Source organism: Caballeronia novacaledonica (assembly GCF_900258035.1).
GTDB classification, from domain to species: Bacteria; Pseudomonadota; Gammaproteobacteria; order Burkholderiales; family Burkholderiaceae; genus Caballeronia; species Caballeronia novacaledonica.
Window position 1 is genome coordinate 170,136 of sequence record NZ_OGTP01000007.1, and the last position, 57,671, is coordinate 227,806.

The window sequence follows — 57,671 nt, forward strand, 5'->3', positions numbered from 1 at the left end:
GTGATCGACACAGCCGCCGAGGGCGGATTTTTTGAGGCCGACAGCGAAGATTTGATCGTCTACGGTAATTCGATCTCGAATTGCGGCGATGTCGGTCTCGACGCAGAGGGCGGCGTGGACGTGATTCTCATCGGCAACACGGTGCGGAATGCAAAGTTCGGAGAGCTGAGCTATTTTGGAAATGGAACCGGATCAGGCCGCATTCCGAGAAACATCGTGTTTGTGAACAATGTTGCTTATCGCACGCCTGTTTATCTCGCGGGCGCGGCACAGACGTCCGAACCGACGAGCACAGAGGCCGGCGGCATCATGCTGGCGAGTTCGACCGACGGCGAGACGGGCATCGTATTCAGCAATAACGCGGTTCATGCAACGGGGCGTACGGCCTTGTGGGCAAACGATCAGGGCGCAGGCGTGCGGACAGGCTTCGAGATCGTCCACAACGAGCTCACGAGCGACGACAGACTGTTCACGTTCCAACGTGCGTCGGGCGCCGTGATCAGAGATAACCATCTGCACGGCCTGTCTGGGGCCGAAATACATGAAGGCGAATGGAAGAATCCAGATGGCGGCGCATTCGTGAATAACACATTCGACTATGACGTCACAAAAAGCAAAGGCTACGCGTTGCGTTATTACACGGACGTGGCTATCGCCACGAGCCCGATGATCGCAGGAAACGTCTGTCACAATTGCGGCGTATTTGCATTCGAACACGACCCCTATAACTCAGGCGTTCCGGCGATTGTCCATGACAATGCCTTTTCCGATACATGGCAAGCGAACGGAGGCGTTCATGCGACTTCGAATGGATATCCGTTATACCGCGGGCAGCGGCTGCTAATCTCGTTCTCCGGCGTGAAAACCGCGAGTCTCGATCTGTCAACGCTGACAGCGTTGGGCGGCTCGCTGACGCGCGCACGTATGACGTTGCGGGTTTCGTCAACGGGCGCGCCGGGCAACACCTACGATCTGACGCGGCCTGCGGGCGCGGTGATCATCTCGCACAGCGGCTCGGGTGCGGGACCGGGCGTTGGCGCGAGTACGACCCGTTACGCATCGTTTTCGGGGGAAGTGATCAGGCTCAACGGCATCACCGCACAAACGGTGACGGGCTATCTGACGCTCGATCTGACATCTTCCCAGTGATAACTTCGAGTGCTCTATTTCCAGCGGTACTAAAAGTTATCCTATTGAGCCAGCTATTCAAGGCACGTGAATACTCCGAAGAATAAAAATAGATCGAGAGTTCTTTCATATGGATATCTATGGATCCGCGCATCGACGAAATATTTTGTAACCTGTATTCTTCCGGCTGAGATCGACTCCCCGCACATTTTTCAGAAGCTATCTGCATTCCCTACGAACAATCAAACTGGAGGCTACGTGATGTCGACTCCACGTCCTGTCATCAAGAATGCAGCCATCTCCAGCGACGACATTCGTTCGCAACAGTCCGCGGGAGCGATCAAGCGTATCGGAATCGTTTTATACGACGGATTTTCGTTGCTCGCGGCCGGCATGCTGGCCGAAGCACTTCACGCCGCAAACGAGTTACAGGCCGAAGGGTCGAAACATGCATTCACGTATAGCGTGAAGCTCATATCGGCGAGTGGTGGTACGGTACCCGGTTCATCGTCGATATCGGTGTGGACCGAAGCGTGGGGCGATGAGCAGTTCGACGGCATCGATGTGCTTTTCGTCGCGGGCGGAAACGGCGTGGCGCGCGCCTTGGCCGATGAAGCCTTCGTGGCACTTCTGCGCAAGCTCTGTGAAAAGAGCGTGAGCATTGCGGCGATCGGCAATGGTCACATATTGCTGTCCGCCGTGGGCGTGCAGCAGCGCGAATTGCAGTCGATGACGCGCGATAGCGATCAGGCGTTGATGAGTTCACTCGCCCTTCTCAAGAAGGACCTGGGGCCCGAAATCGCTGTGCGCGTGGCCCATCGTCTTGGCCTGGGCGCGGACATCTCGCCGGACGGAGAGATGGAAGACCTGCAAGCAACGACGTTGAGGGAAAAGGTGTGCGCGTCGGCACGCTGGATCACGCAGAACTGTGCAAAGCCGATATCGATCGTCGATGCCGCGCGAATGTCCGCGATGAGCGAACGTAACTTCCTGCGTCTCTTCAAACGGGAAATCGGCGTAACGCCTTTGCAATATCTTTTGCGCGCGCGGCTCGACCTCACGTGCAAGCTGCTGAAGAGCACGGATCTCCCCGTCGATAAGATCGCGCGCAGGACCGGTCTCAGCAATGGAGAGCGACTGTCGAAGTTGTTTCGCAAGGAGTTTTCGATGTCGCCATCCGAGTTTCGGACACAGAGCCGCAATGCAGAATAATGCGGCAGCTGTGACAGTTGTGTGGCGTACGAGGCAGCACCGTAGAGCGCATTCTTTGCACACTCAAAAAAGTATCGGCGTGCGGTAGAAGGAAACGTGCGCTACGCCACATTCGTCGCTTTTGATCTAGCAAATGCGATGGTTTTGACCTAGGCTTTCCCTTGCGAAAAATTCCAAGAATACGGTTACTACCGCGCTGGGTTAGTAGACCGAACGAACAACAATAGTGTGTCCCCAAGTCACATTCGATCGATACCATCCGAGACACGACGCGGCGATCGTCCTTTACACAAAATAGTGTTTGGATAGGCGGGCGACCTCGAGGCGTCGTCTTTCATTTTTTGTTCACTTTGCATAACGAAATAAAAAGGGCAAATTCATGGAAATCAAGGCGACTTACGGCCAGGCCGCCGAGGCAGTCGTGCTCGGAGGTACGCTCAACGGACTTGGTGTTGTACGGTCGTTGGCACGTGCCGGCATTCCCGTCACCGTAGTGGGTACGCGATTCACCGGGGCAGCATTGTGGTCGCGTCATGCATCGCCGCGGCTGGTCAGAGCGTATATCGGCGATAACTTCACCGAGGACATGATCAAGCTGGGAAAGACTTTCTCGAAACGTCCCGTTCTTTTCCTGGCCGATGAAGAGTGCGTCCGTTCGGTATCCGAGAATCGAAATGAACTCGCCAATTGGTTCATTTTCCGTTTACCGACCAGCCAGTGTACCGACACCGCGAGCGATAAAGCCAGCTTTCACGAGTTCGCGCTGAAGCACGGCTTTCCGGTTCCTCGCTCCATTACTCTGGAATCCGGGCCGGACGCGGACAGGCTCGAGGCTATGACCTTTCCCTGCATCCTCAAACCTGACGACAAGCGTCAGGTTCTGAGGGGCAAAGCGAAACGGGTCGTGAAGGCCGAGTCGTTGGACGAGGCGCGCACGCATGCGCTCTCGATGTTGAGCGCTGGAATAAGAATCGTTGCGCAGGAGTGGGTCGAAGGGGCCGACTCCAACATCTACTTCACGCTGTTCTACCGCGGTCGTGAAGGCCGAAAGGTAGCCGCTTTCACGGGGCGCAAGCTACTCAGCTTTCCGCGTCACGTCGGAAGCACTGCGATCTGCGTCGCAGCGGACGAAGTGCGCGACGTGCTCGAACCGATGACCCTGCGATTTGCGGAATGTGCCGGCCTCGATGGCATGGGAAGCATGGAATACAAGTGGGACGACATACACAAGAAGTTCACGATGATCGAGCCGACCGTCGGAAGAACGGATTGGCAGGAGGAGATCGCCACATTGTGCGGCATAAATATTCCTGCGGCCGCTTATCGGCATGAGCTCGGCTTGCCGCCGATAAGCGAAGTGGTCCAAGGCGCGAATATGACATGGCGAGCGACGGTCGTGGACCGGGTTCCGCGTCATTTGCGCACGATAGGCAGCGTGCTGATAGACGGATACTTTCGGTGGGACGACCCGTTGCCCGCACTTCAGCACTATTGCGTCGTCAATCCGCTTCGCCATCTAGTGCGCAGATGGAAGACGCCGAAGTGACTACGCCGACGACGCGTCGAGCGAGCCGGCGCGTCGTTCTCTACGCGATTTCATAAGTCATACGGAACATTCGCTTCCGTAGAAAGGCTGCAAAGCTTACTTGTCAAGCGGGACACACGTTAGCCGAAATGTGCGTTTTCCCACGGATAGCCGGAATATGAGCGTGCAGTATCGGACGGTTCTTTGCGGACAAGCTTATCTGATCCGTACCGACGCTCCAACCAGTGGCCTCTTTCCCTTCAATGCGCCTGAAAAAAAATCGGGCGGCAGAATGCAGCGGGCGCAGTTCTGCGAGTACGAACTTGCGAGGAACATACGGCTATGGCACGCGCTATCTCATTTCATGATGCAAGCCTGAGTGGGAGATCCGAAATATCTGGCCGGCCCATCGTCAAGCATGTAGGCATCGTTCTTTATGATGGATTCTCTCTCATAGGAGTCGGCACCCTGATCGAAATTCTGAAGATCTCGAACGAATTGCAAGAGTCCATGAAAGGAGAGAATCTTACGTATAAGATTTCTCTTCTGTCGGCTCGCGGAGGGGTAGTGACAAGTTCCTCGTCCATCTGCGTCGGCACAGAATCCCTGCACGGACAGCGCTTCCGCGCTTGCGACGTGTTATACATCGCGGGTGGAACCGGGGTGTCGGAAGCATTGGCAAACGAAAGACTTATTGAACTGCTGAAGTCCGCGCCCTCCGGGAACGCAGCCATCAATGGGCTGGGCAGCGGACATGCACTTTTGGCGGCCTCTGGCCTGTCGTGCGAGACATGCGCATTGCAAGGGCGCGATTTATTCGCGCATGACTACCCGGTTCGCACTCGGGATGAGCGCAGCCATGCCTTGATCTATGCGCTGGACTTGCTCAAACGAGATCTTGGCTATGACATCGCATCGTCGGCTGTCGAGCGTCTACTCGACAATCAACACGTGTCGATCATGCTGAGCGAAATGGGCACGCCGACCGCGGCCGAGAAGACCCAGGAATCTGCGCGCTGGCTGGAACGCAATTGCGGCAAACAGGTTTCGGTGGTGGACGCCGCCCATACCGCCGCAATGAGTGGACGGAACTTTTCACGTCATTTCAAACGCGAAATGGGTCTCACGCCTTCACAGTACTTGCTGAACGCGCGTATGAAGCTTAGCTGCGAGTTGCTCGCGAATAGCGAGCTTCCCATCGACAAGATCGCTCGGCGGACGGGCCTGAGCAGTGGAGAGCGGTTATCAAAGTTATTCAGAAAGCAGTTCTCCATGTCGCCAGACGAATTCCGCGCACGGAAACGAGAAGAAAGCATAAGCTAGCCACAACCTTCGAGGGACGGGAGGACAGACATGACCGCCAAGGCAGTCCTGCAAAACGTTTTCGCACGCGGCATTATGACTTTCGGGTTCGACGTCGCTTCGCGCCGCCTTCTATGGCGCGATCGCGTTGCGGTTCTGCTGTACCACGATCCGAAGCCGGAGGTACTGGATGAACATCTGACGCACTTGAAAACGCTTTGCGAGGTTATCCCGCTCAATCAGGTGGCCTCGCAGGGAAACGGACGTCCCAGAGCGGCCATTACATTCGATGACGGGGTTGTGGGCAACGCGGATCTGCTGCCGGTATTCGTCAAACACAAGGTTCGTCCGACGATTTTTCTCTGCAGCCAATTCGTCGGTCGGCCTGCAGTGCACTGGTGGCTGCTGCCCGTTGCGAAAGAGGCCGGCATCGAGCGACTCAAGCGCATGAGTAATCAGGAGCGTTTGGCCGAACTCGAGAAATATGGCGTCAATCAGATTCACGAAGACGAAGCGACCGGCCTGACAGCCGAACAACTCGAAGAAATGCGGCCATTCGTGGATTTTCAGGCACATACACGCTTTCACCCGATCCTGACTCGTTGCGATGAACGGGAGTGCGAGCAGGAGATCTCCGTTTGCAAGCTGGAAATCGAATCCATGCTCGGCATCGAATGCGAGCATTTCGCGTATCCCAATGGCAATTACACCGACCGCGAAGTCGGATTCGTGAAGGCCGCAGGTTATAAAACGGCCCGTACATGTGATCTCGGCTGGAACGACAATCGCAGCGATCCATACCGTCTTAAAACCATAGTCATCGACGATGACGCCACGCTTCCGTGGTTCGCGGCACAGTTGACGGGAATTCCGGTTTTCCTGCGATATGTCCGCCACGCTCGCAATCTTTCCGGATATTCGCCGCAATTCTAATCAAGACTGGGCGCGCCGTCTGCGGGAGCTGACGGTTGAAAACGATCTCGCCGCCTTGGAATAATGGTCAAGACTCAGACATTGCGTCGATTAAAGCGTAAATATTGACCTCGTGCGTCGCGCGACGGAGGGCGCCAGAGACGAACATGATCGATAGAACGTCCGGCAGCAGAGAAAGTCCGTCGCGGTCGCCGCACGATTGCAGACGCTGCACAGCAGAATCCGAACCTTCCAAAATTAGCTCGCGCATGTCAGCGATTGCATAACAAAACCTGTTCGCTGCGGCTTCTCGCTTGGTGTCCGCCGATGCATCGCCAAAGCTCTCCCGGTCTGAAATCGATATGGTTGGCAGGATTAACCAAGGCGTTGGCGAGAAAATTTCCGTCCATAAAGTAAGCTATGGACAATGATGCATTGCGGATGTTCCTGATGAACGACGCAAGAACACGGGATGGTCCGATTCTCACTCATACAAATTAGCGCGATCGATCGCATATCAATGTCGTTTCGATCACGCTGTCGAAACCGGCTGTGCTTGGCCAACGAAGTCGGTCGTTGGCAGTACGGATCCGGATTCGTTTCAAGTTATCTTGGCGCGTCCAGCTATGGCGGTGGAAAGCATGCGTCGATACAAGTCATGTATTTATATTTAGGAATACATATTCAAAATGCCGTTCGGATGCACTCGTCGAGTGACTTTAGATATGGATTACGCTTCACGCCAGGCGGTTAGCTGGCAAGACATCTCACGTTTCACGAGGGAGGCCATCGACATTACCTAAGACGTTGGTCGATCATCAGATAAAGAGCAGATAAGCGCAATATCGACTGGGTGGTTCGAAGAGGCTGTCCTGTCAGAACGATGAAGCTTGGTCGAAGATGTTCTAAAACCGGATTAAAGCTATGAACAACAGGAAAGTAGCGATTGTCCACGAGTGGTTCGCCGTTGTGGCGGGTGCAGAGCAGGTCGTGGGGCAGATGCTGGACCTCTTCCCGCAAGCCGATGTGTTCTTTATCGTCGCGAAGCCCGATACTGTCGAACGCACCGAGTTTCTTCGTGGCAGGAAAGTGACTACCTCGTTCATTCAGAAGCTGCCGGGATCTCGGGATTCCTATCGGCGCTATCTGCCGTTGATGCCAATGGCGGTCGAGCAATGGGATCTCTCCGCGTACGACATCGTCATATCGAGTGCCCACGCCGTGAGCAAGGGCGTGCTGACCGGACCGGATCAACTGCATATCAGCTATGTGCACTCACCCATGCGTTATGCATGGGACCTGCAGCATCAATACCTTCGGGAATCGGGTCTGACAAAGGGCCTGAAAAGCATGCTAGCGAGATGGATGCTGCACAAGTTGCGGATCTGGGATTATCGGACCGCAGCCGGGGTGGATCATTTCGTCGCCAACTCGGGGTTTATCGGCAGGCGTATCAAGAAAGTGTACGGGCGCGAAGCCATTGTTATCTATCCTCCCGTCGATGTTCACACGTTCGAGTTGTGTACGGAGAAAGAAGACTTTTATCTCGTTGCTTCTAGGCTGGTGCCGTACAAGCGCGTGGATCTGGTGGTCGAAGCATTCTCCGCGATGCAGGACAAGCAGTTGTTCGTGATCGGCGACGGGCCGGAAATGAACAAGATCAAAAAGCTAGCCGGGCCCAACGTCAAGGTTCTGGGCTATCAGCCTCTTCCGGAGCTGAAGCGATACATGCAGCGCGCGCGCGCCTTCGTTTTCGCCGCCGAGGAGGACTTTGGAATCACGCCGGTCGAAGCGCAGGCTTGCGGAACGCCGGTGATAGCGTATGGAAAAGGTGGATCGCGAGAGACGGTCGTGCATAGCAGCGATGAGCGCCGGCGCACAGGCATTTGGTTCGAGAATCAGACTGTCGATTCCATCATCGATGCGGTCTACCGTTTCGAGCAATTTCCGGACGGCATATCGCCAGCCGTGTGCCGTGCTCACGCGGAGAGGTTTTCCGCTGCCCGATTCAGAGACGAGTTTCGATCGTACGTCGATGCATGCTGGGCGCAGTTCAACGCTTCGAGAAACCTGGAGAGCATTGCGGGTACGCGAGCCGCTCGGACCTTCTATGATCAATCGGACAATCGGCTTGGCGAGATGACGTTAGAAAGTCGTTGAGCGATCGAAGACATCATAAGAATTCGAATACCTTTTTTGTCTCACGCCCGGTTTGTGCGGCGAGTTACCAGACAAATGTTGCATGCGATGGGGAAAGCATGAAAAAGGCAATCGATGTTGTCGGTCTGGCCGGCGCAGGAGGAAAACAGTCCTCACATATCGGACTGCATCTCGACGCGATCTATGACAGCAAGAAGCTGATCGCCGTCGTGACAGGATCGGCGCTGCTGATCGCGGCAGCGTATCTTTTCCTGGCGGCACCGGTCTATCGCGCCGATATTCTCATTCAATTTCAGAAGACCGATAGTACGAGTGTCCCGAAGAACATCTTGAGCGATGTTTCGTCGATGTTCGATAGCAAGCCGGACTCTCCTGGAGAGATGGAAGTGCTCGGCTCGCGGCTCGTCGTAGCACAGGCAGTGGACAAGCTCAATCTGGCGGTCGTCGCGACTCCGCGTTATTTCCCGCTGATCGGGCGGCAGATCGCGACTTGGAGCGATACGGTCTCGACGCCGGGACCGCGCGGCTATGTGTGGGGCGCGGAGCGCATCGACGTCGGCGAATTCGAGACTCCGTCGCAGTTCTACGGCCGGAAGTTCAAGCTGAAAAAGCTCGATGCCAGGCGATACGAGGCATCGTTTCGAGACTTTCGTTTTCAGGGGGTGATCGGGCAAACCACGGAGGCGTCGACGCCTTTGGGTCCGATCGTGTTGCGCGTCGACGCGATGGACGCAAACCCCGGCGCGACCTTCGACCTCACGCGCAATTCGCCCGTGGCGGCGGTCGAGGCGTTGCGCAAGAAGTTGTCCATCAGCGATAAAGGGAAAGAGTCGAACATCATCAAGGCGTCGCTCGACGACGCCGATCCCATCCGCGCCGCGGCTATCCTCAACGCGGTTGCGAGCGCGTATGTCGAGCAGGAAATCGAGCGCAAATCCGGAGAGGCGGCACGCTCGATCAAGTTTCTTGAAACGCAACTGCCGGATTTGAAACAGCGGGTCGAAGCGTCCGAAGCGCTATTCAATCAATTTCGCGCGAGCCACGGGACGGTGAATCTCGGCGACGAGGCTGCGAGCCTGTTGAAGCGCACCGTCGAGGTTCAAAAGACGCGCGTCGATCTCGAACAGAAACGCAACGACCTGCTCGCACTTTATAAGAGCGATCATCCGGCTGTGCGCGCAGTCGATGCGCAGTTGCGGGTGGCGCAGAAGGAACTGGATTCTCTCGCCAGTCAGTCGCGCACGCTGCCGCCGATGGAGCAGGACATGTTGCGCCTGCAACGCGATGTGCAGGTCAATAGCACCTTGTACACCTCGCTGCTGAACACTTTTGAGCAGCTTCGCGTGGTCAAGGCTGGGAAGCTCGGTAACGCGAGGCTCGTGGATTCCGCCGTGGTTCCTGACCAGCCGTTCTGGCCGAAGCCGACGCTCGTGATGGTCGTCGCGTCGCTCTTTGGATTGTTGTCGGGCATTGCTATCGCGTTGACGCGCAAACAGCTTTTCGATGCGGTCAACGAGCCGTCCGAGATCGAGGAGAACATTGGCCTTCCCGTGTATGCAACGGTGCCTTACAGCCCGCACGAGGCTCGCCTGACGAAAGCGATTCGCACGCCTCAGTCCAAGGGTGGCCTCCTCGCGACCTCGTCCGTCATCGATCCCGCCATCGAAAGCATTCGCGGGTTCCGGACCGCAGTGGATCACGCGCTGACCAATGCGCGAAATCGCGTGGTGCTCATCACCGGCCCTACGCCGGGAATCGGCAAGTCGTTCATCACCGTCAATCTCGCTGCGATCCTGGGCGCCGCCGGAAAGCGCGTTTTGCTGGTCGATGCCGACTTGCACAGAGGCGACCTGCACCGGCATTTCGCGATCAAGCCGGGCCTCGGCTTGTCCGATTTGCTATACGGATCTTGTACGCCGCAAAACGTGATTCATCTGGATGTATGCCCCGGCGTCGATTTCGTCTCTTCCGGCACGCAGTTTCCGAGCCCGAGCGATCTGTTCGCGCGCCCGAAGGCACACTCCGTCATCGAGCGTCTGGGCGCCGGCTACGACGTGGTGCTGCTCGATGCGGCGCCCATCCTTCCTACCGATGCGGCATTGCAACTGGCCAGTCTCGCGGCCACGACGTTCCTCGTCGCGCAGCAAGGCGTGACGGGTGTCGGTGAATTGCGCGAGTCGATGCGCAGACTCGAACGGATCGGTCTGTCCGTGCACGGCGTCGTCGTCAACGGCATGAAGCTCAGATCGGGACGCCGCAGCTATGGCTATGGCAGATATCGTTACTCCGCCGAGAGTTACGAACTGAAGATCACCAGAAAAGCATGACTGGTGAAGCCGTCTCCGAAGATCACCGACAGCAACGCATAGGCGGCCGACATGAAGATAGCTTTCGTTAGCGGGTTATATCCACCGGCAATTATCGGCGGAGCGGAAATCGTCTTGCAAACGCTGGCCGAGGGCGTTCGAGACCGTGGCCATGAAGTGCTGGTGCTGACCACGAAAGAAGGTGGAGACATCGAGCGCGACAGGGTGAATGGCGTATCCGTCATTCGCGTGCCGATCAAGAACATCTATTGGCACGGGAGTAAAGCGCCCCGGAAGCTGTGGAAGAAAATGATCTGGCACGCGATGGATTCGGTGAACCTGCGCATGTCGTCGATAGCAAGAGACATACTGAAAGAAGAGCGGCCCGATGCGATGAACGTGCATGTTATCGAAGGGTGGTCGGCGGGCGTGCTCGCGGTCGGCAAATCGCTTGGCATCCCGACCGTGCAGGTGCTGCATAGCGCGAATTTCATGTGCCCAAACTCCAACATGTGCCGCAATGAGCGCAACTGTGAGACGCAATGCATTAGTTGCAAGGTGCTTCGCGTCGCGCACAGGTCGATATCGAATAACGCGGACGCGGTTGTCGGCGTCAGTCAGTTCGTGCTCGATCGGCATCTTTCGGCGGGCTTTTTCGCGCGGGCGAAGCGTCGCGTGGCGATTCACAACGTGCGTAACCTGAATTTCGCCGATATCGGGCCGCTCCCGAAGGACGCCAGCGCGGAACGGAAGTTCGTGTTCGGCTTTATCGGCGGAATCAGCCCTGTCAAGGGTGTTGGCGTGCTGATAGACGAATTTCAGTCGCTCGGCGAAACGAACGCCGAGTTGTGGATTGCCGGGAGAGGACAGCCGCAATACGAGGCTGAATTGAAGAGTCGCTGCTCGACTTCGCGAATTCGCTTTCTCGGCTATCAAAAGCAGGCGGATTTCTTTCCACACGTCGACGCCCTGATTGTGCCGAGCCTGTGTCAGGACACGCTTCCGACAGTCATACCCGAAGCCTTCGGCTTTGGTTTGCCCGTCATCGGCGCGAGGCGAGGCGGAATCCCGGAAATGATCAAGGATGGATGCAATGGCCGTCTCTTCGAGCCCGAGAATCAGGGCGAACTCCGGACGATCATGACCCGCTTCCTGCAAGGAGAAGAGGATCTCGACGGCATGCGATGCGCTGTCAAGGAGTCGGCGAGCGATTACTCGAACATCGGAGGCTGGGTCGATAAGTACGTTCGTCTGAATGCGGACCTCATCGCTTCACGAGGTGAATGATTTCTAAAATCGGCTGATCCGCCCTGAGTGTTGAAAGCGAGGAGCAGACATGGAAGGAGTGATCTTCGACGGCCGCTGGAAGGGCACGCACGGAATCGGCCGATTCGCTACGGAAGTGTCGGACTGTCTTCGGCTCAAGCACGCCGAGCTTCGCGGCAATCCTGCTTCGCCTTTCGACTGGCTTTATCTCAGCATGAAACTGGCTTCGAGAACGAAGACCATTTTTTTCTCTCCGGGTTATAGCTATCCTTTGTTCTACCGCGGACGCGGCGTGCTGGTCGTGCACGACCTGATTCACGTGGACGTGCCGTGCTCCTTCTGGTTTCTGAAGAAGATCTATTGCGAGGTCATTCTCAGGACGGTCTGCCGTCGCGCCAGCGCGGTGCTGACGGTCTCCGAATTTTCGAAGAAAAGACTCGCGGAATTCACGGGCATCAATCCGACGAAGATAAGAGTCGTGGGCAATGGCGTATCGGATGCCTTCAGGAAAGAAGGTCCGCGCTTTGAGCTGGAGGACGGCGAGGCTTATTTCCTCGGCATATCGAATGGAAAAGGACATAAGAACAACCGGAAAACGATCGACGGTTTCGTTGCGGCAAACCTCGGCGATCGCGTGAAACTGCTTTTCCTGGGCTTTCCTTCAACAGAGATACTGTCGTACGTCGAGGAGATCAAGGCCAAGGACCGGATCAGATTCATGGGCCGGCTGTCGGAGGAAGAACTCGCGGCGCTGTATCGCGGTGCACAGGCTCTGATTTTTCCATCCCTTTACGAGGGATTCGGATTGCCGATCGTGGAGAGCATGGCGTGCGGCACGCCTGTCATTACCTCGAATTGCACGGCGATGCCGGAGATTGCGCAAGATGTCGCGATCATGGTGGATCCGTCGTCGTCGCCGCAAATCGCGCAAGCTATCCGGCGCATCTCGGGCAATGACGAACTGCGCCGTGTCATGGGCGAAAAGGGCATCGATCGGGCGCGAGACTTCAAGTGGGAAGATGTCGCGAGAAAGATCGAGGCAGTGCTCACGGAATTGAATGATCGCGCGGAGGCGAGGAGATAGCAGGCGGCTGCGCTTGTCGGAATCTAATTCGATGCCATTCTTCGAAACGCATGAACATGGCGAATGCCGGACACGCATTCGACCGGCGGAAAAACCATAACCGATAGTCGATTTGACGCCATGGACAAAGTTATCGTCAAGAATATCGTCATCAATTTCGCGGGCCTCATCATACCGGCGTTCGTCTCGCTCGCTACGGTGCCTGCGTATATTCACGCGCTGGGGCTCGAGCGCTATGGCGTCGTGGCGCTGGTATGGGTTCTGATCGACTACTTCGGCATTCTGGGTTTCACGATGAGCATGGCGGCGCAAAACAGCATCAGCAAGGCGCATTCGACGGGCGATGCGCGAAGCTGCGCGGAAGTGCTCTGGAGCGTGGTCTGGGCGAATCTGGCGATCGGCGTATTGATCGGCGCCGCGGTATACGTATGCGGGCTTTTCTACGTGTCCTTCTGCATGAGCACGGAAAATGGCTTGCGGCACGAAGTCATGATGGGGCTGCCCTGGCTCGCGCTGGCGGTCCCGGTGGCCAATGTGAGCTGCGCGTTCGGAGCAGCACTGACCGGCGCCGAGCGATTCGGCGTATTCAACACGACGCAGACGATCGGCACGATGCTGTTTCAGTTGATCCCGCTCGGCGTCGCGTTCGTCATCGGTCCGACGTTTCAGAACGTGCTGGCCGCCGCCATTCTCATGCGTTTGCTGACCGCCGCGCAACTCGCGTGGCAGTCGATGCGCGTGCTGGGCGTCTCGAGCGTCAAGGGTCCGCGGCGCGACGTCGTGAAGAGCCTGTTCGGCTTCGGAGGATGGATGTTCGTCGGCACGGTGACGTCGATGGTCTCCGAGTCGATCGACCGCGTGCTGATCGCATCGACCCTCGGTGCGCGGCTCGTCGCGCTCTATTCGGTGCCGAAGAATCTCGTGACGCGCCTGAACATCCTGGCTTTCGCGGTCGAGCGAGTGCTGTTTCCGCGGCTGTCGGCAGTCGATTCCGCATCGGCGGCCGTGCTCATGCGGGAATCGAGTCAGTTTCTCGGCGCAGTGCTCACACCGATCGTACTGTTGGCGATGCTCGCCGTGGGTCCGTTCCTTCAGGTCTGGGTAGGAAACGAAGTCGCGTCGGTGGCGACGCCCTTCGCGCGAGTCCTGATCGTCACGATGTGGATTGCGGGACAGGCGGACGTCGTGCGTCTCCTCGTGCAGTCTCACGTCAGCGTCGCGAAGGCGGCACGGGCCTGCGTCCTGCAACTTCCGGTCTATGTGGCTGTTCTCTTCGTCGCCATTCATCAGTTCGGGCTGATGGGCGCGGCCGTGGCGAATGTCTTCAGAGTGTCGCTCGACTACGTGATCCTCTTGCGCCTCGCGCGCACGCCCTTACGCTCGGCGCTGCGGGGCATGTCCGCGCACGTCGCCTTTCTGCTCGCTTGTCTGTGGCTGAGCAGTTCTTTCGAGAACACGTTGATGACCTACGTCGTCGGTGCGCTGCTGATCCTCGCGGATGTGGCGTGGTCGCTGGCCACGTCGCCCGCGTTGAGAAACATGGGGCGATCGTTGCTGTTACGGCTCTACTTTTGAACAAAAGATTCATTCGGGTTCGATGCGGGAGCAGCATGGACAAGCGCAAGCGCGAAACACTGTTCACTCTGGCTCGGTCCGGTGCGGCAGCCGTCATGGCCGCCGTGTCCGGCTCCGAGCGCGCTGCCGCGCAGGTGAGTTCCGCGGACGGCTGGGTCGACCCCGCGCAACTCGGCGCGATCGCGGACGGCGCATCGCATCTGCTCTCCACGCGCTATGCGACGCTCGAACAGGCACGCTCCGTTTATCCGTTCGTCACGAGGCTCGATTCCGAGATCGACGGTTGCGCGATCCAGGCGGCGCTGAACGCCAGCACGAAAGTCCGGCTTTCCGCGGGAAATTTCCGGATATCCAATACGCTGACCGTGCGAAGCAACACTGAAATTCAGGGCGCCGGGACGGGCACGGTGCTCACCTGGACACACGAGAGTCTCGCCGACCGTTTCACCATGTTCAGCGCCGAAAACTCCAGCGCCATTCGGTTGCAAGGATTTTCGGTTGTCGACATCAGCGGCTCGAAAGGCGGCTACGTGTTCGCCGGCACACGCGTGGTCAATGTCAATGTCGAGCAGATCAACGCGGATCGAATGGCGATCGCCATGTTCTCGCCTTCCGGAGGCGAGACGTACGCCAGCTTGTCGAACGACTTGTCGAGTGCTTCCGACGTCAGTTCCGACGTGCACGTCACGGACTGCACGGCGACGAATATCGCCAATAGCGACGATCCGCGAGCGGCCGTGCTGTTCGCATTCTGCGCCGGATGGTCGGTGACGGACTGCACGTTCTCGAACGCGCCGTTCGGCGTGCAGTGGTGGGGCGGCGATTCGAATCCGGAAGTCGACGGCGCGCTGACCAATGCCCGCAAGTGCGTGGACGGCACGATCACCAACGTTCAGGTTTCGAACTGCATCGCCGGCGTGTGGGGCTCGATGGGGTCCAACGTGAAGATCGTCGGCTGCGATGTCGACACGGCATCGGACGTCGGCATCGATTTCGAAGGCTGCACGAACAGCAGCGCCAGTCAGAACAGCGTGCGCAACTGCGTCAACGGCAACTTCGCGTGTTTCTGGTGGAACGTGGACGTTTCCTTCGTCGGCAACACGTCGCGGCAGAGCCGCGCGGACTATCCGCACCTGCGCGTGTACAACGCCTGGCAAGCCACGAGCAATCGCTCCATGACCGTCGATGGAAACACGTTCATCACGGATCAGACGATCGGCGTCATCGACACGGCTTACGGCGGCGTGGAGACGCTCGAATTCGGCAACAACCAGCTCACGGACACCCGAATAGCTTTCAGCGAGAACACGCTCCGCTATGTGACCGTCGCGGACAATCGGCTTCTCTTCACGCGCGCCGCAACCGAGACCATGAACGCGATCGAGATCGGATCGCTCTACGGCAACGGACTCGGCGTGGCGGCACGGAACGTCATCGAATCGAGAGTGACGCAGCCTCCCGATTCCGCAGCGCTTTATCTCTGGTCGGACGATCCCAATTCGGACTCTCAGTTCCAGGTTCTGGACAATCAGACGAGCGGCTTCCCGATCGATCTCCTGACCGATAGCTGGAGCACGAATCCGGCAAGGACGAGCTACTTCACGATTCAGGGGAATACGTTCGGAAGCGGCGCTTACAGGAAAGAGGATCATGGCGCCCGGAGTAGCGTCAGCGTCCTGCGGAGCAATCAAGGCATTTCGAACTGAAGGGGATGCGCGACGCTGCGTCGACGCGCCTGGCCGCGATTGTCGGTACGGCAATGCAATAAGGTAACCTAATAAATCGGGAATCGCCGTGGACACCGTGCTGTCAGACCAATTCGAGTGTTTTCATTGCCGCAAGACATTCGGCGGTGGCGTGTACGAGATCGTTCACGAACGATGTCGCTTGCACTTCGAAGAGCGGGTGCCTTACGTCGAGAGCCTGAACCTGCGCGGTCTCGAGTGCTACTGCTCCCGCGCTTGTCTCGAATCGCGCGTGGATCGGGTCATGGCCCGCGAAAAGATACCGGTCACGCATCCCGGGCCGGACCGGATCGCGAATTGTTCTATCTGTCGCACGCCGGTGGACAGGACGGAAGTTCACCATGCCTATCTGGCCACGCTGTCCGAACCGCTCGATGACGTCACCTGGGACACGCTCCAGACAGAGTATCTGGCGGTTCTCTGCAAGACGTGCGGCCGATAAGACGAGCACAGATCGAACCAGGACGATTCGCCCTCCAGTTCGCCGCTTTCATAGCATGAGTGTGAAAAACCACGGAGCACAGTCATGGAAAACGCAGTGAGTTCTGAAGACGTCATCGTGATCGCGAGCGCCGATGCATCGTGCGCGATGTCCTGCCGTCGTATCGTCCCGGTGATCCTCGCGGGCGGTTCGGGCACACGGCTATGGCCGATGTCGCGCGAGCAGTTTCCGAAGCAGTTGATCGGCGTGATCGGGCGTGATTCGCTATTGCAGGCCACGGTCGCGCGAATGGAAGGATTCACAGGCGATTTCAACGTCGACGAACAGTCCATCATCGTGTGCGGCGAAGAGCATCGCTTCGCGACGGAAGAGCAGGTACGGCTGTGCGGCGTCGGAGCGAGGATCATCGTCGAGCCGGCGCGCCGGGACACGGCGCCCGCGCTCACGCTTGCCGCGCTTGCGATCACCGCCGATAACGACGACGCGATCATGGTCGCGATGCCGTCCGATCATTCGATCGCGGATCTGCACGCGCTGCACGACGCGATCGCCGTCGCCGCCGGTTACGCGGAGCGCGGCATGATCGTCACGCTCGGTGTTCCGCCGACGCGACCGGACACGGTCTTCGGCTATATCCGCATCGGCGAGCCGCTCGATCATGGCGCGCATCTCATCGAACGCTTCGTGGAAAAGCCGGCAGCGGAGCTTGCCGCGCAATACGTCGCCGCGCAACGCTACTGGTGGAACAGCGGGATCTTCATCGTGCGTGCGAGCGTGTGGCTCGACACATTGCGCCATCTGAACGGCGAGATGCACGCGACCTGCACGGCCGCACTCAAGGAAGGCAAGGCCGACGGTCACCTCATTCGTCCCTGTCCGGACCGGTTCGCACGAGTGCCTTCCGACTCCATCGACTACACGGTGATGGAGCATATCGGCGGCGCCGATTCGCCTTGCGAGGGCGCGGTCGTGCCGCTGTCGGCGGGATGGTCGGATCTCGGCTCGTGGGACGCAGTATGGGAAGCGATGGAGAAGGACACGCTCGGCAACGTGGCGAGCGGACGCGTCGTGTTCGAAGGCGCGACGTCGAGCTATGCGCGATCCGAGGGCGGGCGCCTCGTCGCGTGCGTCGGCACGGAGAACATCGTCGTCATCGATACCGATGACGCCGTGCTCGTCGCCGACCGTTCGCACGCGCAGGACATCAAGCGGCTGGTGGCGCGCATCCGGGAAGAGCACGCGCCGGAGGCCGAGACGCATCGCAAGGTGCGCCGCCCCTGGGGCTACTACGATTCGATCGAGCACGGCGCGCGCTATCAGGTGAAGCATATCGTCGTCAGACCGGGCGGGCGGCTGTCGTTGCAGATGCATCATCATCGTGCGGAGCACTGGGTCGTCGTGCGCGGCACGGCACTCGTGACGCGCGGCGACGAGCAGTTCCTGCTTTCTGAAAACGAATCGACGTTCATTCCCCTCGGCGTGCGGCACCGGCTGGAAAATCCCGGCAAGGTGGAGCTCGAAATCATCGAGGTTCAATCGGGCGCTTATCTCGGTGAAGACGACATCGTGCGTCTCGACGATTGTTATGGCCGCGTTTGACCGCCGCGCAGGTCGTATTCGAGCACGCAATCAGAGCCAGGAGGCATGACATGTGCAACAGCGAGGGACTTCTGCCGCGGCTTTTCGATGTCGCCATGGTGGTATCGGGCGCGGTCATTGCATCGCGGATCAGAGTGGAATACATCGCCGAGACCACCGGCTACATACCGTTCGTCGCGTTCGCCGCGGCGTCCGCGCTCCTGCTCTTTCCGGGCTTGGGCGTGTACGAGTCACGGCGCGGACCGGGCAAGCTCATGCTCGCGTGCCGCATGTTGTTCGCGTGGCTGGTCGTACAGGCCTGCGTGCTCGCGCTGATGTTCTCGCTGCATCGGCTCGATCAGACGTCGCGCGCGTGGTTCCTGTGCTGGACCGCGATCTCGGGCGCGCAGATCATCGCGGGACGTCTCGTCGCGCAAGCGGTGTTCGCGCGCATGGGTCGCGCCGAGATGCAATTTCATCGCGTGGCGATCGTCGGCTGCGGCAGGCATTGCGAATCCGTCATGACGAGTATCGAGCGGGCGAGTCATTCGGGCTTTCGCGCGATCGCGCTGTTCAACGCGTTGCCGGAATCGCCGATTGCCTCACGCGTGCCCGTCTTCGACGATTTCGACGCGTTCGTAACCGAAGTTCGCGAGCAGTATGCGCGCGAGTTGTGGCTCGCGTTGCCGATGTCGCAGGATCACACCATCGAGCGCTTCGTGAACGCGTTTCGCGAAGACCTCGTCAACGTGCGCTTCATCCCGGACATGCACGGCCTGACGCTTCTCGAAAGCGGCGTGAGCGAGATCCTGGGTGTTCCCGCGATCGATCTCGTCGCCTCGCCGTTTTCGCGAAGGGCGCTGCTGGAAAAAGAAGTGTTTGATCGCCTGCTGGCGCTGCTCGCGCTCGCCGCCATTGCACCGCTGCTGGTTGGCATCGCCATTGCGGTGAAGCTCGGTTCGCGCGGTCCCGTCCTCGTCGGGCAGCGGTGCAAGGGGCCGGACGGACGCGTCATCACGCTCTACAAGTTCCGCTCGATGCGTCTCGATGCCGAGATGACGAGCGTGGGCGCGTTGCTGCGCCGCGCGAGCCTCGACGAACTGCCGCTGTTCTTCAACGTGCTGCGTGGCGACATGTCGATGGTCGGCCCGCGACCGCATGCGCTCGAACACGACGATCTGTATCGAAAGGCGGCGTCGGGCTATGTTCATCGTTACCGCGTGAAGCCGGGCATCACGGGTTGGGCGCAGGTGCACGGCTTCCGTGCAGAAACGGATCTGATCGAGAAGATCGAGGCGCGCGTGGCGCACGACCTTTACTATCTGGCGAACTGGTCGTTCGGACTGGACATGCGCATCATCGCCACGACTCTGCTCAAGGGCATGCGAGGCGCGACCGCCTGATGCACTTGCGTCCTGCTTCACGCGCCATCAGTTTTGTTTATCGGCACATCCCTGCCGCCACGCCGACTTGCACCCCGCCGGGCCCGTCCCGGCGGGCTTCCCACGCGCCGAGACCCCATCCACAAACGCAAAATACTGGTTAACGCGTAGTACCCGCCGCGCTGCCTTCCTCGCTACCCTTCGGGCTTCAGCTTCCCCCAAGCAAGCCCGCTCGGCCACGCATTCTGAAGGAGTAGCGCACATGGCACGGATCATCGGAGGCATTGCCGCCTCGCACACGCCGACCATCGGTTTCGCGTTCGACAAGAACAAGCGCGACGATCCCGTCTGGGCGCCGATCTTCGAGAACTTCGCGCCGCTCGCGAACTGGCTCGCGGACAAGCAGCCCGATGTCATCGTCACGATCTACAACGACCACGTCACGTCGTTCTTTTTCGATCACTATTCCGCGTTCGCGCTGGGCGTCGGTCCGGAATGGCGCGTCGCGGACGAAGGCGGCGGCGCACGCGATCTGCCGCCGATCAAGGGTCATCCGGCGTTTGCCGCGCACATCGGCACGTCGCTGATGTCCGACGAATTCGACATGTCGTTCTTCCAAAACAAGGCGCTCGATCACGGCTGCTTCTCGCCGCTCTCGATGCTCTGCCCGCACAAGCCCGAATGGCCGGTCAAGCTCGTGCCGCTGCAAATGGGCGTGCTGCAATTGCCCGTGCCGAGCGCACGCCGCTTCTACAAGCTGGGCCAGGCGCTGCGTCGCGCGATCGAAAGTTATCCTGAAGACATCAAGGTCGCGATCCTCGCGACGGGCGGTCTCTCGCATCAGGTGCACGGCGAGCGCGCGGGCTTCAACAACACCGCGTGGGATGCGCGCTTCCTCGATCTCTTCGAGCGCGATCCCGAGCAGCTCGCGGACATGACCATCGCCGAATATGCGGCGCTCGGCGGCTACGAAGGCGCCGAAGTCATCATGTGGCTCACGATGCGCGGCGCGTTGTCGTCGAATGTCGTGTGCAAGCATCGCAGCTATTACCTGCCGTCGATGGCGGGCATTGCGACCGCGATCTACGAAGGCGAGGACAGCGAGACCAAGCCGGCGATCGTCGAGCGTCATCGGCAGAAGATGGCCGTGCAGCTCACCGATGTCGAGAAGCTGGAAGGCACGTATCCGTTCTCGATCGAAACGGCGGTGCGCGCGTATCGCATCAACGACTATCTGCATCGCATGGTCGAGCCCGCGCATCGCGAGGCGTTCAAAGAGAACGAGGAAGCGAGCTTCGAAGCGGCGGCTCTTTCCGATCAGGAGCGCGATCTCATTCGCCGGCGCGACTGGCGCGGGCTGCTTCATTACGGCGTGATCTTCTTCATGCTCGAAAAGCTCGGCGCGGTGACGGGCGTATCGAACCTGCATATCTATGCCGCGATGCGCGGCGAAACACTCGAAGAATTTCAGAAGACGCGCAATGCGCCCGGCGCGCTGTATTCGGTCGCGGGAAAGGGCGCGGGCAAGCTCGACTGGGACAAGACCAAGAACTGAGCGACAAGTTGAGGAGACACGTATGAATATCGCTAAAACCATCGACATCAAGGGCTTCATCGACGAACGCCCGATATCCGCGTACCAGTGGCTGCTGGTGGCGCTGTGCTTTCTGATCGTGACGGCCGACGGCATGGACGTCGCGATCATGGGCTTCATCGCGCCTTCGATCATCGCGGACTGGCATATCTCGCGGCCCGCGTTCGGCCTCGTGATGAGCGCGGCGCCCATCGGGCTCGTGATCGGCGCGCTCGCGGCGGGTCCGGCTTCGGATCGCATCGGACGCAAGTGGGTGCTGATTGCTTCAGTGTTTCTCTTCGGCGTGTTCACGATCGCGACCGCGTTCACGAATTCGCCTTCGAGCATGGCATTGCTGCGTGTGTTGACCGGCATCGGCCTCGGCGCCGCGATGCCCAACACGACGACGCTGCTCTCCGAGTACGCGCCGCAGCGCAAGCGCGCGCTGCTGATCACGATCATGTTCACGGGCTTTAATCTGGGCTCGGCGTTGATCGGCTTTCTCGCGGGCGCTTTGATTCCCGTACACGGCTGGCGTTCGGTGCTGATCTGCGGCGGCGCGCTGCCGCTCGTGCTGATTCCGCTGCAAATCTGGCTGCTGCCCGAATCGGCGCGTCTGCTCGCGGTGCGCGGCGCGACTTCGGCGCGCATCGGCAAGGTGCTCGGCCGCGTATGCGGCGCGCGTTTCGACGGCACCGAAACGTTCGTATCGAGCGAGCCGCCGCTGCCCACGAAGAAGCCCATCGGCGTATTGTTCTCGCACGGCTATGGCCTGATGACGGCGGCGCTGTGGGTCACGTATTTCATGGGCCTGCTCGTGATCTATCTGCTGACCGGCTGGCTGCCGACGCTGATGAAGGACGCGGGCCTCACCGTGTCGTCCGCGGCGAACATCACGGCGATGTTCCAGATCGGCGGCACGATCGGCGCGATCATCGTCGGCTGGATCATGGACAAGGTGCGCCCGGCGCCCGTCATCAGCGCGGCGTATCTCGGCGGCGCGGTCTGCGTGCTCGGGCTCGCGTGGATCGGCGCGTTGTCGTCGTCGCTCGCGTTGCTCGTCTTCGCGGCGGGTTTCTGCATGAGCGGCGCGCAAACGGGCCTCAACGCGTTCGCGCCGAGCCGCTATCCGACCGTCGCGCGTGCGACCGGCGTGAGCTGGATGCTCGGCATGGGCCGCTTCGGCAGCATCTTCGGCTCCGCGTTCGGCGGCGCGCTGCTCGGTCTCGGCTGGGAGTTCGGCGCGATCCTCGCGATGCTCGCCGTGCCCGCGACGCTCGCCGCGATCTCGATTCTCGTCGCGCAACGCAGGCAAATCGACGAAGCGCACGCACAAACGACGGCAGCACATTAGTACCTGGAGCAAAGGATGATCATCGACATTCACGGCCACTACACGACCGCGCCGAAAGCGCTGGAAGCGTGGCGCAACCGGCAGATCGCCGGCATCAAGCGTCCTTCGGAGATGCCTGGCGCGTCGGAACTGCATATCGGCGACGACGAACTGCGCGAATCGATCGAAGCGAATCAGCTTCGGCTGATGCGCGAACGCGGCCTCGATCTCACCGTGTTCAGCCCGCGCGCGAGCTTCATGGCGCATCACATCGGCGACTTCGAAGTGTCGAGCACATGGGCCGCGATCTGCAATGAGCTGTGTTATCGCGTGAGCCAGTTGTTCCCGGACAGCTTCGTTCCGGCGGCGATGCTGCCGCAGAGTCCGGGCGTCGATGTCTCGACGTGCATTCCCGAACTCGTGAAGTGCGTCGAGCAATACGGCAATGTCGCGATCAACCTGAATCCGGATCCGTCGGGCGGGCACTGGACGAGCCCGCCGCTCTCGGATCGCTACTGGTATCCGATCTACGAGAAGATGGTCGAGTACGACATCCCCGCGATGATCCACGTAAGCACGAGTTGCAATGCGTGCTTCCATACGACGGGCGCGCACTATCTCAACGCGGACACGACCGCATTCATGCAGTGCCTCACGTCCGATCTGTTCCGCGATTTCCCGGCGCTCAAGTTCGTGATTCCGCACGGCGGCGGCGCGGTGCCGTATCACTGGGGACGTTTCCGCGGTCTCGCGCAGGAGCTGAAAAAGCCCTTGCTGAAGGATCATTTGCTGAACAACGTGTTCTTCGATACGTGCGTCTATCACCAGCCGGGCATCGACTTGCTGACGCGCGTGATTCCCGTCGACAACATTCTGTTCGCGAGCGAGATGATCGGCGCGGTGCGCGGCATCGATCCTGAGACCGGGCACTATTTCGACGATACGAAGCGCTATGTAGAGAGCGCGCAGATCGAGCCCGAAGCGCGCTACAAAATTTACGAAGGCAACGCGCGCCGCGTGTATCCGCGCCTCGACGCGGCGCTCAAAACGAAGGGACGCTGACATGTACGAACTGGGAGTGGTGTATCGCAACATCGATCGCGCGAACGCGGATGCGGCCGGCAAGCTCGGCGCGCTCGGCTCGGCGACCGTTCATGAAGCGATGGGCCGTGTCGGCCTGATGAAGACCTACATGCGGCCGATCTACACGGGCGCGCAAGCGAGCGGCACGGCCGTCACCGTGCTGCTGCAGCCGGGCGACAACTGGATGATGCACGTCGCGGCCGAGCAGATCCGTCCGGGCGATATCGTCGTGGCCGCCTGCACGACCGACAACACCGATGGCTTCTTCGGCGATCTCATCGCGACGAGCTTCAAGGCGCGCGGCGCGCGGGCACTCATCATCGACGGCGGGGTGCGCGACGTGCGCGTGCTGACGGAGATGAACTTCCCGGTCTGGAGCCGCGCGATATCGGCGAAGGGCACGGTGAAGGCGACGCTCGGTTCGGTGAACATTCCGGTCGTGTGCGCGGGCGCATGGGTGAAGCCGGGCGATGTGATCGTCGCGGATGACGATGGCGTCGTCGTCGTGCCGTCCGCATCGGCGCAACAGGTGCTCGACAAAGCGGTTGCACGCGAGGCGCTCGAAGAAGAGAAGCGCGCGAAACTCGCGAGCGGCGTGCTCGGCCTCGACATGTACAAGATGCGCGAACCGCTGGAAAAAGCGGGCCTGCGTTACATCGACTGATGCGCATGAGCATGAACGGCATTTCTTCGATGGCCACGCGGCAGGTGCTCAACGATCTCGCTTGCGCATACGAAACGAAATCGGGCGAGCGTATCGCGATCGAATCGACGGGCGGCGTCGCGGCGTTCAAGCGGATCGAAGAAGGCGAGGCGTTCGATATCGTCGTGCTCGCCGCCGACGCGATCGACCGGCTCGCGGCTTCTTCGCGTATCGATGCAGCGAGCCGCGTGCGCGTCGCGCGCTCGGGCGTGGCGATCGCGGTGGCGAAGGGCGCGCCGCGTCCTTCCGTCGACGATGAAGCCGCCGTGCGCGAAGCCGTGCTCGCGGCACGCACCATCGGCTATTCGACGGGACCGAGCGGCGTCTATCTGACGCGCTTGTTCGAGCGCTGGGGCATTGCCGAACGCATCGCGCCGCGCATCGTGCAGGCGCAGCCGGGCGTCGCGGTGGGCACGCTCATCGCGCGTGGGGAAGTCGAATTGGGCTTTCAGCAGATGAGCGAGATGATCGGCGTCGAAGGGATCGACGTGCTCGGCATGTTGCCGCCGGAGATTCAGGCGCTGACCGTGTTCGAAGGCGCGATCTGTGCGAACGCGCGCGCGCCGCAACTGGCGCGCGCGTTCCTCGCGTTTCTCGCTTCGCCCGATGCCGGCGACGCGAAAGTGCGTCACGGCATGGAGCCTTGCTAGTCGCGCCAAACAATCATTCGGCGACGGCGTAACGTTCGAGCCAGTGCGCATACGGCGCGGGCAACGCCCACGAAGGCTTCTCCACCTTCAACTGCTTCGCGGCGTGATACGGCCAGTGCGGATTCGAAAGATGCGCGCGGCCGATCATCACGAGATCGAGCTGACCCGATTCGACGGCACGTTCCGCGTTGGGCGGTGAATCGAATCCCCACGCCGATGCAACCGGAATCTCCGCTTCGCGGCGCACGCGCTCCGCGATCGGGCCGAGGAACGCCGGGCCCCACGGAATGCGCGCATCGGGTGTCGAGAAGCCGACGCTCACGCTCATCAGATCGAGTCCCTTGCGACGCAGCGTCTTCGTCAGTTCGATGGATTCGTTCAGCGTGACTTCATCGCGCCCGTCGTATTCGATGACACCGAAGCGCGCCGTCAGCGGCAGATTCTCGGGCCACACTTCGCGCACGGCATCGAAGGTTTCGACGAGGAAGCGGCTGCGTCCCGCGAGGTCGCCGCCGTACTGGTCATCGCGTCGGTTCGCATCGACGGAGAAGAAGCTCTGCGCGAGATAACCGTGCGCGAAGTGCAGTTCGAGCCATTCGAAGCCCGCCTCGCGCGCGCGACGCGTCGCCGCCGCGAAGTCCGCCTTCACGCGCTCGATATCTTCGAGCGTCATGGTCCGGGGCACCTTCGGCAGTCCCGCGCCGAACGCGACGGCCGAAGGGGCGATCGTGTCCCAGCCGCGTGCGTCGCCGGAGGGAATGTGATCGTCGCCTTCCCACGGACGATTCGCGCTCGCCTTGCGGCCCGCATGCGCGATCTGGATGCCGGGCACCGCGCCCGCCGCCTTGATCGCCGCGACGATCTTCTTCATGCCCTCGATATGCGCATCGTCCCAGAGACCCGTGCATCCGGGTGTGATGCGTCCTTCCGGCGACACGCCCGTCGCTTCGACGATCACGAGGCCCGCGCCGCCGCGCGCGAGGCTCGCGTAATGGCTGACGTGCCAGTCGTTGACGAAGCCGTCGATGGCGCTGTACTGACACATCGGCGGAATGGCGATGCGGTTGCGCAACGTGACGTCCTTCAGTTTGAACGGAGTGAAGAGTGCTGACATGCGAAGTTCTCGAATTGATTTGAGGACTCGAATTTAACCGTTCAGTGTCATAATGAAAACTATCCGGAGATTATCAATTCAATAAGATTTTGTAATGCTCAATCCGCAATGGCTTCGTACCTTTCTCGCGCTCGTCGATCTCGGCAACTTCACGCGCGCCGCAGAACGCCTCGATCTGACGCAGGCCGCCGTGAGCCAGCATCTTCGGCATCTCGAAGACGAACTCGGCCTGCTCGTGATACGCCGTCCGCGCGGCATCGAACTGACGCCGGCGGGCAGGGCATTGATCGACTATTGCGACGAGATGGAACTGGCCGGCAAGCGTCTCGCGTCGCGGCTGTCGGATAGCGAGGACGAGGCCGGAGAGATCGGCCTCATCACGCCGGGCAGCATCGGGCTCGTGCTGTTTCCGCTATTGCTGGATTTGCAGCAGCAACGTCCCGAATGGAAGATGCGTCATCGCTTCGCGCCGGATTCGGAAGTGCTCGAAGCCGTGCTGGAGAGCCGCTACGATCTGGGCATCGTCGCGCTGAAGCCCGACGATCCGCGCCTTGCCGCGAGCAAGTTCATCGAAGAGCCGCTGGAACTCGTCGTGCCCGCCGATGCGGATGTGCATGAATGGAGCGATCTCGAAAGGCTCGGCTTCATCGATTATCCGGAAGCGCATGTGACCGCGAGCCGCTTGTTGAGCCGGCGCTTTCCGGGCAATCCGGGCGTCGGCAGTCTGCGCCGGCAAGGCTTCAGCAACCAGATCAGCCTGATACTGGAGTTCGTTGCGCGGGGGCTCGGTTTCACGGTGATACCGCGTTATGCGCGCATCGCGTTCGGCCAGCCGGAAGCGATCGGCGTCGTGGAGTGCGGCGCGCCTGTCGTCGATACGCTGTGGCTCATTCGTCGCGCGGAATGGCCGATGCCCGCGCGTTGCGCGCGGGCCGTCGAGTATTTGCGGGAACGTGTCGGCGTTCCCGTCATGAAGGCCGAGACGAAGAAGCGCCGCCGCTAGTCAATGCCCCCAGCGCAGCACGAGCGGATCGAGCTTGCGCGCGACCTTCAACAGCCCTTCGCGCACGGCCGGATGCATCGGCGCGAGCGGATGACGCACCGCATCCGAACGAATCACGCCGCCTTCCTTCATCAAGGTCTTGCACGCGGCGAGACCGCATTGCCGGTTCTCGTAGTTGATGAGCGGAAGCCATTGCTGATACAGCTCGGCGGCTTTGTCCGCGTCGCCCGCGAAGTAGGCATCGACGATCTTGCGGATGCCGTCCGGATAACCGCCGCCTGTCATCGCGCCCGTCGCGCCCGCATCGAAGTCGGGGATCAGCGTGATTGCCTCTTCGCCGTCCCACGGACCGACGATCGCATCGCCGCCGAGTTCGATCAGTTCGCGCAGCTTCGACGCGGCCTGTGCCGTTTCGATCTTGAAGTAAGACACGTGCTCGACATCGCGCGCGAGTTTCGCGAGAAACGATGCGGAGAGCGGCGTGCCCGCGACGGGCGCGTCCTGAATCATGATCGGAATGTCGATCGCGTTCGACACTTCGCGATAGAACTCGTGAATGCCGCGCTCGCCGACGCGGATCGTCGCGCCGTGATACGGCGGCATGATCATGACCATCGCGGCGCCCGCGTCCTGCGCGGCGCGGCTGCGCTCGGCACAGACGCGCGAGCTGAAGTGCGTCGTCGTGACGATGACGGGCACGCGGCCCGCGACATGTTCGAGCACGGTGCGCTGAACGGCATCGCGTTCGGCATCGGACAGTGCGAACTGCTCGGAGAAATTCGCGAGTATGCAGATGCCGTTCGAACCGGCGTCGATCATGAAGTCGATCGCGCGCTTCTGGCCTTCGAGATCGAGACGGCCCTGATCGTCGAAGATGGTCGGAGCGACGGGAAATACGCCGCGATAAGCAGATGCAGCCATTGAGGTGTGTCTCCTGTGTTGGTCTAGATGCGGTACAGCGTGCTCGCGTTATCGAAGAATAGCGCGAGGCGTTCTTCGCGCGTACGGTCCGCGACGATTGTTTTGAAGCCCGCGAAGAGATCATCCAATGTGACGACGAGACTGTCGACCGGAAAATTACTCGCGAACATGCAACGGCCGACGCCGAAGCTTTCGATCGCATCGCGCACGATACGTCCGTTGCGCTCCACGCTCCAGCTTACGCCAGCTTCGCCGATGCCCGATATCTTGAGCCAAACGTTCGGCCATTGCGCGAGCGCATCGAGCGCGGCGCGCCATGCGGCGAGCGCTTCGTCGCTGCGATCCGCGGGCAGGCCCGCATGATTCACGACGATCTTCATCTGCGGGAAATCGCGCGCCAGTTCCGCCGCTTCGTTGAAATGCCACCACGGCGCCTGCAATTCGAACATCAGGCCGCTTTGCGCAAGCAACGCATAGCCGCGTCGCCAACGCGGACAACGCATCGAGCCGGGCGCAGCGAAATCCTCGCGATGTTCGGCACGCGGAACGGTCTTTGGCTTGTGACGCACGCTGCGCACGAGCGGCATCTCGCGATAGGCGTCGATCACATCGGCGAGATCGTCGCGATCCAGCCAGATTTGCGCGGCCATCGCGTTCGGCAAGCCGGTGCGCTCGTGCAACGCGGTGGCCCAGCGCGCCTCGCCGAGCACGTCGCGCGGATCCCATTCGCCTTCCATCATCACCGTCTTCACGATGCGATGATTGCCCGCCTGCGCGAAGTAATCGTCGGGCAGGAAGTTCTTGCATAGGGCGGCGTAATCGCCATAGCGAAACGGAATGCGCGGCAGATCGCGCAGCCACGGATGATAGTTGCGCGCCACGTCCCAGAAGTGATGATGCGCGTCCACAACGGGCAGGTCCGCGTCGTCGCCGCTTTCCAGGAAGCGTTCGCGCAATGCTTCGATGCGCTCTTGCATCATGGCGTCAGCTCAAACGGTCTTGCGCCATGCGCACGGCGATGTCGAACGCTTTCTGCGTCGCGCCGACATCGGCCCGGCCCTGGCCGTGGATATCGAACGCGGTGCCGTGCGCGGGCGTCGTGATCGGCACGGGCAGGCCGCCGTGCACGGTGACGCCGCGCCAGAAGCCCATCAGTTTCATCGCGATCTGACCTTGGTCGTGGTACATCGTGACGACGCCGTCGAAGACTTTCTGATCGCGTGCGCGCACGAAGATGGTGTCGGCGGGGAAGGGGCCTTGCGCATCGTAACCTTGCGCGCACGCATGTTCGACGGCGGGCGCGATCACGTCGATTTCCTCGCGGCCGAACGCGCCGTTGTCGCCGTTATGCGGATTGAAGCCGCATACCGCGATGCGCGGCTTGTCCACGCCCGCGCGCTTGAGACCGTCGTGAATCAGTTGCACCGCGCCGACGACACGCTCCTGCGTGAGCTTCGCGCTCACGTCCTTCAACGCGATATGCGAGGTCACGCGTGAAGTCCACAATTCGTCGAGCACGTTGAACTCGCAGAACGCGCCGCTGAAATCGAGCTGGCGCGCGAACCATTCCATTTCGTCGTTCGTCTCCATGCCCGCCATGTGCAGCGAGGTCTTGTTCACGGGCGCGAAGAGCATCGCTTGCGTGCGGTTCGCGCGCGTCATCACGAGTGCCTGTTTGAAGGCTTCGAGGCTGTAGCGGCCGCCGCGTTCGGTCGATACGGCGCGCTCGTACGGGGCGTCGTCGGGCAGGCGGAAATCGATGAGCGACGGCATGTCGGTGTCGCGCGCGGCGGCATCGACGTTATCGACAAGTCGATAATCGAAGCGCTGCTGCGCGATCTCCATGCCTTTGTCCAGCTCGCGCTTGTCGCCGACGATGAGCAGATCGGCGCGCGCACGATTCTCGGGCTTCGCGACGAGCCGCGCGATCAGTTCGGGACCGATGCCGGCGGGATCGCCGAGAAGCACTGCGATGAGCGGTTTCATGTCTGTAGGGTCTCGTGGTCGTTGTTAGCGGGTGCGGCGCAGATCGATGGCGATCGAACCGAAGATATACACCAGCGCGCACGCGCCGTAAAAATGCAGCACCGCATCGAAAGAACCGGTGCGCTGAAGAATGAAGCCGGTGATGAGCGGAATCGAAATTCCGCCGACGCTGCCTGCACAGTTCATGCACGCGCCGAGCAGGCCGACACGCCCCGGACTCGCGAGCAGCGACGGCAGGCTCCAGTAGAGGCTGCCCCACATCAGCAGGAACGACGCACCGCACAGCACCGCGACCGCGACGACGGGCGACGTGATCGTCGGCAGCGCGGCGAATACGGCGAGCGTCGCCATGCCCGACACCGCGATCATGCTCTTCACGACCTTGCCGCGCGAGAAATTCATCGCGCACAGCGCATCGCACAGAAAGCCTCCGGACAGCGAGCCGAGTGCGCCCGCGAGAAAGATGAAGAACGTCGCCGCGCCGATCTGCGACAGGCTCAAACCGCGCGCCTGCGTCAGGTAGCTCGGGCCCCACGTGAGCAGGCCGAAGAAGATCATCGCCCAGCTCATGCGGCCGACGCACATCGCGATGGTCGAGCGCAGCGGCAGCGGCGCGTCGTCATGGCTTGCGCGCGCCGCGCTCGACACGGACGGCGCGCCGTCGCGGATATGCGCGAGTTCCGCGCCGTTCACGCCCGGATGTTTCGCGGGATCGTCGCGCAGATAGCGCCATGCGAGCCAGCCGCAGGCGATCGTCGCAAGCCCGGCGACGACGAACGCGGTGCGCCACGAGCCGAACATGAGGATGAGATTCGAGATCGCGAGACCGCCGATCGCAGCGCCGAGCGGCGAGCCGGCATCCATCAGCACCGCGCCGCGCGCGCGTTCGGTGCGCGACAGCCAGAGCGCGTTGAGCTTGCTGCCCGCGGGAAAGAGCGGGGCTTCCGCGCCGCCGAGACCCACGCGCAGGAACAGCATCGACAGGCCGCCGGTGGCCGCGCCCATCAACGTCTGAAAGAGGCCCCACAAGACAGTTGCGCCTGCAACTACTTTGCGCGGACCCAGTTTGTCGATGAGCCAGCCGCCCGGAATCTGCAAGAGCGCATAGGACCAGAAGAAGCTCGACAGCACGAGCCCCTGCATTGCGGGCGAGAGCGCGAACTCCTTCGCGATGGTGGGCATCGCGATGGAAAGCGAGATGCGGTCGACGAGGTTGATCAGCGTGATGAGAAATACCACGCCGAAGATGCGCCAGCGAACGCTCGTCGCGTGTTGGGACGAGGCGGCGTCGTGCGCCGCGTGTGATTCGATCCTGCTCTCCATGTCTGTCTCCTGATAGGGGCGGGCTGCATGGGCCCTGCATCAACGGTCACTCGATGATGTCGAAGTCGCTCAGATGCTTGTCGGACAGCGTGATGCCGAGGCCCGGCGTTTCATCGGAGAGTTGCAGATAGCCGTTCTCCGGTTGCGGCTCGCCGTCGAAGATGTAGTAGAAGAGCTCGTTGCCCACTTCCACGTCGAACACCGGGAAGAACTCGGACATCGGGCTCGCGGTGCTCGCCATCGTCAGGTGATAGTTATGCATCTGGCCCGCGTGCGGAATCACGGGAACGGACCACGCTTCGGCCATCGCGTTGATCTTGCGCGCGGCGGTGATGCCGCCCACGCGGTTCGTGTCGTATTGAATGACATCGACGGCGCGGCGTTCCAGCAGATCCTTGAAGCCATAGCTCGTGAACTCGTGCTCGCCGCCGGAAATCGGCACGATGTTCATCTTCTTCAGCTCCTGATAACCTTCGACGTCGTCGCCGATCACGGGCTCTTCGAGCCAGCGCGGATTGAACTCGGCAAGACGCGGCAGCATGCGGCGCGCGTATTCGAGCGTCCAGCCCATGTAGCATTCGAGCATGATGTCCACGTCGTCGCCTGCGAGTTCGCGCAACAAGCGGACCTGCTCCAGATTCTTCGCCATGCCCTTCGGGCCATCTTTCGGGCCATAGCCGAAGCGCATTTTCATCGCGGTGAAACCCTGGTCGAGATAGCCTTGCGCTTCCGCGAGAAAGGCGTCGCGATCGTCGTTGTTATAGAGCTTCGACGCGTAGCACCAGATCTTTTCTTTCGTGCGGCCGCCGAGCAGCTTGAAGACGGGTTTTTTCACGGCCTTGCCCATGATGTCCCACAGCGCGATATCGACCGCGGAGATCGCCGCCATGCCGATACCCTTGCGGCCCCATGCGAGCGTGCGCCGATACATCTTCTGCCAGATGTATTCGTGATCGAACGGATCCTCGCCGATTGCGATCGGCGCGAGATATTCGTCGACGATCTGCTTCGCGACGCGCGGCGCGAGCGCGCAATTGCCGATGCCGACGGTGCCGTCGTCACATTCGATCTCGACGACGAGCCAGCCATGAAAGCGGAACGAGCCCATCGCGTCGCCGCGCTCGTAGAGGACATCGACGGCGTTCGTGCAGAAGTGCGATTGCGGCGGCACGACCTTGCCTTTCCATTCGAAAACGCGTGCGCGGACATGCTTGATCTTCATCTTCGGTGTCTCCTTTCTATTCGGGTGGGGCCGCTGAAACGAGGGTTTGCGCGGCTGTATCGGGTAGCGCTAGTGTGCGAAACTCCGCGATAACTGACCATTGAATTATTTGCATCAGGCTATTTCCTGGAGTTATCGCTCGCATGATCGCGCCCGCATCGACCATCCGCAAACGCCTGCGCCTGCGTCATCTGCAATTGATGACGGCGCTCTCGGAAACCGAATCGCTCAGAAGCGCCGCCGACGAACTCGCGATGACGCAGCCCGCCGCGACCAAGGCGTTGAAGGAACTGGAGGACACCATCGGCGCGGCGTTGTTCGTGCGTCACGCGCGTGGCATGGAGCCGACGATCTACGGCGAAGCGGTGATGCGCTATGCGCGCGTCGTGTTCGAGGACCTGGACGAGTTGCGCGAGGAACTGGCGGCGATCGAGGCGGGCGATATCGGCAAGGTGCGTATCGGCGCGGTGATGGCGCCGGCGCCCGACTTGCTGACGAAGGTGATCGTGCAATTGAAGGAAGCGCATCCGCGCCTGCAGATCAGCGTGCAGATCGAGACGAGCGACGTGCTCGTGCAGGCGTTGCAGCAGGATCAACTGGATATCGTGGTGGGGCGCATTCCGTACGGGTTTTCCGCGCTCGATCTGACGTTCGAGACCTTGTCGGAAGAGGCGCTGGCGATCGTCGCGCGGCCGGGGCATCCGGCTGTCGGAACGGCGGCGAAGCCGAAGCTCGCGGATCTGGCGAAGTATCCGTGGATCGTGCAGCCGCATCCGAGTCCGATGCGGCAGATCATCGATCAGACGTTTCGGGAGTCGCGCGTTGCGCCGCCGGTGAGCACGGTCGAGACTTCCTCGATTCTGACGACGCTGTCGCTGGTGCGGGACTCGGACATGCTTGCCGTGCTGCCTAGTTCAGTCGCCGATTATTATTCCGCGCTCGATACGATTGCTTCATTGCCTACGGCGTTGCGCGGCCGGCTCGCGCCCTACGGGTTGATTCTCAGGAAGAACAGGCGGATCAGTCCGGCGACGCAACTCGTGATCGAGGCGATTCGGCGGGCTTGAAGGGTTGGTTTTGTGTGTTTTGTTTGCCGGATCCCGTTTTGTTATCGGTCTATAAGCGTTGCCCCTGTGCGGGGCGGCAGTCACTTTCTTTGCTGCTGCAAAGAAAGTAATTTACCGGCTCTAAGTATTTGATTTTCATGAGATTTAATCGAATATTCGGGGTGTCTACTCCCTCTAATACCCCTCTCGCGGAAATTCTTCGCTGTTGACAAAGTGTGACAGATATCGCGCCGGATCGTCCCCTTTTCGCCACCGTTGCGACCACTGCACGAGCGCGTAACATGCACGCGGGTCGCTCGTTGAGGTCGGCTCGATCGAGCGGGCGCATTTTCCGATAGCGTGACGAACTTTTGACCCTTCCTTTAGAGCGTGGCGAGCGTAAGCAAAATCGGTCCGACAATCAGACCATGTATCGCGATTGCGCTGTATGCCATGTACGGTGATTGTCTTTGCTTGCGCGCCTTAAATAGAGCGTACATCGACCAAAGAAGGCCGCAAAAAGACACCACGACAAGGATAGTCAGCGCGAAAAAAACCTGAGCGATCGCGCCATAGCCGGTTTTGCCGCCGTCGAGGCACATTGCTGCTGCAACAACTTCAAACACCACCAACCAGAGCGGCCCATTATCGAGGATTCCAGCTTTGGTCTCCGAATTATCGTTCATCGCTTTCCTCAAAAAACTGAGATCGTGCCACGTCTCGGGCAAGCGTCATCTCGATAAAGCAAATCGTATGTCTCAGATCGACAGGCCTTTCTTCCGCGACCTGTAAACGGCCTCGTGGCGCGGCGTGCCGTTCGCGGTGACAGGTGCGACGCTGAAGGCGGGCGACGGTTCGCCGTGCATGAATACCCGTATCGGGGCGACGTCTGGGTTGAGGACATCGGCCGTGGCGCGCGGCGCATATCCCTGAGTGGCTTCCTCCTGCAAGATGCCGCCTACGGCCGCGGCGACGTACTCGCGCAGCGCGCCGCGATGATCGCGGCATGCGAGACGGAGGATCACGGCGACGGCGAACTCGTTCAAAGGCGCGGGAACAGGCGTTCCCGTCTACTGGTCGGGCAATCAATGGCTCACCTTCTCAACCGATACACAGGTGCAAACGTGAACGACTCTCTACAGGTGTCGAAGCGGCACGTACCGAATGAGTTTCTTGCGCGGTTCGATGTCGATGGCAAACCGCGAGGCGCGCACCTCGTCATGCTCGACTACATGATCGCAGACGGCCAGATCATCAGGGAAACGATGCGGCTCGATGAAGCGCAACCCGCCGACTGGAACAGCGAAGCGATCGCCGCGCTGCTCGGCGACTACGCGGCGCAGCTTTCCGCGCAATTGTCGGCCGCACAGCGCGCGCTCGATGACGCTAACGCGCGCATTGAATCGATGACCGGCGACGCGGCGCAGGCTTCGGCCGATTCCGCGACGAGCGGGCAACCGACGCAGGAGACGAAAGCATGAAGGATCGGACTTTGGTCGCGCTGATGGTCTCGCTCGCGGCACTCGTCGGACGCACCTTCGTAAGTATCGAAGGCGACCACAACACCGTAAGCGACACAGGCGGGCACGGCGGCGGCGTGCAGTTACCCGAGCGCTCGACTCAATTGGCCCCGATTCAGCGGCTGATACCGCCGCAGCGTCACCCCTAAAACAGCGCGAGCTACGAGAAAGAAGAGGCCCGCCAAGAGCGGGCCGGATAGCGTTATAGGTCCGCGTAACGCGGCAACAAGTCTTGATCCGCGAGCCTGATTTCAATGGCGTTCGCCACCTTCACATGCTCGGGATTGTCTGCATCGAAAGGGCCGTCGATCTCGCTGATAAGGATCGTTCCCTCCGTGCCGTTCAGGTCCGTGACGTGGTGAATCATGCGCGCCTCGGGAACCTGTTCGATCTCGATCCGGCGCGGCAGGTAGAGCATCCAGCCGACGCCGGGACGATCTGGAAAGACTTGCTTCATTGAGTAATATTTGAACGGACCTAACTCGACAATTAGAGCCGGCCATATCTGCAATGCACCTTCAAGAAGCTCCGTCGCTTTATGGTAGTAGCGAAGCTCGGCGAAGCCTTGCGATTGAAGCTTGAAAGTTGATAGTCCAGTATCCATGTATGTTGAAATACAAGCAATGCCTCTCGGTCCCTCGATACCGTTCCATACGCTGGCATGAAGAAACGACAAATCACTTTCGTTGTTCTTCAAGGCCGCCTCTAGCATTTCCTCCCGCGGCCCGGAATGAGAAAACGCCTTTATTGTTGGCGGCTTTCCTTCCTCGGCATCATTCCCCCAGTACCAAGCTTCAAGATTCACTCCAATTTTTTCAAGGACAAGCGCCAACTTCCAGAGTCTGTGATATTGCTCGTAGACGGATGGTAGCGGTACATTTTCCTTAAAAGATATATCAACATTCACAGCATTCCTCATTTTTGTTATGAAATTCTAGATACTCAGCCCAAAGGCTTTAATTCTGTAGTAAGGCGAAACCCGGCCCGCCCGAATTCCTTCGTCGCGTATCGCCAACTCATCGGTTGCATGAAATACCATTGCAATTTGGAAGGTTGGTTAGCCGTGACGATATCGCTCTGAGCTTTAGCCTGACGCTTCATCTTCGGGAAGCCTTTCTTTTCATTTATTGCAAAAAAGAATTTTGGCTGTCCAGTGACTTCATCGAAAAACTGATCATATCTTGCTTTAGCTTCCTGCAACAAGCATTGACCGGACTGAAAGCCGTCGAAATCCTTTTCTGAGAAAATCCATTCTTGCCCCTTTGGAAAGCCCGTAACAAATTGCTGATATTGCGCCGAGAGGTCAGACATTGCGTGATTGACCGGTGCCATTTGGCCTCTATCCGGTGGACACTTACACTCGCGCTCGCGCGTGCGGACCTTGACTTGCGTATCGGTCTGCGCCTTGTCCTTATCCTTGGCGGTATCACCCGGCAGCGAGAGTATCGCCCCGGTCGCTGCCCCTCCTGCGACCGCAGACACCGCACTGCTAGAAGTCAGCGCGGCCCACAACGCGGCGATGCCTTCGGCCGCCGCTTCAAGTACTGGAATGGCTAATGCGGCCATTAATTCGACTCCTTTCTATCGCGCAGCTTCGCGCGCGCTACGACAGGTCTACATAGCGCGGTAACAGGTCTTGATCCGCGAGCCTGATTTCAATGGCGTTCGCCACCTTCACATGCTCGGGATTGTCTGCATCGAAAGGGCCGTCGATCTCGCTGATAAGGATGGTTCCCTCTGTGCCGTTAAGGTCTTTGACGTGGTGAATCATGCGGGCCTCGGGGACCTGTTCGATCTCGATCCGGCGCGGCAGGTAGAGCATCCAGCCCACGCCGGGGCGATCTTTGAATACTTTCTTCTGCGTTGAGTAGTGGTATGGACAGACCTCCACCAGAAGGCCCGGCCATATCTGCAGAGCACGCTCGACAAGACTAACAACAACATTGTATGAGTCAAGCGTTTGAAATCCATCGGCGCGAAAATCGAAGGACGAACGAAACTTCAAGGCGTATCTAGAACTGAACCCGGCACCGTGCCGGCCTTCCTTGCCGTTCCATATATCGACGGCCTGACGCAAAGAATCAGCTTCTGGCGCGGCGGAGGCAATTAACCCATTAGTCGGGCCAGCCTCCGTAAAAGCGGGATCATTTGGATCGCCCGACACGCACCATTTGCTCATATCGAAGCCGAGTTCTTCGAGCAATTTCGCGAAACGCCAAAGCTCGTTGCTCTGAGTATCTGTTGAAGGAAATGCGGATACGGTCTTAAGCGCAATCCAGATGTTCACGTCGCGAATAGTATCGTTGCTAGCTTGATTCATTCTATATTTTCCTTGACGAGCATAGGCATAAGTTCAGTGCTTAAGTTAAGACCGTCCTTCGCGAATTCAGTTGTCGCCCAATTGAAAAGCTTATCTTGCATGAAATACCATCTTAGTTTAGATGGTGGACTCTCTGTAACAATGGCTGACTGAGCCGTCGCTTGCTTGACAAGCGATTCTGAGGCAGACGGTTCCTGTTTCTTATCAGCGGTTTTTGGGCCAACACCCTTCAGGAAAAAGAACTTCGGCCTTCCGTTGTCGTAGAAAAAGAATTCAAAATTTGCTTTTGCCTCTTGCATCAGACATTGCGCCGAGACAAATCCGTCAAAATCTTTTCCTCCGAATTTCCATTCAATTCCGCGCGGAAATCCCGTCACGTATTGCTGATACCTCGCGGAGAGGTCAGACATTGCGTGATTGACCGGTGCCATTTGGCCTCTATCCGGTGGACACTTACACTCGCGCTCGCGCGTGCGGACCTTGACTTGCGTATCGGTCTGCGCCTTGTCCTTATCGTTGGCGGTATCACCCGGCAGTGAGAGTATCGCCCCGGTCGCTGCCCCTCCCGCGACCGTGGACACTGCACCGCCAGAACTCAGCGCGGCCCACAACGCGGCGATGCCTTCGGCCGCCGCTTCAAGTACTGGAATGGCTAATGCGGCCATCAATTCGACTCCTTTCTATCGCGCAGCTTCGCGCGCTACGACAGGTCTACATAACGGGGTAACAGGTCTTGATCCGCGAGCCTGATTTCAATGGCGTTCGCCACCTTCACATGCTCGGGATTGTCTGCATCGAAAGGGCCGTCGATCTCGCTGATAAGGATGGTTCCCTCTGTGCCGTTAAGGTCTTTGACGTGGTGAATCATGCGGGCCTCGGGGACCTGTTCGATCTCGATCCGGCGCGGCAGGTAGAGCATCCAGCCCACGCCGGGACGGTCGGGAAAGACCTTGACTCGACGGCCGGGATTCCGGACATCTTTCGTGTAGTAGTCGTAAGCCCCTAGTTCAGCAACAATAGGAGGCAAGATTTGAAATGTCTTTTCCAGTAAATCGACCAGACGGGAATAGCCTGTGGCAGCAACTCTGCCAAACTGAAATGATAATTGGCTTGTCCCCTCGATGTCGTAGCGCACTAGAAAGGTCAGCGTCGCGCCGCACGCGGTCTTGTCGCCGATGTATGCGACGCGCCGCCCCTTATGGGTCATGCTGCCAGTGGCGAGGATGGGGAACGTGCCGCTGCATTTCGGGCACAAGGTCAGGTGCTGATCGAGCGCGACGTCGATACCCAAATGCTTGAATTTGGGCGCGGCCTGAATGACCACACCACCGTGATCGGTCTTGTCGCCTAAGCGCGCGACATCTCGACCGTTTGAGTCTTTCATTGCTTGTTCTCGCGAAAAATAACCCGCCTTAGCGGGTCTTTTTTGGAACGGAAAACTGCGTATTAACGTCCGAGCGCAGCAGGCACCGAGAGAGGCCGACCCGTTGCCCGCGCGCTGCATGAACGGTCGAATCGCAAGGGGACGATTCGACGAGCGAAACGTATGCTTGATTTATTTCAGGATAAATAAGGGAAATCCTTTAGGCCAAAAACACTGACATAAAGCAATCTCAAATAAGACTTCTCTTAAAATAAAATCGCGAGGGTATAAAGTATTCTTACGACTCCGGCGCGTGGTTGCGCTGGAAACAGGCTTGGCAGCCTGTAGACGTATTTAACCCGCGACGCCCGCGCAATGCGGGCGAAGCGGCTAATTCCACAACAGCACTAGTCCGAAAGAAACGCAAGCCATGAAGGTGCATATTGGGAACCAAGGCACCTACACGACGGCACGAATGAGGAGCAACGGTCATAGAAAGGCCCGCGCGCAGCGGGCGAGTCAATAACCGTAGATTGCTATTCCTGAAGCGCAATTATTTGATTGCTTTGGATACCGGCGTTACGCGTGGGTCGTTACATAGCCGCGCACAACTTCCCTCGCATATTGGATAAAGCGTGACATTCAATTGGTGTATGTCCGGCTTCCCTTTTGCATTGCGTGCTTCTCTTTCATCCAGAACAAGCGGTTCCATCCAAACGTTCTCCTCTTTTACTCCGAGCTGTAAAAGATAGCGTTTAAGACTCGCGCCTCGTTGCTCAAGAAGTGTCTTCGGATTTTTTTCATTACGATACGCACGTGGTTGGACAACACCTCGGATTTCCGTGTCTGGCCATGTACGCGCCTTAATCATCATTTCGACAAGTTCTACTCGGAACGTATTTGGAATCTCCGTCGAGTTTAGCGGAATTTCGCTTTGCATAAACTCAAACACAGTGCAAGCTGTCGCGAAATTGCCATGCAGACAGAGTGCTAGGACGAAACTGCCTAGAAGAGATTTAGTCATTTTCAGTGATGTAGCAGGTGATCGAATCAGCATTCTTGGCAGTTTCGTTCGGATAGCGCCCCGCCCAAATCGCCAAACCGTATCCCGAGCCGTATATGATATCGTCGGAATTAAACGTATCGACATAGTGCGTACACTCATGAACTATCGTTTTCAATTTCGAGTTCAATCCTTGCGATTCATCGGGAAGCGTGCAGAATTCTGGATAGATCTAAATTATTCGCTTATCTGAATCCGGCTTACAAACGGCCGCAGAGACACCGGGGGAAATTGGGGCTGCTGTGCAGGAGAGGTGAGTGTTTAATTGGTCATCGCATTGCACGATGTAGGTCACGATATCGCCCACAGTGGCCGCTGCGAGACCGCCGAGAGTGAGTCCGGACGTCGCCGTACTAACGCGCCCGCCGCGCTCTGTCAGCGAGCCAATTGTCGCGAACGTGAGTGTTGTTTTGCTTTCCGATTCCATTCCGTAGTCCTTCAAAAAGAGATCGCCTTGTGAGCGCATTAACGTCCGAGCGCAGCGGACACCGGCGCCCCTTCTCACGATGTCCGCGCGCTGCTAGAACGGTCGAACCGCAGGGGGGCAGCTCGACGAGCGAACCGTAAGGGGGATCTATTTCGGGATAAATGGGGGAAATCCTTTAAGCCAAAAGCACTGACTTAAAGCAACCGCAAATAAGACTTCTCTTGAAATAAAATCGCGGAGGTATAAAGTATTCTTACGACTCCGGCGCGTGGTTGCGCCGGAAACAGGCTTGGCAGCCTGTAGGAATTATCTACCCGCGGTTCGCCTCTCAGGGATGAGCTTCGGCCATCTCTTTGTCGGTCCCGCATTACGCGGCGCTTTTGTTATTCGGACTTTACTTGTTGCCATGCTGCATGAGTACGCCTATGTGCGTCGTGCAGCGCTACAGGTCGGCCTAGCTGCATTGATGCGTGTTAATACATCTTGCCCCGCCTCGTACGGGGATTTTTTTGAGCAGCGTGTTTAGAGTTGCTTACGCAGTAAGTTCCGCTACGCGGGGCCGTTCCTCCGACCCTCGCAGACTAACTAGAAGTCGAAGTATGCTGCGCGCCGCTCGACCGGTGCCGGGTCAAAGCCGAAGCGCTCGCGTAGCGTTTCAAGCGTCTCACCGGTCAAGTCCTCGTGCATCAGCACGCGCGCGGGATTGCCCCACAGGCGCGCGAGCGGGACCACAAGTGCCGATCGCCACTGTTTGCGGTCCTCTGCGCTACTCACTAGCGCAGATAACGCCTTTCTCCCGTCGTGATCCAGTCCGCGACCGATAATCCGCACAAAGACGCGGCGTGGCCATTGCGAAATGGTCCGAATACGAATCAGGTTTTCTCCGAAATTCGGAGACTTTCCATTCCGCGCTAACTCACTTACTGAGGTTAGCGATTATCCGTAGTCAGCTCCAAAATAAGTCGCCTTGCGCCCACATTTTCGTCGCTCATTTCCCTTCACCCTTAAGTTTACGAATTTCCGCAACGAATGAGTCAAAAAAACATTTGTCTTTTTTCATAGTTCGATAACTTCTAGATTTGCATTTCCATTTTGACGCCGCCGCCCGCTGGCCGCAGAGCATGAGGGCGCAACAGTTGAGCGGGAGACAGCCGAGCACGCCAGCGAGCTTTTCGCGCGTGCGCTCCTGGAGCGTATGAATTCCTCGATTGGTCGTAATAAAACGGCAATCGCTCAGGTCAAATCCGTAGCTCATCACGCGTCTCCGCAGCAAAGAAAGTAACCCCCGCCCCGCACAGGGGCAACACCAATAAACCGACACGAATTCAGGCTTCCATAGAGCCCCAACAAAAGAGCCCAAACGCACCGCGCTGCACTCACCTCCCAACCTGCTCCGCAAGCCTCAACTCCTCCCGCGCAGCGTCATCAGAAGCAGAAGCAGAAGCAGAACCGGAAGCATCATCCAGCGCGATATCCGGCCGCATGAAAAACGTCATCACGATCCCGACCGCGAGCAACCCGAGCGACCCCGCGAACGGCAAGGTCCAGCTCCCGGTCCGATCCACGACAAACCCAAACACGATCGGCGAAAAAATCCCCGCAATGGCCGATCCAGCGTTGACGAGTCCGCTCGCAATTCCGACGTGCTTCGGCGTGATGTCCATCGGCACGGCCCAGATCGGCCCGATGGTCATCTCCAGGAAGAAGAACGACAGGCTCAACGACGCGGCCATCACCGGCAGCGACTTCACGACCATCACCGGCGCGAGAAACACGAGCGCACCGAGGAACGCGACGATGATCATGTTGCGCCGCGCCGAAACCACGCTGCCCGTGCGCTTCAAGATACGATCCGAAATCACGCCGCCCGCCGTATTGCCGACAACGCCCGAAAGAAACACGCCCGCCGAAAAGAGCGCCGAACTCTTCAGGTCGAGTCCGCGTCCGTGCATGAAAAAGGTCGGCAGCCACGTGAAAAAGAGCCAGCCGGTCCAGCCATAGCAGAAGTAGACCATCATCGTCGGCGAGATGCGCTTGAGCAGGCGCCCCCAGGGCGTCGGCTCGCGCGTCTTGTCGACGGCGACCTTGTTTTCAGGCGGCAACTCCGCTTCTTCCTCGGCCGTCATGTGCCGATGCTTGCGCGGGTTATCCGCGAAATACCACGCATACACGACGACCCAGACGGCCGTCAGCGCACCGACGAGCACGAACGAAGCGCGCCACGAAGCGAACGCGACCAGCAACGCGATCAAAGGCGGCGTGAGCGCGTTGCCGAGGCGCGAGAACGAATGCGTGAGACCCTGCACGAAGCCGCGCTTGCCCGCCGGATACCAGTTGACGAGCGCGCGCGCCTGCGCGGGCAGCGCCGCACCTTCGCCGACGCCGAGCAACATGCGCGCGCAGAACAGCGACACGACACCGCCCGCGAATCCCGTCGCGATCGTCGCGACGATCCAGATCGATGCGCACAGCACGAGTGTCGTCTTGGCGCCGAAGCGGTCGCTGAACCATCCGCCGATAACCTGGCAGATCGCATACGTGTAGGCAAACGCGCCGAACACGAGGCCGACGTCGGTATTGGTGAGATGAAGATCGTCGCGTATCAAACCCGCCGCTGCGGACAGATTCACGCGATCGAGATACATGATGAACGACATCGCGCACATCAGCGCGAGCACGGAACGGGTGACTCTGGGGCGATGCAGCATTTCTTATGTCTCCTCCGAGGCTTGTTGCGCGCGGTTTCAGCCGTTGCGCGCGCTCTTGTCGAGGACGGACCGCAGGTCGATCCGACGCTCGCAGTCTCGCGAAAACAGCGATAGCCGTCTATTGAATTCGCCTCATGAGGTGATTACCGGCGGTTATGGCTCGCGCAAAAGCAAGCGGCTCGCGTCCCGAAGGATCGCGAGCCGCGCATCGTCGAACGAAACGGCTTCAGGCCGTCGCGCGCATGCCTTCGTCGTGAAGACGGAACGTCTCGACCGCCGTGCGCAACGCGCCAGCCTGATCTTCCAGGGATTGCGCCGCCGCCGCCGCTTCTTCCACGAGCGCCGCATTCTGTTGCGTCACTTCGTCCATCTGCGTGACCGCGCGCGCCACTTGCTCGATGCCGCTGCTCTGCTCTTCCGACGCCGCCGCGATCTCGCCCATGATGTCCGTCACACGCTGCACCGCCGTGCTGATTTCGGTCATCGTGCGGCCCGCTTCGTCGACGAGCGCGGTGCCCGATTGCACGCGTTCGACCGAGTTGTCGATCAGTTCCTTGATCTCCTTCGCCGCCGCCGACGAACGCTGTGCGAGCGAGCGCACTTCGCCTGCGACGACCGCGAAGCCGCGTCCTTCCTCGCCGGCACGCGCCGCTTCGACGGCGGCGTTCAACGCAAGAATGTTGGTCTGGAACGCAATGCCTTCGATGATCGTGATGATGTCCGCGATCTTCGACGAGCTCTGGTTGATCTCGCCCATCGTCGTCACGACTTGCGACACGACATGGCTGCCCTTGCCCGCGATTTCCGAGGCGTTCGCCGCAAGCACGCTCGCCTGACGCGCGTTATCGGCGTTCTGTTTGACCGTGCCCGTCAGTTCATCCATGCTCGACGCGGTTTCCTGCAGCGCCGACGCCTGCTGTTCCGTGCGCGAGGAAAGATCCACGTTGCCCGCCGCGATCTGTTTAGTTGCGGATGCAATCGATTCGCTGCCGCCGCGTACCGTGCGCACCGTATCGATGAGGCTCGATTGCATCGTCGCGAGTCCGCGCAGCAACTGACCCATTTCATCGTTCGACGTGACCGTCACGTTGCGGCGCAGGTCGCCGGTCGCGATCGCATCGAATTGCGCGAGTGCGGCGTCGAGCGGACGCGAGATACGGCGGCGCAGCGACATCCACGTATAAGACGCCGCGGCCACGCCAAGCAGAATCGCCGCGAAGCAGCCGATGCGGAACGTGCCGAACGTTTGCTCGCCTGCGTCGTACGAAGCCTTCGCCTGTTCGAATTGCAGCTTGCGCAGCGCGACGCCCGTTTTCGCGAACTCGTTGAACGTGGCTTGCATCGCGCTTGCGTCGGCGACGATCTTCGCCTGATCGCTCGCGCGGACATCGGCGTAGCCCTGGTCGATGAGCTTTTGCAGCGTGAGACGCTGTTCGTTGAACTTGTCGGCGAGCGTCTTTTCTTCGGGGCCTTGCGGCAGGGCGGAATAGGTCGTCCAGGCGTCGTCGGACGTTTTGCGCATCAACGCGCCGCGTCCGATCGCATCTTCGGCGGCGGGCGTGCCGACATTCAGCGCCGCGCGATCGAAGGAAAGGCGCTCGCGCGCCATGAACATTTCCGCATTGCCGACCGACACCGCGCTCGGCATTTCATTCGTGAAGAGGTCATACGTCACCGCGTTGGACCGGCTCATGCCGATCACGCCGACCATGCCGATCGCGATCAGAAGCGCGCTCAGCAGCGTCATGGCCAAGGCCAGTCGGCCTTTGATTGTCGAAAACATAGCTCTCTCAAGGTGGCTGCATCGCGAAGGCGCGAGCGCTCGGGCGGCGATGCTGCGCCTGCTGCGCGGCCGAAGAAACCCATCGGCTGGCCTGTATAACGACAGCAGACCCATGTCCTTTAGTGAGCGATTAAAACGTTTTCAGAACGCTTACGTGAAAAAGGTCTTGTTTACAGGGGTTTTCCGCCGATGCGGGCGAATATCGTCAGCCAATCGGCGCGTGATTGCTTACAGACTGCTTCGTGCGCGCGTGGCATCCGTGCCGCGAAAACCGTTCTAAACTTCATGCGGATTCACGAGAGAGGCACGCCCGCGCATGTCCGCCGACGCACCGCATCTTCGTCTCACCGATGAAATCAAGATCTGGCCGCTGTTGCGCGCGACGATTGCGCTGGTGCCGTTCGTCGTGCTCGCGCTCGCGAGCGGCAATGATCTGTGGATGAAGGCTTCGCTGCTCGCGATCAGCACCGTGATCGCGGAGGACTCGCTCGCGTTGAGGCCGCCGGGCGTCGCCGCGCACGGACTCGCGATCATCGCCGGGACTTATCTTTTGTTGCTTGCCGAACGGGTTCCGACGTTGTTCGTCGTCGTATGCATGATGCTCGCGGCGGGCGTGATCCTGCTCGCGTCGCGCGGCAAGACGTTACGTGCGCTCGGCAACTGGACGTTTCTTCCCGTGCTCATTCTCGCGAACGAACTGCAAGGCGGACGCACCATCGATGCGTTGTTGCGCGAAGTGCCCGCCTCGTTGCCTTATTTGCTCGCCGCGCTGGTTCCCGCGCTCGTGTCGGCGCATGTTCGCTCGCGTGGCAAGCCCGCCGCGCGCTGGTCGAACCTCGATGATTTCGGCGTGCGCGCGCCCTTCGGCGAAGATCTCGCGGCGATGCTCGCGAGCGTCGGCATGGCGGCGGCGATGGTGGTGCTCGCGCACATGGACCACGCGCAATGGGTGATCTGGGGCGCGGCGAGCATCGTGACGGGTTCGGTCGATACGGCGCGCACGAAGCTGAAGAACCGCGCGTTCGGCGTGATCGTCGGCGTGCCGGTCGGCATCGTGCTCGGGAAGTTCGTCGTGCCGCATTCGGAGATGGCCGTCACGCTCGCGACGCTTGCAGTGTTCCTCACGCTTGTCGCGTTTCAACGTTATGTCGTCGCATATTTTCTTCGTTGCGTGTTCGTCGCGCTCGCGATCATGCTGGCGAATCAGTCCGCCGCCGATGCGTTCGAGCGGCTCACGCATGTGCTTGCGGGCGGCGTGATCGGCATCGTTTGCGTGTTCGTCGCGCATGCCGTGGCGGGGCGTTTGTCGCGGTGATGATTATCGAACCATGATGATGAAGCCGAGCAGCAGCAAACCGATGCCGATAACCTGCGGCACGCGCCTGAACGATGGCAGCAGACGCTCCGCGGTGATCGCGAGAGTCATCAACGACATTGCACGCATATCCATGACACCGAAGACGAAAAGCGTAGCGGTCAGGCCCGCACAGCACGCTACGCAATGAAGTCCGTGCCGCATGCCGTCGAGCCACGCGACGCGCATGTCGCTGCAATGCGAAACATGGCGGCAACGCGCCAGCAGCCTCGCGTGCCACTTCGAGCATTGCAGCACGCCAGCCAGCAACACGACGACGCCACTCGCGAACGGCACACAACGCGCAAGGGCGGGCAAGCGCATCGCGGCTTCGGTGAAGATCGCGCCGAGCACGAAAGCGGCGATGCCGCTCATCGTCCATACGAAGGCATAGCCCGCTGTCAAGCTCGACAAGAGCCTGACATCCACGCGATCCATCGTCACGCGATAACCCCACAAAACCGCCGCGAACGAAGGCAGCATCATCGCGGTCATCATCGCGATCCACATGCCGATGAAGCCCGCCGCCGCGCGCAGCCATGTGCGCCCGCACATCGGCGTGAAGGTGGACGAGAGCATCCAGCCGCCGGGCATCGGCAGCTCGCTCATCGATGACATCGACGCGTGCATCGCCCAGGTCGCCATCACGCTCGCCAAAAAAACAAGCGCAGTCACGGCGACGAAGCGGCCATGCGAAGCGTGCGCGTTATTTCCTTCGATGATCGCGTTCATGATGTCCGTCCAGTGCGCGTCCAGTACGGTGTTAGATTAGTCGCGGGCATGCACGGAAAAGGAGTGACAAGTGTGTCGGGATTCGCATGGATTCGCTGATCACGGCGGCGGCGCGCGCGCTCGCGGCGGGTGATCCGCTCGGCGCGCTGAATCGCATCGCGCTGCGCGAGGACGCGAGTGCGCTCGCGTTGCGCGGCATCGCGATGGCGCAACTCGGCGACTTCGTGCGCGCGCGCGCGCTCGTAAAAAGCGCTGCGCGCGCGTTCGGTGCAAAAGAGGCGATGGCGCGTTCGCGCTGCATCGTCGCGGAAGCGGAGATCGCGTTGGCATCGCGCGATCTCACGTGGCCCGCGAAGTCGCTCGATCACGCCCGCGCGATTCTCGAAGCGCACGGCGATCACGTGAACGCCGCGCACGCGCGCTATCTGGAAGTGCGGCGCGCGCTGCTCATCGGACGGACCGACGACGCCGAGCGCATGCTCGTCGAACTGAATCCCGCAGCGCTTCCGGCTGCGTCGCGGGCCGCGCACGAGCTCATCGCGGCCGGCATCGCGATGCGGCGTCTGCACACGCAGGCGGCGCGCGCCGCGCTCGAACGCGCGATGCAAGCCGCGCGGCAGGCGGGCATTCCGGCGCTCGCCGCCGAAGTCGAGAGCGCGTGGCGCATCCTGAGCGCGCCCGCCGCGCGGCTTATCGCAGATGGGGAAGAGCGCTTGCTACGGCTCGACGAAGTCGAGGCGTTGTTGGCGTCGAATGCGTTCGTCGTCGATGCATGCCGTCTGTGCGTGCGCGAGAACGGCACGTCGATGTCGCTCGCAACGCGCCCCGTGCTCTTCACGCTCGCGCGCATGCTCGCGCAGGCATGGCCGCACGACGTGCCGCGCGATGCGCTGATCCTGCGCGCGTTTCGCATCCGGGAAGTGGACGAGACGCATCGTGCGCGGTTGCGCGTCGAGATGGGCAGGCTGCGCACGATGCTGCGTGCGCGTGCGAACATCGACGCAACGCCGCGCGGTTTCGTGTTGAAGCCGCGACACGCGCGCGACGTGGCCGTGCTCGCGCTGCCGGTCGAAGACGCGTACGCGCCGCTGCTCGCGTTTCTCGCCGATGGCGAATCGTGGTCGAGTTCGGCGCTCGCGATCGCGCTCGGCGCGAGCCAGCGCACGGTGCAGCGCTCGCTCGACGCGCTCGCCGCGAGCGGCAAGGTGCAATCGTTCGGACGCGGCCGCGCGCGCCGCTGGACCACGCCGCCGATGCCCGGATTCACGACGACCTTGTTACTCCCCGTCGGGCTCGCGAACGATTAGCATAAAGGCACGAACAATCATCAGGAGGACGCGACATGAAACGCGCGAAGGCTGAAATCATCCGCGAATACGGGCCTTTTCCGGATATCGACGGCGTGCATGGCGTCACCTGGGACGGCGAGCGCGTGTGGTTCGCAGCGGGCGACACGCTCAACGCGTTCGATCCGGACAGCGGCGCGACGGAGCGCTCGCTGAACGTCGCCGCACATGCGGGCACGGCCTTCGACGGCGAGCATCTGTTTCAGATCGCCGAGGATCGCATCCAGAAGATCGATCCGAAGACAGGCCGCGTGCTGTCGACGATTCCCGCGCCGGGCGGCGGCGCGGACTCCGGCCTCGCGTGGGCCGAGGGCACGCTCTGGGTCGGGCAATACAACGAGCGCAAGATTCATCAGGTCGATCCGGACAATGGCGCGATCCTGCGCACCATCGAGTCGAATCGCTTCGTCACGGGCGTGACGTGGATCGACGGCGAACTCTGGCATGCGACGTGGGAACGCGACGAAAGCGAGTTGCGGCACATCGACCCGCAATCGGGCGAGGTCATCGAGCGGCTGGAGATGCCCGAAGGCATGGGCGTGTCTGGGCTCGAATCGGACGGACACGAACGCTTTTTCTGCGGCGGCGGGCGCACGGGCAAGGTGCGCTCCGTGCGCAAACCGAAGCGCGGCTGAAGCCTGCGATTCTTCTTGTGCGCGTCATTGCTGAATCGTTGACGGCGACGGTTTCAGTGGCCGTCGCTTCACGGGCTTCTGGCGCCTTGAGTATGTAGAGCCGTCTGCGGCTCAACCCGTGAACATTTTCTTGACCTCGTACTCTTCAGGTACGGCAAGCACAAATTGATGTGCGTCCGAAAAAGCCCGAGCGAATGCCGGGCGTGCGGCAAGTCTGGTCACGTATTCGGAAAACACCGGATCCGCGCATAAATGATAAGCCTGAGCCCACATCACACAATGACCGATTACGCAGTCCACAGCGGAAAATTCATTGCCGCATATGAACGGCGTCTTGGCCAGGCGTCGCTCCAATTGAGGCTCGACTTCACGAGTGAATTTGTCTCGATACCGTTGTATCGTTCGGTCGTCTTTCTCGGATGCCGGAAGGATATGCTCGTGAATACGAATCTGCCATAACATCATGTCGATCGACGACGTGCCGAATTGCAGCATCTGCAAATAATCGGAGCGCTCGGGCGAGAACGCGTGCGCCGAAGGGGCGAGGTTCTTATCCGGATACAGATCGGCGAGAAACGTCACGATCGCACCGCTCTCGATCATACGCATCCGCTTGCCGGTGTCTGTATGAATTTCGAGTACAGGCACGGCGTGGTTGGGGTTGATATTCAGATACTCATCGCGATACTGAGTCGCGTCATAGAGCGATATGACTTCCACGTCAAAGTCGTCTTCGAGAAGTTCATGCAATAACCATTTGACGCGCGCACTGCGTACGACCGGACAATGATAAAGCTTCAATCGCTTGATCTGCATTTTTGCCTCGGGATTTCCACGTCGGCCTGCGGCGATTCGTGATCTTTCGAGAGATATCGCCGAAGCCGTCAAAAATTGAACTACCGGATTTAAACGCCCAGGGCGCCTCAATTCGATGCGGAGTTTTCAGCTTTGACCACTTCGCCGATCGCCTTCGGCATGACGGGCAGCGCCTTCAGCGCGGCAACCGGTTTCAGCAGATTCAACACCTCGATGAACTGTTTGTGGATGTCGGGATCGTGGCGCGCCGCCTGGATGACTGCCATGTGATGCTCGATCGATTTTTCCAGGTCGGCTGGACGTTTGCCCCGCGCATCGCGATAGGCCAGATCCGGCAGCGCCGCCAGCGACCACGGGTTCTCGATGATCGATTCGATAGCGGACAGAAACTCGCGGCCCAATGCGGCAAGCGGATCGGCATCGCCGGCGTGCGCCGCGAGCAGCTTTCGCAGCACGACAGCTTCCTGCGCCGCGGCGCTCATGCCCTGTCCGTAGACCGGATTGAACCGGCAAACCGAGTCGGCAATCGGAATCAGTCCGCGCGGAAATTCTTCCGTGCTGCTGAAGTGACGCCGACGGCTTTCAGGAAACGCAAATTGTTCGATGTGGCCGTGCAACGTCGCGTCTTTGATCGCGTCGTAGACGCTGGAAGTCGGAAGGCTTGCGGCGTAAGCGGTGAATGCATCGCCGCCTGCGGGCGGCGTGTCCGCGCCTCTTCCTCCGAGCGCCGCGAACCATTTGCCGTCTTCGCGCAGCAGCACGATGCCCATACGGCTTGCTTCCGGCGCGTTGGGCATGGTGACCACCACTTTCGTCGCGGGCGTTGCGTCGGGTGGAATCGTATAGACCGCGGTCGAGTAGACGAAGTCCACGCCGATGACCGTCTCCTCCGGCATCTCACGGCCGGTGGATTGAAGGAAGTCCAGCGTGGGCTTTGCACGCCCAGATGCATCGACGACGAGATCGGCGGGCAATATTTCGAGCTTGCCGTCGCGGTTCTTGTACGACACCGAGGCGACCGCATTGCCGTCAGCCGTGGCGCCGATGGCGACGACACGGCATCCATCGCGGAAGACAACGTTCGCGCGTTCCTGCACGCGGCTGCGAACGGCAAGCTCGAGCAACGGGCGCGTCATCGTGAACGTGGCGATACCGAGATCACGCGCCGGAAACGGTTCTTGCCCCGGATATTCGTGGCGCACCTCGAGCCCGGAGTCGAGCGAGTTGGCGCCGGCCTGCAAGAGTGTGGACGGAAAGTCCGGAAACAGTTCGCATAGCGCCTTCAGACCGCCGCCAAGCAAGCCATGCGGATGCTTACCTTGCGGTACGCCGGGCCGTGGCGTGGCGTCGCCGGGAAGGAAATCCCGCTCGAGTACGACGACTTCCCTGAAATAGTCGGCCAGAGCCTGTGCGGCGGGTAGTCCGCCCATTCCTGCGCCAATGACAACTGCTCGTTTATCGGAATAACGGTTCGACATCGTAGCTCCTGCGACGGTAATCGGAGAGAAGGCACCACTTCGGCGGAAAGACCTGCATCGGACAAGCCTCGCAGCAGGTAGTCCGTAATCGGCGGACGTGACTTCACAACAGCCGTGGATCTGCGTTTATTCCGAAGGCCGCAAAAGGTTGTTGGGGCTTGCAGGCTGGCTTTTTTTGGGGGGAGGGGGCGGGAGTGTTGACCTCGGCGCAGGTCGGCGGGAAATAAGCTTCCGCTCTTTTGCACTGTCCTTGAAAAATGTTTCGCATCGCTAACGGCGAGATAAAGGCGTCCCGCTTCGGCATGTTTGACATCGACGCCCCGACGCCGAACAGCTACCTTGTTGGTTGTCCGCTGAGGGGAAATCGCGAGCGCGCTGAACGGCGCCGGACAGCGCTACCTTACTAAAGACTTCCGCCCCTGCGCCGATAAACATCGATCAAAGCCATTATCAAAACAGGGCCAGAAAGGTGCAGAGAGGCGCCAACGATTTCCTCGGGACGATCGGCGAGAACGTCGCCCGGAGCCTTCCGACCGTCGAACGCGCGCGCCGCTTCGACGGGCTCGGTCTCGCTCCGCTCGGCGTGCTCGTCGCGGCATGCGGCACCTTCTTCGTGCCGCTGCCGTGGAACGTGCTGCTCGCCGCGTTCGTCTTCGGCGCGACGCTCGTCGTGCATCGCATGCAGGAGGCGAACCGGCAGATTTTCGTCGCGCGGCAAGTCGCGCACGGCTTGCTTGCCATCGCCGAGGATTGCCTCAAGCTGCTGTCGCTCGAAGGCCGCATCATGTGCATTTCCGATGTCGGCAGTCGTCTCATCGATGCGAACTGCGCCGAGGATCTCGTCGGCGTAGACTGGCTCGCGCTCTGGGACGGTCCCGATGCGCGGCAGGCGTTCGACCGCGCGAAAGCGGGTGAATCGACGTCGTTCTCCGGCACCTGCCGCACGATGAACGGCGCGCTGAAATGGTGGACCTCGACCTTTGCGCCGGTCTACGGCGCGCACGGCAAGGTGACCGCCGTGCTGTGCAAATCGCGCGACATCACCGCGGAGCGGAATCTCATCGACGAACTGCGCGGCAATGCGCGCGTGCAGAAGGACATGGAAGATCATGTCGATGCCGTCTTCTGGACCGCGACGCACGATTTTCGCGAACTCCTGCACGTCAGCTCCGCTTTCGAGCGCATGTGGGAAATGCCGATGTCCGCGCTCGAAGCCGATCAGACCGCATGGTCGGAGCGCGTGCATCCCGACGATCTGCCCGCGCTGCGCGACGAAATGCGCACGGCCTTGGGCACGGGCGCCGCGACCCAGAGTTACTTCCGTCTGTGCCTGCCGCACGACCGCACGCGCTGGGTGCGCGCGGATATCTATCCGGTGACCGAGGACGGCGTGGTGTCGCGCGTCGTGAGCGTGTGCGTCGATGCCACCGACGAGCGCCAGCGTCTTCAGGAACTGCATCGGCTCGCGAACACCGACAGCCTCACGGGCCTCTCCAACCGCAACGCGATGATGGACGCGCTCCTGAAGCGCTGCGAGGCGGGCGCGCCGTTCGCGTATCTCTTCATCGATATCGACCGGTTCAAGTCCATCAACGACACGGCGGGTCATATCGCCGGCGATGCCGTGTTGCGCACGATCGCGCGGCGCATCCAGGAAACGCTGCCCGAAGGCGCCGTGGCGGCGCGTCCGGGCGGCGACGAGTTCACCGTGATCCTGCCGGGCGTCTTCGAACAGGAAAGCATCGCGCGCGCGTGCCGCAAGCTCTCGCTCGCCTGTCATCGTCCGATCCAGATCGAATGCAAAAGCCTGACGATGACATGCTCGATCGGCGTCGCGCTCTATCCGGAACATGGACGCACGCCCGAAGCGCTTTTCATCAGCGCCGACATGGCGATGTACGCCGCGAAACGCGCGGGCCGCAACACGTTCCGCGTGTTCGGCGATCGCGAGAAGGACGACCTCGCGCGCGCGCATCTCGAAGCGGAACTGCACGGCGCGATCCGCGAGAATCAGTTCGTGCTGCACTATCAGCCGCAGTATCGCGTCGATTCGGGCGAGCTCGCCGGTGTCGAGGCGTTGTTGCGCTGGGATCATCCGCAGCTCGGGCTGCTCGCGCCCGGCGCGTTCGTGCCGGTGCTGGAAGAGAGCGCGCTGATCGTCGAAGCCGGGCACTGGGTTATCCGCGAAGCCGTGATGGCGGCGTCGCAACTCGCGCTCGCGCTGCCGCGGGCGTGCTCGGTGGCGCTCAACGTGTCGCCGAAACAGTTCCGCGATCCGCGCCTCGTCTCCGTGCTCAGGCATGCGATCCGGCGCGGCTGCATCGACTCGAACCGCATCACGCTGGAGATCACGGAATCCGCGCTGATCGACAACGTCGACGACGCGCAGGAAGTGCTCTCGAACGTGCGCGCGATGGGCGTGCGCATCGCCATCGACGATTTCGGCACGGGCTATTCGAGTCTCAGCTACTTCGCGCGCTTCCGGCCGGACGTGCTGAAGCTCGACAAATCGTTCGTCGACAACATCGCGACCGATGCGATGGTGCGCACGGTCGTCGAAGGCGTGATCGATCTCGCGCACAAGCTCGGCGTGACGGTGGTCGCGGAAGGCGTCGAGACGCAGGAGCAGCTCGACACGCTGCGCGAAGTGAACTGCGACAAGGTGCAGGGCTATCTGCTGAGCCGTCCCGTGCCGCTCGCGAGCCTGATGGCGCACGCCGGCGCGGACGAGACCGAGGCGCTGCGCTGAAGCCGGCGTTATCATCGCGACATTCGCCGATGCGCGCCGGAGACAACCGATGATCACTTCGTCCTTACGCGTTTCGCTGACCGTGCTCGGCTGCGCGATCTGCACGTTCGCGCTCGCCGAATCCGCGCGGCCGTGTCCGGGCGCGAACGACGCGAACGCGGGCAAGCTGGTTCAGGTCCGCGATTTCACTGCGGTCGGCCAGCAGGGCGGTTCGTCGCACTTTCCCGGCTCGCGGCTGCGCGCCGCGCGCAACGCGATGAAGGTGGACCAGAACGCATCGGCGCTGGCCGAAGGCATCGTCAGGGCGCTCGACGCGAAGGGCATCGGCGCATGTCACATGACGGCCGATTCGCCGCCGCCGACCTCGGGCTGGCTCGTGACCGGCGAATTCGACGAAACCTTGTCGTCGGGATTCGGCTCCGCGCTGCCGTCGATGGGTTCGTCGGACAAGCCGCCCAACACGCATGTCGCCGTGCAGCTCGCCAATCTCGCGGCGAGCCCGGACGCGCCGCTCGCGCAGATCGACACGAGCGGCGAGCTGAAGGGGCAAAAGTCGGCGGCGGCGCCGAAGCCCTACGGCGCGGCGGCGCGCTTCGTCATCAACAAGACCGAAGCGATTGCTTCGCTCGACGATCTCGCGGCGAAAATCGCCGATCAGATCGCGGCGGAGAAAGCGAAGCTCGACGGCAACGCGCCCTAACGCGAATCACAGCGCAAGATCTGGAGTGCCGGCGCGCGCGCCGTGCGTGACGATGAGTCATCTCATGACGTCACGGAGCCACGTCGATGCGCTTCCCCGCTTCGTTTCAACGCCTCGCCTGGTCGAATCTGCTCGCGCAGTCGGCGGAGCAGATCGGCCTTGCCGCCGCGCCGCTCGCCGCCGTGTTCGCGCTCGGCGCGTCGGCCGTCGATACCGGACTCTTGCAGAGCGCGCAGACGCTGCCGTTCCTGCTGCTGTCGATTCCGCTCGGCGTGATCGCGGACCGCCGCTCGCGCCGCACGTTGATGGCCGCCGCCGAATGCGCCCGCGCGCTCGCCATGTTGTGCGTCCTGTTGCTCGTGCTCGCGCACGCGTTGACGCTGCCGCTGCTTGCGCTCCTGGGTTTTCTCGGCGCGACGGGCACGGTCGCCTACAACGTCGCCGCGCCCGCGCTCGTGCCGGCGCTCGTCGAACGCGCCGCGCTGCCCGCCGCAAACGGGCGCATCGAGCTGGCGCGCAGCGTCGCGTATTCGGCGGGGCCGGCGCTCGGCGGGTTGATCGTCGGATGGATCGGCGCGGGCTGGGCGTATGGCTGCGCGGCGGGTTTGTCGGCGGCCGCGGCGATGCTCCTCGCGGGATTGCGCGAACCGGCGCGCCGTCCCGCCGCCGCGCGTCATTTTCTGATCGAGTTGCGCGAAGGCGCGCGTTTCGTCGTCCGCGATGCGCTGCTGCGCCCGATGCTCGCCACCGCCGTGTTCTTCAACATCGGCTTCTTCACGTTGCAGTCGGTCTATGTGCCGTATGCGGTGCAGCGGCTCGGCCTGAGCGCGTCGGCGGTCGGCGTGACGCTCGGCGCGTATGGTGTCGGCATGGTGTGCGGCGCGCTCGCGGCACCGGCCGTGACGCGGCGCATCGCGTTCGGCCGGATGCTGCTCGTCGGGCCGTTCTGCGGACTGGCCGCCTCGCTCGCGATGGTCGCGACGCTCGCCGCGCCGTCGTTCTGGCTCGCGGCGTCGAGCTTCTTCCTGCTCGGCGCGGGGCCGATCCTGTGGACCGTCGGCTCGACGACACTGCGCCAGGCCATCACGCCCACGAACATGATGGGCCGCGTCTCGGCGCTCAACAGCACGGCGACCTACGGCGCGCGTCCACTGGGCGCGCTGCTCGGCGCGGCGATCAGCGCGCGCTTCGGCATGGGGCCGTGCCTCGTCGCGGCGGCGCTCGCGTTTGCCGTGCAGGCGTGGATCATTTCGATGTCCCCGGCGGCGCGCCTTTCCGACGTGCCCGGGTGCGCACCGGTTTGACCGGCGCGCGCGCGAACATCGGCAATCGCTCGAGAATCCAGTCGAGCAATTCCTGCGGCCCGGCCGCGAGCGGACGCCCCGTCTTCACGAGCAGCTTCGCCTGCGCGCTTTCGAAGAGCGGATGCGCGATGGGAATGGTGGTCAGCTCGCCGCTCGCCAGTTCCCGATACGCGGCGAACTCGCCGATCAGCGTCACGAAATTTTCCGCCGCGACGAAGCGCTTCAGCGCGCCGAGCGAATTCGTCGTGAGCGTGGGGCGGATCGCGAAATTGTCGGTCGTTTCGAGCATCTTCACGACGTGGCCGATCCCGAACGTGGGTGGCATCAGCGCGAGCGGATAGTCGAGCAGATCGCGAATGCGCGCGACGCCGCCGCGCCGCGCCAGCGGATGATCGCGCCGCGCGAGCAGCACGACCGGCTGCGGCGAACTCGCGCGGCTCTCGATGCGCTCGTGCGGCGGCGGATTGTACGCGAGGCCGATATGCGCGCGGCTCTGCGCGACTTCTTCGAGCAAGTCATCGACGGCGAGCATCTGCATGTCGATTTCGAGGCGCGGATAGCGTGCGCAGAACGGCGCGAGGACGTCGTCGACGAGCGTATCGACATAACCCTCGCTCACCGCGAGCCGGATCTGGCCTTGCTGCAAGCCCTTCAGCGCGTGCAACTGGTCTTCGAGCCTTTCCTGCTGCGAGCGATACCCGCGCCAGAATTCGAGGAGATGAAACGCCGCTTCGGTCGGCCGCACGCCGCGCGGCTCGCGTTCGAAGAGCCGCGTGTCGAGTTCGTCTTCGAGCAGTTTGATCTGCCGCGCGATCACCGACGGCGACGTATTCAGATGATCCGCCGCCCCGCGAATCGTGCCGTGCGACAGCACTTCGTTGAAGTAACGCAGGCGTTGCTGGTTGATTTCGCGCATGGTCGTATTTTCCGTGTTGCTCACAGGGCAACGATACGTGAACTTTGTTGCTCTTGCTGGCACGGTCGCACGCGCTCAACATGGCCTCACCCGATGGGGGAGACAAACCAGGAGACGCGGATGTCGACGATTCAGACCTTGCGCGGCGGCGATGCCGTTTCGGCGCTCTACAGCAGGATCAACTGGCGGCTCCTGCCGCTGCTCATCGCGTGCTACATGTTCGCGTATCTGGATCGCGTGAACGTGGGCTTCGCGAAACTTCAGATGCAAAGCGATCTCGGCTTCTCCGACGCGGCGTACGGCGTCGGCGCCGGGATTTTTTTCATCGGCTACGTGCTGTTCGAGATTCCGAGCAACCTGATGCTGCCGAAGATCGGCGCGCGCCGCACGTTCAGCCGCATTCTCGTGCTGTGGGGCATCACGTCGGCGTGCATGCTCTTCGTGCGCAACGTGCCCGCCTTTTACGCGATGCGTTTCCTGCTCGGCGTCTTCGAAGCGGGTTTCGCGCCGGGCATGATCTATTACCTCTCGCGCTGGTATGGGCCGAAGCGCATGGCGCGCGCGATCGCGCTCGTGTTCGTCGCGGGGCCGCTCGGCGGCGTCGTCGGCGGGCCGCTTTCGGCGTGGCTGATTTCGTCGCTGGCGGGCGTCGGCGGACTGGCCGGATGGCAATGGATGTTTCTCGTCGAAGGGCTTCCGTGCATCGCGCTGGGCGCGCTCGTGTGGCGCGTGCTCGCCGATCGTCCCGCCGATGCCCGCTGGCTCACGCAGGACGAGCAGCGTCTCGTCGAGGCGGAAGTCGGCGGTCATGGCGGCGCGTCGCATCGTATCGATTCGTTCAGGGAAATCGCGAGGAATCCGCGCATCTATCTGCTCGCGATCG

The 57,671-nt window shown here is 60.8% G+C and carries 51 protein-coding genes and 1 pseudogene (2 of these 52 cut by a window edge); 31 read left to right on the forward strand and 21 right to left on the reverse strand.

Going from position 1 to position 57,671, the window contains the following annotated elements:
- The 19 genes from NOV72_RS13095 to NOV72_RS13190 all read left to right on the forward strand — a co-directional run.
- Window positions 1-1,149 carry the 3' portion of a right-handed parallel beta-helix repeat-containing protein gene (locus tag NOV72_RS13095; protein WP_106855012.1) on the forward strand. Its footprint begins 732 nt before the window's first position, so 1,149 of the gene's 1,881 nt are visible here — the last part of the coding sequence; its start codon lies off the left edge, out of view; the stop codon is at window positions 1,147-1,149.
- A 66-nt stretch (window positions 1,150-1,215) separates the two neighbouring features.
- Entirely contained in the window at window positions 1,216-2,340 is a 1,125-nt protein-coding gene (locus tag NOV72_RS13100) for a GlxA family transcriptional regulator (RefSeq protein WP_245933015.1), read from the forward strand.
- Between the two features lie 379 nt (window positions 2,341-2,719).
- Entirely contained in the window at window positions 2,720-3,886 is a 1,167-nt protein-coding gene (locus tag NOV72_RS13105) for a carboxylate--amine ligase (protein ID WP_181291025.1), read from the forward strand.
- Between the two features lie 321 nt (window positions 3,887-4,207).
- Window positions 4,208-5,188, forward strand: coding sequence for a GlxA family transcriptional regulator (locus NOV72_RS13110; protein ID WP_106855014.1), 981 nt, complete (start codon window positions 4,208-4,210; stop codon window positions 5,186-5,188).
- 30 nt (window positions 5,189-5,218) lie between these two features.
- The gene (locus NOV72_RS13115) at window positions 5,219-6,100 is read left to right on the forward strand and encodes a polysaccharide deacetylase family protein (protein ID WP_106855015.1); all 882 of its coding nucleotides are present in this window, start codon (window positions 5,219-5,221) and stop codon (window positions 6,098-6,100) included.
- A 903-nt stretch (window positions 6,101-7,003) separates the two neighbouring features.
- The gene (locus tag NOV72_RS13125; protein ID WP_106855017.1) at window positions 7,004-8,239 is read left to right on the forward strand and encodes a glycosyltransferase family 4 protein; all 1,236 of its coding nucleotides are present in this window, start codon (window positions 7,004-7,006) and stop codon (window positions 8,237-8,239) included.
- 98 nt (window positions 8,240-8,337) lie between these two features.
- Window positions 8,338-10,566, forward strand: coding sequence for a GNVR domain-containing protein (locus NOV72_RS13130; RefSeq protein WP_106855018.1), 2,229 nt, complete (start codon window positions 8,338-8,340; stop codon window positions 10,564-10,566).
- 51 nt (window positions 10,567-10,617) lie between these two features.
- Window positions 10,618-11,832: a glycosyltransferase family 4 protein gene (locus tag NOV72_RS13135; protein WP_106855019.1), complete on the forward strand. Its 1,215-nt coding sequence runs from the start codon at window positions 10,618-10,620 to the stop codon at window positions 11,830-11,832.
- A gap of 58 nt (window positions 11,833-11,890) precedes the next feature.
- The gene (locus NOV72_RS13140; protein ID WP_216858878.1) at window positions 11,891-12,895 is read left to right on the forward strand and encodes a glycosyltransferase family 4 protein; all 1,005 of its coding nucleotides are present in this window, start codon (window positions 11,891-11,893) and stop codon (window positions 12,893-12,895) included.
- Window positions 12,896-13,015: 120 nt separating this feature from the next.
- A complete protein-coding gene (locus NOV72_RS13145; protein ID WP_106855021.1) occupies window positions 13,016-14,470 on the forward strand; it encodes an oligosaccharide flippase family protein in 1,455 nt (484 codons plus the stop codon).
- Between the two features lie 35 nt (window positions 14,471-14,505).
- Complete coding sequence (locus NOV72_RS13150; protein WP_106855022.1) at window positions 14,506-16,176, forward strand: right-handed parallel beta-helix repeat-containing protein; 1,671 nt, start codon at window positions 14,506-14,508, stop codon at window positions 16,174-16,176.
- An 88-nt stretch (window positions 16,177-16,264) separates the two neighbouring features.
- Complete coding sequence (locus tag NOV72_RS31945; protein WP_146149995.1) at window positions 16,265-16,657, forward strand: hypothetical protein; 393 nt, start codon at window positions 16,265-16,267, stop codon at window positions 16,655-16,657.
- Between the two features lie 147 nt (window positions 16,658-16,804).
- Window positions 16,805-18,256 carry a mannose-1-phosphate guanylyltransferase/mannose-6-phosphate isomerase gene (locus NOV72_RS13160; protein ID WP_245933028.1) on the forward strand — a complete coding sequence of 484 codons (1,452 nt, stop codon included), beginning with the start codon at window positions 16,805-16,807 and terminating at the stop codon, window positions 18,254-18,256.
- Between the two features lie 50 nt (window positions 18,257-18,306).
- On the forward strand, window positions 18,307-19,638 hold the full coding sequence (locus NOV72_RS13165) for an exopolysaccharide biosynthesis polyprenyl glycosylphosphotransferase (RefSeq protein WP_106855025.1): 1,332 nt from the start codon (window positions 18,307-18,309) through the stop codon (window positions 19,636-19,638).
- Between the two features lie 241 nt (window positions 19,639-19,879).
- Entirely contained in the window at window positions 19,880-21,172 is a 1,293-nt protein-coding gene (locus NOV72_RS13170) for a gallate dioxygenase (protein WP_106855026.1), read from the forward strand.
- Window positions 21,173-21,194: 22 nt separating this feature from the next.
- Complete coding sequence (locus tag NOV72_RS13175; RefSeq protein ID WP_106855027.1) at window positions 21,195-22,544, forward strand: MFS transporter; 1,350 nt, start codon at window positions 21,195-21,197, stop codon at window positions 22,542-22,544.
- Window positions 22,545-22,559: 15 nt separating this feature from the next.
- Window positions 22,560-23,585, forward strand: coding sequence for an amidohydrolase family protein (locus NOV72_RS13180; RefSeq protein ID WP_106855028.1), 1,026 nt, complete (start codon window positions 22,560-22,562; stop codon window positions 23,583-23,585).
- Window position 23,586: 1 nt separating this feature from the next.
- Window positions 23,587-24,270: a 4-carboxy-4-hydroxy-2-oxoadipate aldolase/oxaloacetate decarboxylase gene (gene ligK / locus NOV72_RS13185; RefSeq protein ID WP_106855029.1), complete on the forward strand. Its 684-nt coding sequence runs from the start codon at window positions 23,587-23,589 to the stop codon at window positions 24,268-24,270.
- 5 nt (window positions 24,271-24,275) lie between these two features.
- A complete protein-coding gene (locus NOV72_RS13190) occupies window positions 24,276-24,959 on the forward strand; it encodes a substrate-binding domain-containing protein (protein ID WP_181291027.1) in 684 nt (227 codons plus the stop codon).
- Window positions 24,960-24,972: 13 nt separating this feature from the next.
- On the opposite strand, the gene NOV72_RS13195 is transcribed toward NOV72_RS13190, so the two are convergent.
- Window positions 24,973-26,073, reverse strand: coding sequence for an NADH:flavin oxidoreductase/NADH oxidase (locus NOV72_RS13195; RefSeq protein ID WP_106855030.1), 1,101 nt, complete (start codon window positions 26,071-26,073; stop codon window positions 24,973-24,975).
- A gap of 94 nt (window positions 26,074-26,167) precedes the next feature.
- Here NOV72_RS13195 and NOV72_RS13200 point away from each other — a divergent pair, with 94 nt between their 5' ends.
- The gene (locus NOV72_RS13200; RefSeq protein WP_106855031.1) at window positions 26,168-27,076 is read left to right on the forward strand and encodes a LysR family transcriptional regulator; all 909 of its coding nucleotides are present in this window, start codon (window positions 26,168-26,170) and stop codon (window positions 27,074-27,076) included.
- Here NOV72_RS13200 and NOV72_RS13205 read toward each other — a convergent pair whose 3' ends face one another.
- Genes NOV72_RS13205 through NOV72_RS13225 form a run of 5 tightly spaced genes read right to left on the reverse strand, consistent with a single transcriptional unit; the run spans window position 27,077 to window position 32,528 of the window.
- Window positions 27,077-27,997, reverse strand: a complete 921-nt coding sequence (locus NOV72_RS13205) for a dihydrodipicolinate synthase family protein (protein ID WP_106855032.1) — start codon at window positions 27,995-27,997, stop codon at window positions 27,077-27,079.
- A 23-nt stretch (window positions 27,998-28,020) separates the two neighbouring features.
- Window positions 28,021-28,977, reverse strand: a complete 957-nt coding sequence (locus NOV72_RS13210) for an amidohydrolase family protein (RefSeq protein WP_106855033.1) — start codon at window positions 28,975-28,977, stop codon at window positions 28,021-28,023.
- A 4-nt stretch (window positions 28,978-28,981) separates the two neighbouring features.
- Entirely contained in the window at window positions 28,982-29,983 is a 1,002-nt protein-coding gene (locus NOV72_RS13215; RefSeq protein ID WP_106855034.1) for a 4-hydroxythreonine-4-phosphate dehydrogenase PdxA, read from the reverse strand.
- A gap of 24 nt (window positions 29,984-30,007) precedes the next feature.
- Complete coding sequence (locus tag NOV72_RS13220) at window positions 30,008-31,306, reverse strand: MFS transporter (protein ID WP_106855035.1); 1,299 nt, start codon at window positions 31,304-31,306, stop codon at window positions 30,008-30,010.
- Window positions 31,307-31,352: 46 nt separating this feature from the next.
- A complete protein-coding gene (locus NOV72_RS13225; RefSeq protein ID WP_061176254.1) occupies window positions 31,353-32,528 on the reverse strand; it encodes an L-rhamnonate dehydratase in 1,176 nt (391 codons plus the stop codon).
- 143 nt (window positions 32,529-32,671) lie between these two features.
- Between NOV72_RS13225 and NOV72_RS13230 the strand changes: the two genes are divergently transcribed.
- The gene (locus NOV72_RS13230) at window positions 32,672-33,595 is read left to right on the forward strand and encodes a LysR family transcriptional regulator (protein WP_106855036.1); all 924 of its coding nucleotides are present in this window, start codon (window positions 32,672-32,674) and stop codon (window positions 33,593-33,595) included.
- 362 nt (window positions 33,596-33,957) lie between these two features.
- Here the strand turns inward: NOV72_RS13230 and NOV72_RS13235 are convergent, their stop codons facing one another.
- Window positions 33,958-34,260, reverse strand: a complete 303-nt coding sequence (locus tag NOV72_RS13235; protein WP_146149996.1) for a hypothetical protein — start codon at window positions 34,258-34,260, stop codon at window positions 33,958-33,960.
- A gap of 174 nt (window positions 34,261-34,434) precedes the next feature.
- On the opposite strand from NOV72_RS13235, the pseudogene NOV72_RS33125 reads away from it, so the two are divergent.
- From NOV72_RS33125 to NOV72_RS13245, 3 genes and pseudogenes are all read left to right on the forward strand, one after another.
- Window positions 34,435-34,557, forward strand: a pseudogene (locus NOV72_RS33125) (DNA circularization N-terminal domain-containing protein); the annotation flags it as partial.
- Window positions 34,558-34,698: 141 nt separating this feature from the next.
- Window positions 34,699-35,055 (forward strand): hypothetical protein, encoded by a 357-nt coding sequence (locus NOV72_RS32735; RefSeq protein ID WP_245933017.1) that lies wholly within the window; start codon window positions 34,699-34,701, stop codon window positions 35,053-35,055.
- Entirely contained in the window at window positions 35,052-35,243 is a 192-nt protein-coding gene (locus NOV72_RS13245) for a hypothetical protein (protein WP_106855038.1), read from the forward strand. The genes NOV72_RS32735 and NOV72_RS13245 overlap by 4 nt, the downstream gene beginning before the upstream one ends.
- A gap of 53 nt (window positions 35,244-35,296) precedes the next feature.
- Here NOV72_RS13245 and NOV72_RS13250 read toward each other — a convergent pair whose 3' ends face one another.
- The 10 genes from NOV72_RS13250 to NOV72_RS13290 form a co-directional block, all read right to left on the reverse strand.
- Complete coding sequence (locus tag NOV72_RS13250; RefSeq protein WP_245933018.1) at window positions 35,297-36,001, reverse strand: Imm52 family immunity protein; 705 nt, start codon at window positions 35,999-36,001, stop codon at window positions 35,297-35,299.
- A gap of 35 nt (window positions 36,002-36,036) precedes the next feature.
- Window positions 36,037-36,660 carry a restriction endonuclease fold toxin 5 domain-containing protein gene (locus NOV72_RS13255; RefSeq protein WP_106855040.1) on the reverse strand — a complete coding sequence of 208 codons (624 nt, stop codon included), beginning with the start codon at window positions 36,658-36,660 and terminating at the stop codon, window positions 36,037-36,039.
- A gap of 37 nt (window positions 36,661-36,697) precedes the next feature.
- On the reverse strand, window positions 36,698-37,414 hold the full coding sequence (locus tag NOV72_RS13260) for an Imm52 family immunity protein (protein WP_245933019.1): 717 nt from the start codon (window positions 37,412-37,414) through the stop codon (window positions 36,698-36,700).
- Window positions 37,411-38,079, reverse strand: coding sequence for a Tox-REase-5 domain-containing protein (locus NOV72_RS13265; protein WP_106855041.1), 669 nt, complete (start codon window positions 38,077-38,079; stop codon window positions 37,411-37,413). Before NOV72_RS13265 ends, NOV72_RS13260 begins: the two co-directional genes overlap by 4 nt.
- A gap of 35 nt (window positions 38,080-38,114) precedes the next feature.
- Window positions 38,115-38,798, reverse strand: a complete 684-nt coding sequence (locus NOV72_RS33060) for a PAAR domain-containing protein (protein ID WP_342753398.1) — start codon at window positions 38,796-38,798, stop codon at window positions 38,115-38,117.
- Between the two features lie 532 nt (window positions 38,799-39,330).
- Window positions 39,331-39,834, reverse strand: coding sequence for a hypothetical protein (locus NOV72_RS31950; RefSeq protein ID WP_146149997.1), 504 nt, complete (start codon window positions 39,832-39,834; stop codon window positions 39,331-39,333).
- Window positions 39,794-39,970, reverse strand: coding sequence for a M35 family metalloendopeptidase (locus NOV72_RS33130; RefSeq protein ID WP_181291029.1), 177 nt, complete (start codon window positions 39,968-39,970; stop codon window positions 39,794-39,796). Before NOV72_RS33130 ends, NOV72_RS31950 begins: the two co-directional genes overlap by 41 nt.
- A 1,285-nt stretch (window positions 39,971-41,255) precedes the next feature.
- On the reverse strand, window positions 41,256-41,522 hold the full coding sequence (locus tag NOV72_RS31955; protein ID WP_146149998.1) for a hypothetical protein: 267 nt from the start codon (window positions 41,520-41,522) through the stop codon (window positions 41,256-41,258).
- 121 nt (window positions 41,523-41,643) lie between these two features.
- Window positions 41,644-42,975: an MFS transporter gene (locus NOV72_RS13285; protein ID WP_146149999.1), complete on the reverse strand. Its 1,332-nt coding sequence runs from the start codon at window positions 42,973-42,975 to the stop codon at window positions 41,644-41,646.
- A 226-nt stretch (window positions 42,976-43,201) separates the two neighbouring features.
- Complete coding sequence (locus tag NOV72_RS13290; protein WP_106855044.1) at window positions 43,202-44,758, reverse strand: methyl-accepting chemotaxis protein; 1,557 nt, start codon at window positions 44,756-44,758, stop codon at window positions 43,202-43,204.
- 316 nt (window positions 44,759-45,074) lie between these two features.
- Between NOV72_RS13290 and NOV72_RS13295 the strand changes: the two genes are divergently transcribed.
- Window positions 45,075-46,073, forward strand: coding sequence for an FUSC family protein (locus tag NOV72_RS13295; protein WP_106855045.1), 999 nt, complete (start codon window positions 45,075-45,077; stop codon window positions 46,071-46,073).
- Window positions 46,074-46,076: 3 nt separating this feature from the next.
- Here NOV72_RS13295 and NOV72_RS13300 read toward each other — a convergent pair whose 3' ends face one another.
- A complete protein-coding gene (locus tag NOV72_RS13300) occupies window positions 46,077-46,844 on the reverse strand; it encodes a DUF2182 domain-containing protein (RefSeq protein ID WP_106855046.1) in 768 nt (255 codons plus the stop codon).
- A gap of 86 nt (window positions 46,845-46,930) precedes the next feature.
- On the opposite strand from NOV72_RS13300, the gene NOV72_RS13305 reads away from it, so the two are divergent.
- Both NOV72_RS13305 and NOV72_RS13310 read left to right on the forward strand, forming a co-directional pair.
- Window positions 46,931-48,151 carry a helix-turn-helix domain-containing protein gene (locus NOV72_RS13305; RefSeq protein ID WP_106855047.1) on the forward strand — a complete coding sequence of 407 codons (1,221 nt, stop codon included), beginning with the start codon at window positions 46,931-46,933 and terminating at the stop codon, window positions 48,149-48,151.
- A 35-nt stretch (window positions 48,152-48,186) separates the two neighbouring features.
- Entirely contained in the window at window positions 48,187-48,825 is a 639-nt protein-coding gene (locus tag NOV72_RS13310; protein WP_106855048.1) for a Vgb family protein, read from the forward strand.
- A gap of 111 nt (window positions 48,826-48,936) precedes the next feature.
- Here the strand turns inward: NOV72_RS13310 and NOV72_RS13315 are convergent, their stop codons facing one another.
- Window positions 48,937-49,641, reverse strand: coding sequence for a glutathione S-transferase family protein (locus NOV72_RS13315; protein ID WP_106855049.1), 705 nt, complete (start codon window positions 49,639-49,641; stop codon window positions 48,937-48,939).
- 107 nt (window positions 49,642-49,748) lie between these two features.
- A complete protein-coding gene (locus NOV72_RS13320) occupies window positions 49,749-51,071 on the reverse strand; it encodes an FAD-dependent oxidoreductase (RefSeq protein ID WP_181291031.1) in 1,323 nt (440 codons plus the stop codon).
- Between the two features lie 517 nt (window positions 51,072-51,588).
- Here NOV72_RS13320 and NOV72_RS13325 point away from each other — a divergent pair.
- The 3 genes from NOV72_RS13325 to NOV72_RS13335 all read left to right on the forward strand — a co-directional run bounded on the left by NOV72_RS13325 (window position 51,589) and on the right by NOV72_RS13335 (window position 55,872).
- Window positions 51,589-53,868: an EAL domain-containing protein gene (locus NOV72_RS13325; protein WP_106855051.1), complete on the forward strand. Its 2,280-nt coding sequence runs from the start codon at window positions 51,589-51,591 to the stop codon at window positions 53,866-53,868.
- A gap of 49 nt (window positions 53,869-53,917) precedes the next feature.
- Window positions 53,918-54,568 carry a hypothetical protein gene (locus tag NOV72_RS13330; RefSeq protein ID WP_106855052.1) on the forward strand — a complete coding sequence of 217 codons (651 nt, stop codon included), beginning with the start codon at window positions 53,918-53,920 and terminating at the stop codon, window positions 54,566-54,568.
- A gap of 86 nt (window positions 54,569-54,654) precedes the next feature.
- Complete coding sequence (locus NOV72_RS13335; protein WP_106855053.1) at window positions 54,655-55,872, forward strand: MFS transporter; 1,218 nt, start codon at window positions 54,655-54,657, stop codon at window positions 55,870-55,872.
- On the opposite strand, the gene NOV72_RS13340 is transcribed toward NOV72_RS13335, so the two are convergent.
- Window positions 55,814-56,788 carry a LysR family transcriptional regulator gene (locus NOV72_RS13340; RefSeq protein WP_106855117.1) on the reverse strand — a complete coding sequence of 325 codons (975 nt, stop codon included), beginning with the start codon at window positions 56,786-56,788 and terminating at the stop codon, window positions 55,814-55,816. The genes NOV72_RS13335 and NOV72_RS13340 overlap by 59 nt on opposite strands.
- 120 nt (window positions 56,789-56,908) lie before the next feature.
- Here NOV72_RS13340 and NOV72_RS13345 point away from each other — a divergent pair, with 120 nt between their 5' ends.
- Window positions 56,909-57,671 carry the 5' portion of an MFS transporter gene (locus tag NOV72_RS13345; RefSeq protein ID WP_106855054.1) on the forward strand. It continues 551 nt past the right edge of the window, so the window shows 763 of its 1,314 coding nt (coding positions 1-763); its start codon is at window positions 56,909-56,911; its stop codon lies beyond the right edge, outside the window.

Bases quoted from the DNA above. Each gene is read 5' to 3' on its own strand.
- NOV72_RS13200 (WP_106855031.1), top strand. From the start codon at position 26,168: ATGCTCAATCCGCAATGGCTTCGTACCTTTCTCGCGCTCGTCGATCTC.
- NOV72_RS13205 (WP_106855032.1), bottom strand. From the start codon at position 27,997: ATGGCTGCATCTGCTTATCGCGGCGTATTTCCCGTCGCTCCGACCATC.
- NOV72_RS13105 (WP_181291025.1), top strand. From the start codon at position 2,720: ATGGAAATCAAGGCGACTTACGGCCAGGCCGCCGAGGCAGTCGTGCTC.
- NOV72_RS31955 (WP_146149998.1), bottom strand. From the start codon at position 41,522: ATGAGCTACGGATTTGACCTGAGCGATTGCCGTTTTATTACGACCAAT.
- NOV72_RS13215 (WP_106855034.1), bottom strand. From the start codon at position 29,983: ATGAAACCGCTCATCGCAGTGCTTCTCGGCGATCCCGCCGGCATCGGT.
- NOV72_RS13190 (WP_181291027.1), top strand. From the start codon at position 24,276: ATGAGCATGAACGGCATTTCTTCGATGGCCACGCGGCAGGTGCTCAAC.
- NOV72_RS13150 (WP_106855022.1), top strand. From the start codon at position 14,506: ATGGACAAGCGCAAGCGCGAAACACTGTTCACTCTGGCTCGGTCCGGT.
- NOV72_RS13295 (WP_106855045.1), top strand. From the start codon at position 45,075: ATGTCCGCCGACGCACCGCATCTTCGTCTCACCGATGAAATCAAGATC.
- NOV72_RS13110 (WP_106855014.1), top strand. From the start codon at position 4,208: ATGGCACGCGCTATCTCATTTCATGATGCAAGCCTGAGTGGGAGATCC.
- NOV72_RS13340 (WP_106855117.1), bottom strand. From the start codon at position 56,788: ATGCGCGAAATCAACCAGCAACGCCTGCGTTACTTCAACGAAGTGCTG.
- NOV72_RS13305 (WP_106855047.1), top strand. From the start codon at position 46,931: ATGGATTCGCTGATCACGGCGGCGGCGCGCGCGCTCGCGGCGGGTGAT.
- NOV72_RS13300 (WP_106855046.1), bottom strand. From the start codon at position 46,844: ATGAACGCGATCATCGAAGGAAATAACGCGCACGCTTCGCATGGCCGC.
- NOV72_RS13195 (WP_106855030.1), bottom strand. From the start codon at position 26,073: ATGTCAGCACTCTTCACTCCGTTCAAACTGAAGGACGTCACGTTGCGC.
- NOV72_RS13235 (WP_146149996.1), bottom strand. From the start codon at position 34,260: ATGAACGATAATTCGGAGACCAAAGCTGGAATCCTCGATAATGGGCCG.
- NOV72_RS13220 (WP_106855035.1), bottom strand. From the start codon at position 31,306: ATGGAGAGCAGGATCGAATCACACGCGGCGCACGACGCCGCCTCGTCC.
- NOV72_RS13170 (WP_106855026.1), top strand. From the start codon at position 19,880: ATGGCACGGATCATCGGAGGCATTGCCGCCTCGCACACGCCGACCATC.
- NOV72_RS13230 (WP_106855036.1), top strand. From the start codon at position 32,672: ATGATCGCGCCCGCATCGACCATCCGCAAACGCCTGCGCCTGCGTCAT.
- NOV72_RS13115 (WP_106855015.1), top strand. From the start codon at position 5,219: ATGACCGCCAAGGCAGTCCTGCAAAACGTTTTCGCACGCGGCATTATG.
- NOV72_RS13145 (WP_106855021.1), top strand. From the start codon at position 13,016: ATGGACAAAGTTATCGTCAAGAATATCGTCATCAATTTCGCGGGCCTC.
- ligK (WP_106855029.1), top strand. From the start codon at position 23,587: ATGTACGAACTGGGAGTGGTGTATCGCAACATCGATCGCGCGAACGCG.
- NOV72_RS13245 (WP_106855038.1), top strand. From the start codon at position 35,052: ATGAAGGATCGGACTTTGGTCGCGCTGATGGTCTCGCTCGCGGCACTC.
- NOV72_RS13315 (WP_106855049.1), bottom strand. From the start codon at position 49,641: ATGCAGATCAAGCGATTGAAGCTTTATCATTGTCCGGTCGTACGCAGT.
- NOV72_RS33060 (WP_342753398.1), bottom strand. From the start codon at position 38,798: ATGAAAGACTCAAACGGTCGAGATGTCGCGCGCTTAGGCGACAAGACC.
- NOV72_RS13160 (WP_245933028.1), top strand. From the start codon at position 16,805: ATGTCCTGCCGTCGTATCGTCCCGGTGATCCTCGCGGGCGGTTCGGGC.
- NOV72_RS13335 (WP_106855053.1), top strand. From the start codon at position 54,655: ATGCGCTTCCCCGCTTCGTTTCAACGCCTCGCCTGGTCGAATCTGCTC.
- NOV72_RS13135 (WP_106855019.1), top strand. From the start codon at position 10,618: ATGAAGATAGCTTTCGTTAGCGGGTTATATCCACCGGCAATTATCGGC.
- NOV72_RS13255 (WP_106855040.1), bottom strand. From the start codon at position 36,660: ATGGCCGCATTAGCCATTCCAGTACTTGAAGCGGCGGCCGAAGGCATC.
- NOV72_RS13330 (WP_106855052.1), top strand. From the start codon at position 53,918: ATGATCACTTCGTCCTTACGCGTTTCGCTGACCGTGCTCGGCTGCGCG.
- NOV72_RS13225 (WP_061176254.1), bottom strand. From the start codon at position 32,528: ATGAAGATCAAGCATGTCCGCGCACGCGTTTTCGAATGGAAAGGCAAG.
- NOV72_RS13310 (WP_106855048.1), top strand. From the start codon at position 48,187: ATGAAACGCGCGAAGGCTGAAATCATCCGCGAATACGGGCCTTTTCCG.
- NOV72_RS13125 (WP_106855017.1), top strand. From the start codon at position 7,004: ATGAACAACAGGAAAGTAGCGATTGTCCACGAGTGGTTCGCCGTTGTG.
- NOV72_RS13265 (WP_106855041.1), bottom strand. From the start codon at position 38,079: ATGGCCGCATTAGCCATTCCAGTACTTGAAGCGGCGGCCGAAGGCATC.
- NOV72_RS13260 (WP_245933019.1), bottom strand. From the start codon at position 37,414: ATGAATCAAGCTAGCAACGATACTATTCGCGACGTGAACATCTGGATT.
- NOV72_RS31950 (WP_146149997.1), bottom strand. From the start codon at position 39,834: ATGCTGATTCGATCACCTGCTACATCACTGAAAATGACTAAATCTCTT.
- NOV72_RS13290 (WP_106855044.1), bottom strand. From the start codon at position 44,758: ATGTTTTCGACAATCAAAGGCCGACTGGCCTTGGCCATGACGCTGCTG.
- NOV72_RS13285 (WP_146149999.1), bottom strand. From the start codon at position 42,975: ATGCTGCATCGCCCCAGAGTCACCCGTTCCGTGCTCGCGCTGATGTGC.
- NOV72_RS13210 (WP_106855033.1), bottom strand. From the start codon at position 28,977: ATGATGCAAGAGCGCATCGAAGCATTGCGCGAACGCTTCCTGGAAAGC.
- NOV72_RS13320 (WP_181291031.1), bottom strand. From the start codon at position 51,071: ATGGGCGGACTACCCGCCGCACAGGCTCTGGCCGACTATTTCAGGGAA.
- NOV72_RS13130 (WP_106855018.1), top strand. From the start codon at position 8,338: ATGAAAAAGGCAATCGATGTTGTCGGTCTGGCCGGCGCAGGAGGAAAA.
- NOV72_RS13175 (WP_106855027.1), top strand. From the start codon at position 21,195: ATGAATATCGCTAAAACCATCGACATCAAGGGCTTCATCGACGAACGC.
- NOV72_RS13180 (WP_106855028.1), top strand. From the start codon at position 22,560: ATGATCATCGACATTCACGGCCACTACACGACCGCGCCGAAAGCGCTG.
- NOV72_RS13165 (WP_106855025.1), top strand. From the start codon at position 18,307: ATGTGCAACAGCGAGGGACTTCTGCCGCGGCTTTTCGATGTCGCCATG.